The following is a 57,671-nucleotide window of genomic DNA, read 5'->3' on the forward strand; positions in this document are numbered from 1 at the left end:
TTTTGTGACGACTCTTATTAGTCTATCAAATTAATTGTTGTTTGTCAAGAGTTTTTTTGAATTTTTTTATGTTATTTTTCGCTGTTTTTTTCATCAGCGTTTATTACTATAACAAATATCTAATAGAGTGTCAAGGGTTTTTTTGATTTTTTTATTGCTTTGTTTTTCTCACAGCGATTATATAATTTATCATAGAAAAATTAGATTGTCAACATGTAATTAATAAAAAAGTCTTATATTAAAAATAGTTCTTATATTAATCTAGCTAAAATTATTTCTTTTAGTACCTCTTTTCCCTTGTTTAAGGCTCTAATATCAAAGTTCATTTTAGGATGATGTAGTCCCATCTTTAAATTTGCCCCTATACCTATATAAGTACTTTTTAGTTTTAATTCCTTTGTATAATAATGAAAATCTTCTCCTCCATATGTATATATCGAAGGAAGCACTTTACCAAGGACTTTAGTAATTGCCTCCTTTGCTATTGAAACTAAGTTGTCATCGTATTTAGCTGCAGGACACTCTTTTTTATCCACTATTTCACCTTTAGCTCCCATTACTTTTGGAATATTGATAATTAATTTTTCTGCTTTAGAATAAAGTTTTTCCATTACTTCATTAGTTTCAGCCCTTAAATCTAATGTTATATTTACTAAATCAGGAATTATATTTGATGAATTATTACTTGTAATAAATTGAGTTGCCTTTATTGAATAATTATTTTTTGGATTCATTCTTATATTGTTTATAGAATTTATTAATGATACACCAATATCTATAGCATTAACACCTAAGTGTGGTCTTGAAGCATGAGCAGATTTCCCTACAATCTTAACCTTTAAGGTTTTAGCAGCACTATGAATAAGGGCAGGAGTCGCTTCTCCTAATTTGGCTTCCTTTTCAGGTCTTAAATGTATACCTATTATTTCTTCTAATTCATCGATATACCCACTTTCTATAATCTTTTTCGCTCCAGCCATTATTTCTTCAGCAGGTTGAAATATGAGAATAAGCTTTCCTTTTTTTATTCCCTGTTCAATTATTTCCTTTCCCATTCCTAGAACCATGGCACAATTGGCATCATGACCACAAGCATGGATATATTGTTTCTTTCCATTAATTTTATATTCTAATGCATCCATATCTGCTCGAACTCCAACTATCGGACCACTATTACCAGAATCAAGCTTTGCAACTATTCCTGTACCCCCGATATTTTTATATATTTCATAACCCATTTTACACAATTCATTATATATTAGTTGTGAAGTTTTATATTCTTTAAAAGCCTTTTCTGGTATTTTATTAAGTTTATTATATATCTCTTCTGTATAACTATTATAAAACATTCTTAATTCAACTCCATTGCAAAATTTTAAAGGCGTATTAGATTGGGTTATCTAATACGCCTTTTTTCTTACTCGTTATCAATAGGTTTCATTGTTGGGAATAATATTACATCTCTTATAGATGACTGGTTAGTTAAAATCATAATTAATCTGTCTATACCAATACCAAGTCCACCTGTAGGAGGTAACCCTACTTCTAAAGCATTTAAAAAGTCATAATCCATCATATGAGCCTCTTCATCTCCAGCTTCTCTTTGTTTTAACTGTTCTAAAAATCTTTCCTTTTGGTCAATTGGGTCATTTAATTCTGAAAAGGCATTTGCTATTTCCCAAGTATTTATAAAAGCTTCAAATCTATTAGTTCTTCTAGGATCATCAGGGTTTCTTTTAGCTAAAGGGGAAACTTCTACAGGGTGATGTGTTATAAAAGTAGGCTGTACTAAATGTTTTTCTGCATATTCTTCAAATAGTTCGTTTATTACATGTCCCCTCTTCATACCAGGCTTAATTTCTATCCCCTTCTCTTTAGCAACCTTTAAAGCCTCTTCGTCAGTTTGGATTTCATCAAAATCTACTCCTGCATACTCCTTAACCGCTTCTTCCATAGTCATTCTATTCCATGGTGGAGTTAAATCAATTTCTTGTCCTTGATATGTAATCTTGGTTGTTCCTAGTGCCTTTTCTGCAACATAAGCAACTAATTCCTCAGTTAGTCTCATCATATCTTCATAATCAGCATATGCTTGATACATTTCTATTGCAGTATATTCTGGATTATGTTTTATAGACATACCTTCATTTCTGAACATTCTTCCCATTTCATATACTTTATCAAATCCACCTACTATAAGTCTCTTTAAATAAAGCTCATTTGCTATTCTTAAATACATATCAATATCTAATGTATTATGATGAGTTATAAATGGTCTTGCTGATGCCCCTCCAGCAATTGTATTTAATATAGGTGTATCAACTTCAAGAAAACCTCTATTGTCTAAATACTCTCTAACTGCCTTTATTATTTTACTTCTTAATACGAAAGTCTTTTTCACTTCAGGATTTACTATCAAATCTACATATCTCTGTCTATATCTTAAATCTGGATCTTTTAGGCCATGGAATTTTTCAGGAAGTATTTGAAGTGACTTAGTTAAAAGAGTTATCTCTTTAGCTCTAATTGATATTTCGCCTCTTTTTGTCTTAAATACCTCACCTTTAACGCCTATTATATCTCCAATATCATATGTCTTAAATATTTCGTATTCTTCTTTTCCGATTAAATTAACCTTTACAAATATTTGGATTCTACCTTTACTATCCTGTATATCAATAAAACCTGCCTTACCATGTCCCCTTTTTGACATTATCCTTCCAGATACACTTACACTTTCTCCTTCTACATCTTCGAAATTTTCTTTTATATCTTTACTATGATGAGTAACATCATATTTTTCTATTTTGTAAGGGTCTCGTCCCATTTCTCTTAATTCTTTTAGCTTTTCTCTTCTCAGTCTAAGCATTTCATTAAGATTGTTTTCTTCAATCGTCATCTTTAGCACCTCCAAACTATTTGTTAATCTCTAGTATTTCATACTTTATCACTCCATCTGGAACTTGTACTTCTACTACTTCTCCAACCCTTTTGCCGATTAAAGCCTTACCAACAGGGGATTCATTAGATATTTTAGCTTCATATGGATCTGCTTCAGCTGAACCTACTATTGTATATTCTATTTCATCTTCAAACTCAAGGTCTTTTACTTTAACCTTTGAACCAACATTTACTATATCTAAAGAAATATCTTCTTGGTCAATTACTTTAGCATTCCTTAGCATTCTTTCTAATTTTGCTATTTTTTCTTCAACCTGTGCTTGTTCATTTTTAGCTTCATCATATTCTGAGTTTTCACTAATATCTCCAAACGCTAAAGCATGTTTTATCTTCTCAGCTACCTCTTTTCTTTTTACTGTTTTAAGATGCTCTAATTCCTCTTCTAATTTTTTAAGACCTTCAACTGTTAATATAACTTCTTTATCTGCCACTGACCTTCTCTCCCTTTCTAAATTATTATATAGTAGTATTAATTAATATTTTAATTATAGTAAAGAATTTTCCAACACTTTATCCCCATATATGTTGACTATTATAATTTAGCTATCTTACCTTGTCAAGAGGTGGACAAATGTCTTTTCAAGTTTTTACATAAAAATTAGACATACTACTTTTTTCTTTTAAATAAATATCTGAAGCTTCTTTTATTGTATAGGATTTATTATTTATTACTATTTTAAAAAGATTAGATTCATTAATATCTCCTATCAACTGATACAAAGGTGATGGAACCTCCTTAGGTAACTTAAATTCTAAAGGCTGGGTTGTAACTTTATTGTTACCTTTTAATATAAAATCATCTATTACCATTAAATCCTTTCTTCTTTCTACAATATATTTGCTTAACTCTTTTCCTTTACTTAAGTCAATTATAATAGTTTTTTTATTTATTTTTCCTATATCTAGTTTAACATTATTTTTTAAATTAATTATAAATTTAAACTTGTTTATACTCTTTAAATTTAAGTTTTGAATAGAGCATATAGACAGTCCTGTAGAGTACAATACTTCTTTCTCTACTTTTTCTAAAAAATCTTTATTACTTTCCATTACTGATAAATAATTTATCTTTTTGGATATATCAATAATTAAATTTCTTGACATATCTGTTCCATCACTTATAATAAGCAATTCCTGTTTAAGTAATGGTATATTATTAATATCACATATCTTTTCTATCACCCTATTAATTATACTAGAATTTACTTTTCTTCCATCGACAATTTTTAGATTGGTTTCTTTTTCTATTCTCTTTATATCCTCATAATTTAATAATTGTAACTTATCTAAACATATGGTACCTACATTCTCTAGCTTTAAATTTTTTATACTATCAATAATTTTTTCAATATATTTTTCTCTACTAATATCTTTATATGTTACAAATATCCCTAAACCATATCCTATAATTTCTTTACTATCATTCTTATAATAATCACAAATCTTCCTAGGTTTTATTAAATCATGAAATCCTAGTATTAATTTTTTAGGTATATACTTCAAGCTTCCACTTTTAAGATATTTATAATAGTAACTTGGTTTAATTACATAAACAAACTTACTATTACAAGATATATTTTTCCCCCCTTTTTAATTTTTCTATAATGCTTGCCTTTGATTTTTTAAATACTCTATTCTAGGCTCAAAATTTAGTCTGTCTAGTGTTCTGTTAAGCTCATCAGAACTTATTTTGTCAATATTCTTCCCTAAAAAAGCTACTATTGCTGCTTCCATAACATTAGTTCCAAAGGATCTTCCATCTAACTCAGGAGTAGTAGTTACTAATATTGCTACTCCCCTTTTTTTCATATCCTCTACATCCTTTGATGTTACCGTATTTGTAATAACAATTTTTCCTTTCATATTTTGGGGCATATATCTTTTTATGTATAGAAAATCCCCAGCTATAATATCTGCTTCATTATAATATTTTGAAAATCTACTCTCTAGTGATTGATTTTGTTTACTACCTGTAGGATATAACATACTAAATGGTAATTTTACTACTAAAGGTGCAATGACTTTTGCCACATTGTATAAAGTATTATATGATTTAATTTTAATAGGTATTCCCAAAGCAAAGATTAAGTCACCATAAGTCATAATACTTCCGGCTTTCTCAAAGGACTCTGCCATACCATATCTATCTAATGCTGATGTTACTAATACTTCTTTTCCTTTAAGTTTAATAATATTCTTTTGGTTTATGTATTCTATAACCCTTCTTTCAAGTGTATCTTTTAGATAAGTTCCATCTAATATTGGTGTCTTTTTAGCTGCTCTTTTAATCTCTAATGACTCCCTAATTACATACCTTTTATCTTTGCATCTTAAATATAAATCAGTTCCTCCCATTCCAAATGCATCTACTTTCCCATCTAATTCTTTAATAAGTTCAATGACTTTTTCCTTGTCACCATCTGTACCAATTCTTTCAATATAAAACTTTTCACCAAAGAGTTCCGTTTCAACTTTATGATTTCTCTTTGATGACCCTAAACTTACACTTATTACTCTTTTCAATTTAGTTCTCCCCCTGTCTTACTCATAATAAAATAAGTTTATAGATTTACAATTATATATTCCCATTAAATACTGGTTTTATAAAAAGCAAATGTATTTCTTTAACAAATCTAAAAAAGAAAAGTTTCGTATTTTCCAATTTACATTTTAAATACCTCTTATATAATATTTTCCATATATTTGTAAAGCTCCTCCTTTAATTTTTCCTTACTTTCTATAGTATTAACTTTTCTTCTCATTTCAGTAGCATTTCTCATTCCCTTTATATACCATGCTATATGTTTTCTCATTTCTTTGACAGCAACCCTTTCTCCCTTTAATTTTACAAGGAGCTCAAGATGTCTTATTATAACATCTATTTTTTCATTATTAGTAGGAGGTGGTAGTATTTCTCCTGTTTCCATAAAAACTTTTAATCTTTTAAATAACCATGGATTACCTCTACTACCTCTTCCAATCATTATGGCATCACAACCAGTATAATCAAACATTTTCTTTCCATCTTCTACTGTAAAAATATCTCCATTACCTATTATAGGTATTGATACACTTTCTTTTACTTTTTTTATAATATCCCAGTCTGCATTACCTGAATAAAACTGTTCCCTAGTCCTTCCATGTATAGCTAAGGCACTTACCCCTTCTGCTTCTGCAATTTTTGCTATTTCTACAGCATTTATGCTATTTTCATCCCAACCAGTTCTAATTTTCACTGTGACTGGCTTATTTGATGCCTTTACTACAGATCTCATTACTTTGGCAGCCATCTTAGAGTCCTTTAATAATGCGCTACCATCACCATTTTTTACTATTTTAGGTGTTGGGCAACCCATGTTTATATCTATTATGTCAATATCCTCTCTATTGTTAAGCTTTTTCTCTACTACTTTAGCCATTATATCTGGGTCAGAACCAAAAATTTGTACTGCTATTGGTCTTTCTTTTTTATCAATTGCCAGGAGAGTTTTAGTTTTTTTATCCCCATAATACATACCTTTACAACTTACCATTTCGCTATATACCAAACCTGCTCCCATTTCTTTGCATATAAGTCTAAAGGACATATCGGTTATTCCTGCCATTGGCGCTAAAAAAATATTATTATCTGTTAAGACATTCCCTATTTTCACTAGTATCACTCCTATTTCTTTTTATATACAGAAATAAGTAGCCTTAGAAGGCTACTTATTTCTTTCATATATTATTCTTAATCCATCCAATGTTAATAACTTATCTATTTTAGTAATGGTGTTAGATTCACTAGCAATAAGAGTTGACAAGCCCCCTGTTGCAATAACATTTTTAATCTCTCCACCCATCTCTTCCTTCATTCTCTCTACTATATAATCTACAAGTCCTACATATCCATATACAATTCCTGACTGCATGCTATTTATTGTATTTTTTCCAATAACCTTTTCTGGCTTTTTTAATTCTATTTTTGGAAGTTTAGCAGTTCTCTGAAATAAAGCCTCACTTGAGATTTTTATTCCAGGGGATATACAGCCTCCTAAATAACTACCTTTTTCAGATATTGCACAAAAGGTTGTTGCTGTCCCAAAATCTATAACTATTGAAGGTCCACCGTATTTTTCATAAGCTGCAATTGCATTAACAATTCTATCAGCCCCAAGTTCCTTTGGATTATCGTATCTTATATTCATTCCTGTTTTAATACCTGGACCTACAATCAAAGGTTTTTTATTAAAATATTTTATAACTGTTGCTTGTAAAGTATACATTAAAGGGGGAACAACTGAAGATATAACAACAGCATCTATATCACTTAGTTTTAAACCATAGTATTTAAACAACTGATTTATTATCATACCATATTCGTCAGATGTTTTATTTTTATCTGTAGACATTCTCCAAAAGTTTATAAGCTTTTTGCCTTTGTATACTCCAAATACAATATTTGTATTTCCTACATCGAAAACTAATATCAATTTCTCCACCTTCTCCTTTATTCTTCTCTAGGTATTTTCCTTTTTAATGACATAACTACACTGGTTACTATAATCATAGCTATAATTATTTCTGGTAATCCATTTGTAAGACCGATACCTAAGATTACTTTGCCTGCTACTTCTGGATTGGCTCCAATCTTCTCAACGAAACTTTCCGCATATAAAGTATATATCATAGATAGTACCCCTATAGTATTCGTTAAAGTACCTATTGCTGCAGCTATTACCACTTCTATAGCCTTCACTTTCATTTTTTTATATGAGAAATATCCAATTAGAATAGAAAGTAAAATTAATAAACCATTTAAAAATAAATTCGTAGAACTTATATCCTGATTTAAACCACTTATTAAATTTTTAACAAGATATGCTAAAGCTAATCCCCACATAACTGTTAAACTTGCTATTGAAGCTTTATTACCTAATTTCTTAAAGAATATATAGGAATAGTATGCAGTAATACCTATAAGAATTCTAGGAAGTACAGATACTAAGGGATTTAAAAACACAAAGGATATAGGTGTAGGATTAGTTATAGCCTGTATTATACTAAAAAGTCCAAATATGGCTCCTACCATAGCACCAACTAGTGGACCTTCCATTATTGCTCCTATTATAACAGGTATATGCATTATAGTAGCCCTTGTTGGTCCAACAGGTATAAAACCTATAGGTGTTAATCCTAATATAGCTGAAATACCACCTAAAACACCAATAATAGCCATTCTTCTTATAGTAAAATACTTATTTGAACCTTCATTAGATGATAAACCCTTTTTAATCATAGACCTTACCTCCCGTTCCAGCTCCTAGCGGATACCAGACGTCCTTTAGGAAACTGTATTTAGTTTTATTTAACAGGTCTAGCTCTTAAGATGCTAGCCTATCCTACATAATTGTAACAGTTTTAATTTTTTTATGCAACTTAATTTAAAGCTGTAATTTTCCTTATTTAATATCAGTCCAAGCAGGGATATGCTTATATTTTTTAGCACTTTTTATAGCATTAACAATTGCCATTGATACAACTTCACTGGCTAATGTCCCAATTAAGTTTACATCTGTCTTAACTTTGCCTGTTGATAATGCAAAAATTGTGTCACCATCAAACATTGTATGTATTGGATTAATAGATTTGGCTAAACCATTTTGAGCCATTTGAGCTACTTTATTGGCTTGGGGCTTAGTAAGTTTTCCATTAGTTGCAACTACACCTATTGTTGTATTTTGACCAGGAAACCCTGAAACTTTTCCTTCTTTTTTCATTAATTCATAGGAATTAACCAATCTATTGTTCTTTCTATCAAATGCTCCAGCAAGTAATTCATTATTTTTGTAGTCATATACATCTCCAAAACTGTTTACTGCAATAATTGCTCCAACCCAGAGCTCTCCTATATTTATACTTGCACTTCCTAATCCTGATTTCATGGCATGTTTAGGGCCTAAAATTTTTCCCACAGTTGCTCCAGTACCTGCACCTATATTACCTTGTCCTTTTTCCTTATCTTTAGCATTTAAGCAGGCATTATACCCCATATTAAAATCTGGTCTTATTCTATGGTTTCCTATATTTAAGTCAAATAAAACTGCACTACAAACTATTGGAACCTTTGTTACCCCTACATCGAACCCTATATCATTATCTTCTAAATATTTCATAACCCCTGAAGCTGCATCTAAACCAAAGGCACTTCCTCCAGATAATACTACTGCATGAACTCTATCTATTAGTTTTTCTGATGCTAAAAGATCTGTCTCCCTTGTGCCAGGAGCTGAACCTCTTACATCTACACCTGCTATTGCACCTTCTTCACACATTATAACGGTACATCCTGTCATAGCCTCAGTATTTTGTTCATGACCAACCTTTATTCCAGGTACATCTGTAATATAACCACTATACATATCCATATAGCCCCCTTACTGATACTTCACCAGATATTAGCTTTTCTCTTTTGCCATTTTCAGTTTCTATTATTAGTTCACCTTCATTAGTTATATCAATAGCTTTCCCTATAATTTCTTGATTCCTAGAAATTATTTTTACTTTATTGCCTAATAAAATTGATTTTTTTCTGCATATATTTAAGGATTTACTTATTGAATTATTGTTAACTAACTCATTATACAATTCTTCAAAATTATTAAGTATTTTCCCAACTAATTTTTTTCTGGAAATTGTATTTCCAATTTCTAATTTAAGAGAAGTTGCCATATCTTTTATGTCTTCTGGAAACTTTCTTATATTGGCATTTATTCCTATTCCTATAACAATATAATTAATAATATTTAATTCTGCACTCATTTCTGTTAATATACCACATACTTTTTTTCTATTTAAAACTATATCATTAGGCCATTTTATCAAAGCATCAATTCCCATTTCATTTATTGAATTACATACTGCTGCAGCTCCTATTTGTGTAACCTTTGAAGCATCCATTGGATTAATATTAGGTTTTAATATAATTGACATCCATATACCTTCACCTTTTGGAGATGCCCAGCTTCTTCCTAATCTTCCTCTACCTTTTGTCTGTTCTTCTGAAATTATTACAGTACCTTCCTCTTCTCCTCTTTGAGCAAATTCCTTTGCTTTAATATTTGTTGAATCTATTGAATCAAAGTGTAATATTTTTCTGCCAATATACTCTGTATTTAAGTAGGGTGTGATTTCTTCTGATGTTAGTATGTCTGGTGAGGAAATAAGCCTATAGCCTTTTCGTGATACTGACTCTATATTATATCCTTCTTCCTTTAACTGTTTTATATATTTCCATATAGATGTTCTACTTACGTTTAATTGTTGACTGATTTTTTCCCCTGAAATAAAGTCCTCTTTATTATCCTTTAAAAGTTTTAGTATTTTCCCCTTCACTGGTATCCTCCTTTAATTAAAAAAGCTACTAAAATTATACCATTTTATCTTTAACTATATTTAATGATAATTATTTAATTATTAAAATCAGTCAATAATACAAACTAAAATAATGCTGATGGAACTATTCCATCAGCATTTCACTTATAAAGTCAAAGTCTAATTTTTGTGTCTTGTAAACTAAATTTATTCCTCTTCTCCTTCTTCCTTTGCCTGTTCAAATTTTTCCTCTATTTCCTTAGAAACATATATTAGGTTTTCATCATCTTCCTCTATTTCAATTTTCTTTTTTTCCTTTTTTGGTAAATTGATTTCAAAATATCCATCTTTAACAGCATCTTTTACTCCATTCATCTGATCTTTTACTTTACTTTTCACGTTTTCTACATTTTCTTTAAGCTTTTCTCTTGTTTTATCACCTGAATCTGGGGCTAAAAGCATCCCAGCAATAATACCTACTGCACTACCAATTAAAGTTCCTACTGTAACACCTTTAATAAAGTTATCTGTTGACCTTTCTTTATCACTTTCTAAAATTAGATCTATTAATCCTTTCATTTACACACCTCCTTTAGTTTATTTATTACCCGAAATAGTAATTTGAATTCAATAATATTATATAAAAAAGTCTTCTATATAAAAACAAAAGATTTTCAAGTAGGTCTGTAATTTTTCATTCTCAATTGTATTCCTAGTTTTCCATTTTACATTTTCAATTTTTAATTGCTTTTCAAATGCAGTTTTTAGTGAGTAGTGGGTAGTGGTTAGGTTTGTTGCTGAGGGATTCGTAATACCTTAACATAAAAAAACGCAGACTTTAGTCTGCGCTATACTAGCTTATTTAATTCTCAATTGCTTTTCTAATTTAACATTCACAATTTAAAATTTAACATTATGAAATGGGAAAAATTTCCTGCTTCATTAATTCTCAATTGTCAATTGTATTTATCATATTTTACATTTTCAATTTTTAATTTTTATTTCAATTGTATTTAATTGTTAATTGTCCATTGTAAATTGTTAATTGTATTTCTATCCAAATATATTAAGTAATATTCCTGCAGCAACTGCTGAACCTATAACCCCTGCAACATTTGGTCCCATTGCATGCATTAATAAAAAGTTTGATGGGTTTGCTTTTTGCCCTTCCTTTTGTACTACCCTTGCTGCCATTGGCACTGCTGATACTCCTGCTGCTCCTATTAATGGATTTACTTTTCCCTTAGTTAGCTTATGCATTAGCCTTCCAAATAATAATCCTGTTGCTGTTCCTATTGAAAATGCTATTAATCCTAATACCACTATTTTTATTGTATCTACTGTTAAAAACACATCTGCCTTTGCCTTTGCTCCTACTGTTATACCAAGTAGTATTGTAACTATGTAAAGAAGTGAATTTTGGGCTGTTTCTGCCAACTTCGGAACTACTCCTGCCTCTCTTATTAAGTTTCCAAACATTAGCATTCCTATTAATGGTGCTGATGATGGTAATAATAGTATTGTAAATACTGTTACTACTATTGGGAATATTACCTTTTCCTTCTTTGATACTGGTCTTAATTGTTCCATCTTTATTTTTCTTTGCTCTTCTGTTGTTAATAGTTTCATTATTGGTGGTTGAATTATAGGTACTAATGCCATATATGAGTATGCTGCAACTGCTATTGCTCCTAGTAGGTCTGGAGCTAGTTGCGATGTTAAGAATAGTGCTGTTGGTCCATCTGCACCTCCAATTATCCCTATTGACGCTGCCTCCGGCCCTGTGAATCCTAAAAGTATTGCTCCTATGAATGTAAAGAATATTCCAAACTGGGCTGCTGCACCTAATAGTAGACTCTTTGGATTTGCTATAAGCGGACCAAAGTCTGTTGCTGCTCCTACACATAAAAATATTAATGGTGGATATAGTCCATTTTCTGTTCCCCAATATATTATCCTTAAAAGTCCGCTCTCTTCCATAACACCAGAAAGGGGTAGATTAACTAATAGCATTCCGAAACCTATGGGTATTAAAAGATATGGCTCATATTCCTTTTTTATTGCTAGATAAAAGAGTCCACAAGCAATTAAAATCATTATTGTCTCTTTTAAAGTTAATGCAGAGATTCCAGTACTTGTCCAAAACTCCTGCAGTATTTCCATTGAGGTTACCTCTCTTTCTAACTATTTTTATTCAAGGGATACTAATGGGTCTTGAGCATTTACTGCCTGACCTTTTGTAACGTTTATTGATACTACCTTTCCATCCCTTGGTGCTACTATTTCATTTTCCATCTTCATTGCCTCAAGTATCACTAAAACTTCTCCCTCTTTTACTCTATCATTTTCATTTACCTTTATATCTAATATTGTACCTGGCATTGGTGCTTTAATTGTTTCAGCACCTTGTGGTACAGATTTAGTTTCTGTTTTTTCTGGCTTTGATTCTTGCTTAGGTTCAGACGGTTTGGCTACTGTCTTTGGTTTTTCTACTTTAGGTTGTGGCATAACCTTTTTTGGTGAAGTTGTAGTAGCTTTACTAACCGTATTCTCTTTTCCTAATTCTTCTACTTCAACCTCGTAGGTCTTACCATTTACAGTTATACGATATTTTTTCATTGATTAGTCCTCCTTAACCTTATAATTTGTTATAAATTTGCTCTTCTCTGCCTGCTTTAGCCCATATAGATGTACTTTGAGGAACCCTTCTTATACTTCTAATTTTAATATCTTTTATTGACTTTGATAAATTAGCTGCTATTGCTGCTGCTATAACGGCAATTAATTCTTCCTCATCTTCATCAGTCTTATCTTTTTCATTATCCATATTTTTAGTTACTTTTTTATTTTGACTATCCTTTTTAACTACAGTCTTATTGTCCCTTTTATAGAATACCTTTTCAAATCCACTTATTATGTATGATATTGCTAAAAGTGCTAGAAATACTATTCCCATACTCATTACAGTAATTATCAAAGCTTGAGACATTGTTACCTTTTCTCCTAATCCTTCAAACAATCAACTCACCTCTTTTATAGTGGCATATTTCCATGTTTCTTGGCTGGTCTATTTTCCCTCTTACTTGCTAACATATCAAAAGCATTTATAATTCTTGGTCTACTTTCCTTCGGTTCGATTATACTATCAACAAATCCTCTAGAAGCTGCAACATATGGATTTGCCACTGTATCTCTATATTCTTTTATTTTTTCCGCCCTGGTAGTTATAGGATCTTCAGAATTCTTTATTTCTCTCTTAAATATTATATTTGCTGCACCTTCTGGCCCCATAACAGCTATTTCTGCATTTGGCCAAGCTAATACCATATCCGCTCCCATATCTTTACTACACATTGCTAAATATGAACCACCGTAAGCCTTTCTTGTTATTAATGTTACCTTTGGAACTGTAGCTTCACTGTAAGCATATAGCATTTTTGCACCATGTCTTATTATTCCACCATATTCTTGGTCTGTTCCCGGTAAGAATCCAGGTACATCTACTAAATTAAGAATAGGTATATTGTAAGCATCACATGTTCTTATAAATCTTGATGCCTTATCTGCAGCATCTATGTTAAGACAACCTGCTAAAAATCTTGGTTGATTTGCAATTACACCTATTGACTTTCCATTTAACCTAATAAAACCAGTTATTATATTCTGTGCAAAATAAGGTTGAACTTCTAAAAACTCTCCGTTATCAGAAATTGATGTAATAATTTCTTTCATATCATAAGGTTTATTAGGATTTTCTGGGACAATTTCATTTAGTTTATCATCCATTCTATTAATATCATCCCCTGTTTCAATTACAGGAGGTTCTTCTAAGTTGTTTGAAGGTAAAAAGCTTAAAAGTCTTCTTACCCTGTTTAAAGTTTCTTCTTCATTTTCATCTACAAAATGGGCTACTCCACTTACTCTGTTGTGTGTCATTGCTCCACCTAATTCTTCAGCTGATACATCTTCACCTGTTACAGTCTTTATAACCTGTGGACCTGTAATAAACATTTTGCTAGTATTTTTAACCATAAATATAAAGTCCGTTAAGGCTGGTGAATAAACTGCTCCACCTGCACATGGTCCCATAATTACTGATATTTGTGGTATAACTCCTGAACCTATAGAATTTTTATAAAATATCCTTCCATATCCAGCAAGTGCATCAACACCCTCTTGAATTCTAGCTCCACCAGAATCATTAAGTCCAATTACAGGTGCTCCTGTTTTTAGTGCCATATCCATAATCTTACCTATTTTTGCTGCATGCATTTCACCTAGGGAACCGCCCATTACAGTAAAATCTTGAGCAAATACATATACAAGTCTTCCATCTATAGTCCCGTATCCTGTAACAACACCTTCTCCAGGTATTTCTTTTTTATCAAGACCAAAATTTGTACATCTATGTTTAACAAATGCATCTATTTCAACAAAGCTTCCTTCATCTAAAAGCATATCTATTCTTTCTCTAGCAGTATATTTCCCTCTTTTATGTTGTTTTTCTATCTTTTCAGGCCCTCCACCGAGCTTTATTTTTTCTATAGATGCGCGCAATTGTTCAATTTTTTCATTGGCCATTTAAAACCCTCCCCAAACTTATTACACTATTTCCTTTCACAAAGTTCTACTAAGACACCATGTGTACTTTTTGGATGTAAAAAGGCAATTTTAGCTCCTCCAGCTCCATATCTAGGCTTTTCATCTATCATTCTTATTCCCTTTTCCTTCATTTCTTCAATGGCTTTTTCTATATCATCAACTCTAAAGGCTATATGTTGTATACCTTCTCCTCTTTTTTCTATGTATCTAGCTATAGGACCTTCCTTATCTGTTGATTCTAAAAGTTCTATTTCAGTATCTCCTATAGGAAGGAAAGCCACTTTAACCTTTTGATCCTCTACAACTTCCGTACCCTCAAGCTTCATTCCTAATACATCTTTATAAAACTTAAGGGTTTCATCTAAACTTTTAACTGCTACACCAATATGATCTACCTTTTTTACCATTATAAGCCCCTCCTTTAAAATTATGAATATTATTTATTTCTTAACTAAATCAATAATTTTATCCCTAGCTGTATAAGGATCTAATCTTTTTTCTAGTACATCCTTATATAAACTATCAATTTCATTAGAGTCATTGCTTTTTTTAGCAATCATTGTCATTAGCTTCTCTTTTACTAAGTTTAATATTTCAAGTTTTATATTTTCCTCTCTTCTAATATGAAATTGACCTGTTTTCACCATATGATTTTTATGGTTTTTTATTTTTTCAATTATATTATCAATACCTGTCTTTTCTGTTGCTGAAGCCTTTATAACCGGTGGCCTCCATCCATTGTGTTTTTTAAAGTCAAGCATCATTTCTATTTCAAGTGCTGTTCTATCAGCACCCTCAAGGTCACTTTTATTAACCACAAATATGTCACCTATTTCCATTACCCCGGCCTTTATTGCCTGTATATCGTCTCCTAAACCAGGTACCATAACCATAACTACTGTATCAGCTGTTTTTACTATATCTACTTCAGATTGTCCTACACCTACTGTTTCAACAAAAATATAGTCCGCACCATATATGTCTAGTACTTTTATAGCACTTTGTGTACCTTTAGAAAGACCTCCTAGATGTCCCCTTGTACCCATACTTCTTATAAACACTCCAGGGTCTGTAGTTAAATCTGACATCCGAACTCTATCTCCTAGTATTGAACCTCCAGTAAATGGACTTGTTGGGTCAACTGCTATTATACCTATCTTTTTCCCTTCTTTTCTTAGCATTTTTGCAAGCTTATCTGTTAATGTACTTTTTCCTCCACCAGGAGGACCAGTAATTCCAATTATGTGTGCATTACCTGTATGCTTATAAAGTTTTTTTAGTATATCTACAGCTTCTTTATCTTCATTTTCAACCAAGGAGATAAGACGGGCACATGCCCTCTTATCTCCCTTTAGTAACCTTTCTGCCAATTCCAAATTAAGCACCACCTAATTTTAAGAGGATTTTTTCACGCTATTCTCTATATACTCTATAACCTCAGTTGTAGAAGTTCCAGGAGTGAATATTTCTGCTATTCCTGCTTCCTTTAGACCTGGAATATCATCTTCTGGTATAACACCTCCGCCTATGATCAAGATATCATCTGCATTTTGGTCCTTTAATAGCTTTACTACTTTTGGAAATAGATGATTATGTGCACCTGATAATATACTCATGGCTACAACATCAACATCCTCTTGGATTGCTGCGGCTGCTATTTGCTCTGGTGTTTGTCTTAATCCAGTATATATAACTTCCATACCAGCATCCCTTAAAGCTCTAGCTATAACTTTAGCCCCTCTATCATGTCCATCAAGGCCAGGCTTAGCAACTAATACCCTAATTGGTTTTTCACTCATTATTTAACCTCCTCTTAATCAGTTAGTTATACAATTAAAGAATAATTGACTGTTGATATTCACCGAATTCTTCTCTTAATACTCCGCAGATTTCCCCTAAAGTAGCATAGGCTTTAACTGCATCTAGAATATATGGCATTGTATTTTCACTACCTTGTGCAGCTGTCCTTAAAGCTTCTAATGAAGCCTTTACTTTTTCATTATCCCTTTCTTCTTTTAAGTTTTCTAATTTCTCTCTTTGAAGTCTCTCTACCTCAGGGTCTACCTTTAATATATCTTTTGGTGGTTCTTCATCTATTTGATATTTATTAACCCCAACTACTATTCTCTTTCCACTTTCTACTTCTTTTTGATAGTCATAAGCACTTTCTTGTATCTCTTTTTGTACATACCCCTTCTCAATAGCCTTTGGTGAACCTCCAAGTTCATCAATTTTCTCTATATATTTAGCTGCCTCTTCTTCTATTTTATTTGTTAAGCTTTCCACATAGTATGAGCCTGCAAGTGGATCTATAGTTTCAGTTACACCACTTTCGTGTGCTACTATCTGTTGTGTTCTTAATGCAATTCTAACAGACTCCTCTGTAGGAAGAGCTAATGCTTCGTCTCTGGAATTTGTATGAAGTGATTGTGTCCCACCTAATACAGCAGCAAGGGTCTGTATAGTAACACGAATTATATTATTATCAGGCTGTTGTGCAGTAAGTGTTGAACCTGCAGTTTGTGTATGGAACTTCATTCTCATTGATTTTGGATTCTTAGCCTTAAATCTTTCCTTCATAATCTTTGCCCATAATCTTCTTGCTGCTCTAAATTTTGCAACTTCTTCTAATAGGTCATTATGAGCATTAAAGAAGAATGATAATCTTGGAGCAAAGGAATCCACATCTAATCCAGCATCTATAGCTGCCTGTACATAAGCTATCCCGTTAGCAAGTGTAAAGGCAACTTCTTGAACTGCACTAGAACCAGCCTCTCTTATGTGATAACCACTTATACTAATAGTGTTCCATTTAGGTACATTTTTTGAGCAATACTCGAAAATATCAGTTATAAGTCTCATAGATGGTTGTGGTGGGAATATGTAAGTTCCCCTAGCAATATATTCCTTTAATATATCATTTTGAATAGTTCCCCTTAGCTTATCTTGAGATACGCCCTGTTTTTCGGCAACAGCAATATACATTGCCAACAACACTGCAGCAGGTGCATTTATTGTCATTGAAGTACTAACCTTATCCAAAGGTATTCCGTCAAAAAGAATTTCCATATCTTTAAGTGAATCTATTGCAACTCCTACTTTCCCAACTTCTCCTTCAGCTAATGGATGGTTTGAATCATATCCAATTTGTGTTGGAAGGTCAAATGCAACACTTAGTCCTGTCTGTCCCTGTTCTAATAGATATTTATATCTCTTGTTAGATTCCTCAGCAGTTGCATATCCAGCATACTGCCTCATAGTCCAAAGTCTACCTCTGTACATAGTAGGTTGAACGCCTCTAGTATATGGATACTGCCCTGGAAATCCTAGCTCTTCATTATAATCAAAATCTTTAACGTCTTCTGGTGTGTATAGTCGTTTTACTTCATCCCCTGATCCTGTTCTAAATTTTTCTTTTCTCTCTGGAAACCTTGAAATAGTCTTAGATAAAGTGGTTTCCTGCCATTCCTTTTTTGAGTTTCTTATTTTTTCCAATTTTTCATCTTCAAACATCTTTAAGCCCCCTTATAACTTAATTAAGCCTCCAAGGGAAATGTTTTCCCATAATTTAAATAATAAAAATTCCTCACTTATAGCCTATTACATTAAAAATAGTAATGCAATATTTATTTCAAATTTTTTAAATTTTGAAACTATTGTTTCACATTATAAGTTATTCTATAGTTTTTTAATTATTCCTTTAATGATTTTCATAAAAAAATTAAATTTTGTTAATAACTAACATTGTTATATTTTCATACTTCCTGTTTCTAAGTATCTTTTATGCCAAGATAAAGCATCTTCTATTATATGAGGTGTATGTTTATATTTACTATTTTTTACAGCTTGATTATAATATTCTTTTAACATATCTTTATAATCAGGATGAGAACAATTCTCTATTATTTTCTCAGCCTTTTCCTTTGGACTTAGTCCTCTTAAGTCTGCTACACCTTGTTCAGTAACAATTACATGAACATCATGCTCTGTATGGTCAATATGTGAAACCATAGGTACAATAGATGATATGTCCCCATTTTTTGCTATAGACTGAGTTGTAAATATTGAAAGATAAGCATTTCTTGTAAAGTCCCCTGATCCTCCAATACCATTCATCATTCTACTTCCCATTATATTTGTTGAGTTTACATTCCCAAATATATCTACCTCTATAGCTGTATTCATAGCTATAATTCCTAATCTTCTAATAACTTCTGGATTATTACTTATTTCTTGTGGCCTTAATATTATATTTCCTCTATAATCTTTAAATTTTTCATAAAAGTCCTCTAATCTTTCCGGTGATATTGTAAGGGATGTTCCTGATGCAAATTTTATTTTTCCTGCTTCTAAAAGATCAAACACTGAATCCTGCAATACTTCTGAATAAATTAATAAGTCTTCAAATTTACTATCTAATAAGCCCCCTAATACTGCATTTGCTACACTTCCTACTCCCGATTGAAGTGGAAGAAGTTTTTCAGGAAGTCTACCATGCTTTACCTCATTTTCAAGAAAGTCTATTAAATGTCCAGCCATTCTCTTAGCAATATCATCTATTGGACTTACTTTCCTAGTATTATCTTTAATATCTGTTATAACAATAGCAGCAATTTTATCCTTATCACATGGAATAAAAGTAGTTCCTATTCTATCTTCAACCTTCTCTATTGGAATAGGTTTTCTATATGGTGGATTTGCAGGACTATATAAATCATGTACTCCTTCGAGCTCTAGTGGTTGGCTAGTATTTATCTCTACAATTACCTTATCAGCCTTCTCAACAAACACGTTGGAATTTCCTATAGAGGTTGATGGAACTATTCCACCCTCTTCTGTAATTGCTACTGCTTCAACTAAAGCTATATCTATTTTCCCGAAAAAACCGTACTTTACCCATTGGGGAACATGACTTAAATGCATATCTGCATACTCAATATCTCCATTGTTTATTCCATCCCTACAGCTTTTATTAGTTTGATATGGATATCTTCTTGTCATAACACCAGTTCTAGCCAGTTCACCATCTAATTCATCACCAACTGATGCTCCCGTTATTATGGATATTTCAACTTTTTCCCCTTTTTTAGCCCTTTCCGACAGTGCCTTAGGAACAGCTTTAGGATAACCAGCAGGTGTAAATCCGCTTGTTCCTACTATCATTCCGTCTTTAAAAATTTCAGCAGCTTCTTCGGCTGTCATAATTTTATCTTTTAATCTAGAACATCTTATCCTTTCATCTAGCATATATCCCCCACTCCTTTTTTTAATCATCACAATATCTATTTTCAATTATTTGTATATATTTTTCATTACAAATCTTACATGCAGAAATTAAGGCCTTTTTTGCAGATCCAAAATACTGTCTTTTAAGTTTGTCTTCTATTTTTTCAAAATTATTTAGACTTTCCCCAATTAAAAGCTCTCTTACAAAACTTTGGGCTACTCTAGTAACTAATGAACAATCTGCATCTAGTATTTTACCTGTTTCTTTATCTACCAAAAGACCTATAGCTATAACGTCATAAAGCTTATTTGCTGTAATTCCCTGTGGTAATTTTGCATACCCACTTATAAACATCTTATTTTCAGACAACAAATCACCTCCAATTTACATAGGTAATCTATGTAGAATTATGGTAAAAATAACCATGCCTAATAATGCAAATGGGTAGGTTGCTCCATATCCAGCTGCAGGTTCATCACTGCCTACAGCTTCAATTGCAGCTCCAAGTCCTGGTGTAGAAGTCATACCACCACAAATAGCACCAGATAGCATTATCCAATTTATTCTAAATCCATATCTTCCTATAAAGAAACCTACTAGCATTGCAACTATACCAACAACTAATGACACAACAGCTAAATATAAACCTGCACCAGATAAAGCATAAAATACTCTATATCCATATCTTAATCCCACTATTGCTAAAAAGAATGCTAATGCTAATTGTCTGATTATACCTAATACCTTACCATCCATTCTAAAATTAATAAAACCTATTTTCCCTATGTAACCAAGTAAAAGAGAACCTATTAATACTCCACCTGTTGAGCCTAAACTAAAATATCCTAATGGTCCTAAAAATATCTTTATTTTTCCTATAGTATAACCAAATAAACATGCAAAAGTAAAACCTATTAAATCAAATTTTACATTCTCAATTTCTCTACTGTTTGAATTTTCTCTAGCCTCCTTCATCTCTTTTCTATATATTTTCCTTTCTTCTTCAACATTAATTTTGAATATTTTGGGGAAAAAGTTTACAGCAAATATTACTATTAAAACTCCAAAGGGATATCCAATAGCATGTCCTACTCCAATTCCTGCCTCTGCATTTTTAATAAATTGCTGCTTCTGTGTTTCTGTCAACTTAGTATTACTCATATCTTCTGAAGCTGTTAACGTATCTAAACTAATCATTATCTCTTCTTTTTCTTCTAAAGGCAAACTTTCAAACTTAGTAACCTTTTCTGTTGCATGCTTTCTGGCTGTTTCAATAGCTGCAGCTAACCCTGGTGAACTAGTTAAAGCCCCTGTATAGACACCTGATACTTCATATGGATTAGCCTCTTTACTTAGTAGTGTCATTCCATATGTTGACATAGCCCCCAGTAGTGTAACAATAAAGCCTAAAACTACAAATTTAGTTCCGTACTTTTTTAAAACTGCTCCCATATCTTTAGCAGCTAAAAGACCTACTGCTGCAACAAAGAGAATTAAGAAAAGATAGAAAAAGTCTTTAGGTATAACTTGAGATGCCAGCATCTTTTGAGCAGCATCATACCCAGGTTGGCCTTCTTTTATTCCAATTCCTAGTTTATAAATCCCCCAGCCAATTATTAAACCTGTAAATAGTGTGCCTGATACTCCAAAGTTGAATTTACCAAACTTAATCCTACCAAATAACATACCTGTAGCTACTGCAATAAACATCAATACAAATGGATTTGTAATCCATGTAATTAAATTAAAACTCACCTCTTTACTCCCCCTTATCATTCTTTAACTTTTTTATTTTTTTCTTTAGTTTTATAACTCCCTCTAAAAAAATAAAAGCACGGTAAATTAGGACATAGTAGTCCTAATCATACCGTGCTGTAGCTACTTTAAGGTAAAAGGTTTTTTTACCCCCATAACTACATGGTATTGTCAAAATAATCTGAATAATTTGTCATCTCTATTATAATATATATGACTATATATATCAAATATTCATATAAATCATATATGCCTTTTTCGACTTAAAAAAATATTTCTCGGGAAATATTGTCACTTTTCCATCAAATATTAGCTACACATGTCGTAAAATTACTTATTCTCTATACTGTTTAAAAACTTATCAACATTTATTATGTATCTTTTATGTGTTCCTTCTCCTATTTTTTCTTTTTCATCATAGGCTTCTACTTTAAAGTAAAGCTTCTTTCCTTCAATTTTAGTTAATTCTGCCTTTGCAGTTACCTTCATTCCAATTGGAGTTGCTGCAATATGCTTTACATCTAAATGGATTCCCACTGTTGCATGCTCTTTACCTAATTCTTTGTCAACTGCTTTAAGAGCAGCATTCTCCATTAACCCTATCATCATTGGTGTTGCAAAAACTTTTATATCCCCACTTCCAAACTTAGCAGCTGTATCATTCTCTGTTACTACCTTTTCCACAGTAGCTTTTAAGCCTTCTTTAAGATTAAATTCCATACTATTCCTCCTTCTCATTTGCTTTTTGGATTTAAATAACTTAAGATTACTTTTTAACTTTGAAAATTTCTTAACAAAAAGTTTCACAATCTATTATATCACAAAAAAACGATTTCAAACAATTATGATGAAAACAGTTTGCGGTGATTATTTTATAGTGTTTGCTTTTGTGTTGCTGATAAATTCGTAACTAATCAGTAACCATAAATGCACATTGTAAGTTGTCAATTGTAAACTGATAATTGTATTTCTATATTTTTTCTAAATTAAAAAAGTCTTCTATTTTAAATAGAAGACTCTCAAAGTTGACTTTTTTGAAACACATAACGAAAATTATATTTTATCCACATTTTTTATTTAATTATAATTTCCTATGTATTATAAAAAACTGAGGGATATATCCCTCAGTTTTTTTAAGCACTAGTAAATATCTCTTCAAACTCTTCTGCATTAAGAGTTTCTTTTTCTAATAATGCTTCAGCTACTTTGTGAAGTTTCTCGATATTTTCTTTTAATATTTCTTCAGCCTTTTGATATGCGCTATCTATTATTGCTCTCATTTCTTTATCTATTGCAGCAGCTACTTCCTCACTATAATTTCTACTTCTAGCTATATCTCTTCCTAAGAAAACTTCGTCATCATCTGTACCATATGTCATTGGTCCAAGTTTTTCACTCATTCCGTAGTGAGTTACCATTTGTCTAGCCAGTTTTGTAGCTCTCTCTAGGTCGTTTTGAGCTCCTGTACTTATATCATCTAATACAAGCTTCTCAGCTACTCTACCACCTAATGCATATACAAGATGTTCTTCCATTTCAGTCCTAGTTCTATAATGCTTATCTTCAAAAGGTAGAAGCATTGTAAATCCACCGGCTCTACCCCTTGGTATAATTGTTACCATATGAACAGGGTCTAAATTTGGCATTAATCTTGCTGCAATGGCATGCCCAGCCTCGTGATAAGCAGTAAGCTTTCTTTCTTTTTCACTAATAACTCTACTTTTCTTTTCTGGTCCAGCCATCACCTTAGTTATTGCCTCTTCTATTAGTTCCATAGGTATTTTATTAAGATTTTGTCTTGCTGTTAGTAATGCAGCCTCATTTAATAAGTTTTCTAAGTCAGCTGGTGTAAATCCTGGAGTTCTCCTAGCAACAACCTTAAGATCTACATCTTCATCTAGAGGTTTCTTCTTAGCATGTATTTTTAATATTTCTTCCCTTGCTTTTATATCTGGTACACCTATATATACCTGTCTATCAAATCTTCCAGGCCTTAATAGAGCTGGGTCTAGAATATCTGGTCTGTTTGTTGCTGCAATAATAATTATCCCTTCATTTATGCCAAAGCCATCCATTTCTACTAGTAACTGGTTCAATGTTTGCTCTCTTTCATCATGACCTCCACCTAAGCCTGCTCCTCTTCTTCTTCCTACTGCATCAATCTCATCTATAAATACTATACAAGGTGAATTTTTCTTAGCCTGTTCAAATAAATCTCTTACACGTGAAGCACCTACACCAACAAACATTTCAACAAAATCTGAACCACTTATACTAAAGAAAGGAACACCTGCTTCCCCAGCTACTGCCCTAGAAAGATAAGTCTTACCAGTACCTGGAGGACCAACCATAAGAACACCTTTTGGTATTCTTGCTCCTAACTCTATATATTTTCTTGGATCTTTAAGGAAATCAACTATTTCTTTAAGCTCTTCCTTTTCTTCTTCTAATCCAGCTACATCAGCAAAAGTAACTTTTTTTCTTGGGTCTTCTTTATGAAGTTTAGCCTTACTTTTACCAAAATTCATAACACGACTTCCGCCGCCTTGCGACTGTTGCATAAAAACAAACCAGAAAACTATGAAAATTAAAATCATAAATATTGTTGGTAAGGCTTGTAAAAACCATGGAGTTTGAGGTTCTTGTTCTCCAATCACCTCTATCTTATTTTTATCTATTAAAGTTTCTAGATAGTTATACAGGTTTTCTTCAGAACCTTGAGGTAATGTTGAAGTGAAGGGAGTACCATCTTTTAATGTTCCCTTTACAGTTCCTTCTTCTCTAACGAGTATTATACTTTCAACATTTTCACTTTTTATTTGTTGAACTAACTCTGTATAATCAATTTTTTTAGTTTCTTCCATAGGTTTTGAAAACAATTGCACAATTACTACTATAATTATGAATATAAGCAAATAGAAGCTTATACCCCTAAAAAATCTCTTCAACTATAGTCCTCCTCTCACTGTTACCAAGTCTCATATTCTTATATTTTATCATAGAAGTTATTAAAAGACAATAATTCCATTCTTTTAAAGATATAGGGTTATAATTACTTATAAACCTCTTCTTTTAAAACACATATATGTGGTAAATTTCTATATTTTTCATTATAATCTAAGCCAAATCCTACTACGAATTCATCAGGCACTGTGAAACCTTTGTAGTCAACCTTAACTTCTACCTTTCTTCTATCTGGTTTGTCTAATAAAGTGCAAATTTTAAGACTTTTTACTCCCCTTGATTTTAAATTATTTATTAAATAGTTTAATGTTAGTCCAGTATCAATAATATCCTCAACTATTAGAACATCTTTACCTTCAATACTTGAATCTAAATCCTTAATTATTTTTACAACTCCCGAAGATTTGGTTGAACTACCATAGCTGGAAATTGCCATAAAATCCATATTTAAGGGTACTTCTATATATTTAGATAGTTCAGCCATAAACATGACAGCACCCTTTAATACACATATTAAAACAAGATCTTTTCCTTTATAATCTTCTGTTATTCTTTTTCCCAAATCTTTTATCTTGTTTTCTAGTTCTTCTTTTGAAATTAAAATCTCTTTTATATCATTATTCATGTAATTCCTCCTTATTATTTTTGTATTCTACTACTAATATTCGTTTTGTTTTATTAGTAATTTTATATTGTTCACTAATTCTATAACCAATAACCCAAAGTATGTTCTCCTTATCTACTAGTAAAGGTATTAAATCTCTTTTTTCTCTAGGTATTTTTTCATCAATAAAAAAATCCTTTAACTTCTTCCTTCCCCTCATACCTAGTGGTTTAAAAATATCTCCAGGTTTTCTATTCCTAATATAAAGATTATCCTTTATTTTATCATAATCAAAATATTTAATAAATTTATTTTTACTCTCCATTTTAAAATCATCTTTATGTAAAACTTTAGTAGAAATTTCAAATCCAAAATCTTCAACTTCTGTTATACCATTTATTTTGACCGTATAATAAAGTTCCTTTTTTTTATTTGACTTTTTCTTTTTCTCAATGATGATTGTATCATAACTTATTCTTATAATTAAATTATTAGGTAAATCAATCCTTTTACCAGTTGAACCTTCCTTAATAAGAGTAATCATATCACTAATATGTTTTTCCTCTATCCCCTTTAAATTCCCTTTTATATTTTCTATACAATTTCTTAAAATCCTGTTTTTTATTGCAATGTGTTGTTCTAGAAATTTATCTCTATCAATAGAAACTTCATTTTTTCCTTTATTTTTCAATACTTCATTTTGTATTTTCTTAGAATAATTTTCTAAAAAATCACTTTCTACTTTCATTATAGTAGAAGTCCTAAAAAGAGTATTAATAATATTTTCATTAAAATTTTCTCGAATATATGGTATTAATTCAAGTCTTATTTTATTTCTTTTATATATAGGTTTCAAATTAGTTTTATCTATTCTAGCCTTTATTCCACTATTCTCTAAAAAGCTTTCAATTTCTTTTCTTTCTACATCCAATAATGGTCTAATAATGTCTCCATTTATATAATCCATTCCTTTAAGTCCATCTATTCCTGTACCTCTTATAAACCTCATTAATAAAGTTTCTGCTTGGTCATTTTTATTATGAGCTACAGCAATTTTACCTTTACCCAGTTTTTTTATTATTTCCCTAAAAAAAGAATACCTTATTTTTCTACCAGCTTCTTCCTGTGAAAGTCTATTTTTCTTGGCAAATTCCTCCATATCCACTTTTTTTGAATAAAAGGGAATATCCAATTTGGAACATACTTTCTTTACAAATTCTTCATCCCTATCTGCCTCTTTGCCTCTAACACCATGATTAACATGTGCTACATAAAGGTTAAAATTAATATAATCCCTAATTTCATATAGAATGTAAAGAAGAGCCATTGAATCTGGCCCTCCAGAAACTCCTACTAAAACATTATCTCCTTTTTCAATTAGCTTGTACTTTTTTATAGTATTAATAACTTTATTTTTCATAATATCACCTTCACTTAAATTCAACTGCACACAGATAAATAATTTTAAATAAAATAATTAACTGTAATAATTAAAGTTAAAACAAATAGACCTATACTACATATAAATACAATATCTATAATATCGTAATTTCTTTCTATTTTCAAATTACTGGTATTTAATCTGATCAAAATATCCTTTAGTTCATCTAGGTAAATATTTACATTTTCATACTTTATATATAGACCCTTTTCAACAAACTTTTCTACGATTTTATTTAATTTTAATTTTATTAACTTATCATTAACTAAATTAGTTATAGAACATGTAAATGGGTTAACTTCTTTTTCTAGAAGCATATTAACTATTAACATAGTTCCACTAAAGATAATTCTGTCATCATAGCCTTTATTAACTTCTATACCCCATGCTTCTGGACTATATGTAGGTGTATACTCTTTCATGGATAAGTTACCTTCTACTGCACCTCCAAAATCTATAAACAAAAGCTTTTTTTTATATTTGTCTATAACTATATTTTCAAGCTTGATATCATAATAGGAATATCCTGCTTCTTTTACCCTCTTAAAAAAATTTACTACGATATAAGCGATACTAAGTATATCTTTTATACTTAACTTTCCATACTTAATAATCTCTTTTAAGTTTTCCCCCCTTATGTAATCCATAACAAAAAAATAAAATGTCTTATTATGTATAATAGTATCATCAATTTGATAAACCTTTGGCAAACAATCTAATTTTTGTAGTTCATTCATAATATTATACTCTCTAGTAATAGAGGATATATCATCACTGACCTTTATTGCTCGTATATTCCCTTCTTCATCCTTCACCTTAAAAACTACCCCTATACCACCTTGTCCAACCTTTTTTAATATAATGTACCTTCTATTTGTCCACTTTCCTATAATTATATCTCCCCTTTGAAGCATAAGCATACTATACTCCTTTATTTAAAAATAAAACTAAACAATATTATCTTTAAATATACTTTCATCTGTATTAATATCTTCAAATTCCTTTTCTTCGTTACCAAGTAATAAATCTACAGCAGCTTGTAGTGCAGGTCCTGTAGGTGTTGTACCCCCTGTTGTAATTTTTTGTATACCTTTTTCTAATTCAACAATATCTTCTGTAAAATCACATAATATTCTATATAAATTGTAATCTCCATCTGGATATCCTATAACAGCTATTTCTGTTTTCCCTTTTCTTTCTTTCAATACTCTTAATAAGTTTATGATGCTTTTCTTTGCAATATTAATCTTATTTGACATACTGCCACTACAATCTATAACTATACAAGTTTTTATCCCAATTTCATCACCTAATTTATCTATAATATCTATTATTGTCTTTCTTGATGTTGGATGCATGTCATTTAGTTCTGTTCCCAAAAGATTTTTTAACTCTTTATTAACTGTTTCTTCTATTGTCTTATAAACTGATTTTTTAGTTACTGTTTCTATAGTCTTAGCAAAATCCTTTATATTTGTTAATTCCCAAAGCCCTCCACCAGCTATAGCTATCTCTTGGATTTCAGCTAGTGGTTTTTCTTTTTTATTTCCAGTTACTATACCTATAGTATTTACATTTACTCCTTTTTGATTGGCATTTTGGGCTACTTCAACTGGGCTATAGCCTACATTAGACTCTCCATCTGTTACTAATATAATTTGTTTAAATTCTATGTCCTTTTCCATTAATATCCCTCCAACTCATTTTTTAATAATTATCGCCAGTTTTTACCAAGGTATACGTTTTGGCATAAAAAAAGTTGAGGGACGTAGGCGCCCCTCAACAACGGTTAAGCTGATGGATTGCCAATCCATCAGCAACAGTTTTATAATACGGTCCTTATTTATTAGCTACTGGCTCTTAGTAAAACTAGGAGCTAGCAACTGTATTTATTACTACTAAACACTAACTACTAACTTATTCATTTTTCAATTCAACATTCACAACTTAAAATTTAACATTATGAAACGCGAACCCAGTTCGCGTTCCATTTAATTGTAAATTGTTAACTGTGAATTGTAAATTGCACTTACATTATCTTCTCTTCCATACTTTAGTTACTAGGACAGTCATATCGTCCATATCCTCATTTTTAGAAACCCTTTTGGCCTCATCTATAATTTCATCTGCTATCCTTTGAGGGTTTATACTATTAATTCCCTCAATAACATCTGCTATCCATTTTTCTTTATCTTCTGCATCCTTATTAGCATCTAATACACCATCTGACATCATTATAATTAAATCGCCATCCTCAAGCTGTCCCTCATATATTTGGAAATCTACATCCTTTAATATACCTACTGGAAGACTTGAAGAATTTACTATTTCTACTCTATCTTTTTTCTTAATAAAAGTTGGGGCTGAACCAATTTTTATAAACTGAGCTTTTCCCCTATATAAATCTATTATTGACATATCTACTGTAGCAAACATTTCATCATTTGACTTTAAGACTAGTATTGAATTAATAGTTTTTAAAGCTAACTCTTTATCAAATCCAGCTTCTAAAAACTTTTCTAATAATGAAATTGTTATATTGCTTTCCCTATTAGCCTTTTGACCTACTCCCATACCGTCACTTAATACTGCATAATAGTTATTATTATTTTCTCCAAAAGTATAACTATCTCCAGATACATAATTAAATGACTGGTCTAGTTTAGCCACTTTTGTTACAGCACCATATCTATTTGCTCTTATAAGTTTAAATCTACAAGTTTTATTGTTTTCTTGTATATTACATGTAAAATTATCCCTTACAAGTGGGAAGCCAACAACATCTGAAACTATTGGCACTACATCCCTAGTACAAGCTCCAGTGCCATTACATGCTTTTAATTCTAAGAATATTTCAAATTTGTCGTCTTCAAACTCTGTAACTGTTACTTCTTTTATATCTATACCATTATCTTTTAGTTTAGCAAATATTTCTTTTTCTACGTCATCTTTGAATTTGATATCACTATATATTTCATTTGCAAGGTTACTAATAATCTTTGAAACTCCATCTAATTGTTCAGAAACAAGTTGTCTACTTTCTAAAATTTTGTTTTCCCATTTATAATTTAATTTATATATATCAAATAGATAACTACATTTCTTTACAATAAGCTCTGGTTTTATACATCTTTTTCTAAAATGTTCTGGCATTTCATCTTCATTAACATCTCTCTGTAATTCAATAGTATTTAATAACTCAAACATTGAATGATATGTATTATAAAATTCATTTATCCAACAAAATCTATACATTGCACAATCTTTACATACATCATCTGCAACTGTATCAACAAACTTTGAAATATCCTTTTGTTCCATTATTTTTTCTCTATCTGCAGCCTTTTCAAATGTATTAGCTAGTTCTTCAAAAACACTAGAAACTTCCTTAAGCCTTTTAAAGGTAATATCTCTTATCCTATTACTATAAACATCTTCTATTACTGAACCTTGATTTGTTCCAACAACAATTTTGCTATCTACTCTTTTTATAACACGAGAAACTATTAAAAATATAATTGTCCCTATTAGAGTTTCTTCTAATTGTATTAAGCTCTCAAAAAAACCATTAATATAAAAAGACATTATTCCATTACCTATAATAAACCCAATAGCACTTCCTATCCTTCCCAAATCCTTGAACAATCCAGACATTAAACCAGAAACCCCATATATTGCAATAACAAATGGCATATTGTTATGGGACATAGAGGATACTACTCCTATTGTTACTCCAACTGCTGTTCCAGTTGATGGGCCTTTATTATATGCAAATAATAAAATTAAAAATACTGATATAATATTCTTAATTAGAAAGTTAGATATTGTTAATTCTCCAACTCCTGCTACAAATAAAGACAACATTATTGCTCCACTTATTATTTCTTCATTAGTAAAAAGTCTGTTTTTGCTACTTTCTATAGTAGTAATGCTATATGTAAATATGTAGGATAATGTAAAAACTACAATCCCTTCAAATCCTGCCATAAAAATGTCATATAAAAAGTATTCACCTAATATAATAGAAATAGATTTAGTTAATATTAAAATTATTGATCCTACTATAGAAAATTTCAATGTGGTAATTTTAACTTTATTTTCTAATAACTTATATGAAATGTAAATAAGCCAAATTGCTGCTAAATAATAATAGTTATTGATACCATGTACAGTTATGATACTTAATGATATAGTCGTGGGTAATATAATATTCCTGCCATATTTGATTAAATATGCTGTTAAGAATGCAATGCCAAATGGAGTAAGGTTGTCCATTATCACAGCTCTTGTAATAAAAAAGGACATTATATTAATTAGCACATAATTTATATTTATTTTTGAGAATATCTTTTTACCTTTTGAACCTATAAAATTTTTAGTTCTTTTATTATTTTCTCTCACAGGAATTAATTCCATTTTATTTATCATTTACAAGACCCCCACTTCTTGTTAGTTTATGGTTATTTTACCAAAAGAAGTACAAAATATTTGTCAAGAAGGGTTGTCTCGCAAAAAAAGTTTTTGACAATATAATATGTTATTTAAGAAAAAGTTTTAATTTTTTTTATATACAGACAATCTAATAAATCTAAAAATTTAAAAGAATATTTTATATTTGTTAATCTAATTCAGTTAAATTAAACATTAAAGGCTATCGACAAGTTTCTATGTACATATAGTAGGTTGCAAGATATGATATAAAATGTATAATATTTTGTAAGTTCCACAGCTATAAAATTATTACAAATAAAAATAAGCCGGAAATCTTCCGGCTTACAACCATAATTAACGACCTCTGAAACTACTTACTCTTCTAGAGTTTCTGTTTTTTAATTGTTCTTGTTTTTCATTACTATCTCTTAAAAACTTGGAGAGTTTATCCTCAAAGGACATACGTTTTTGCTTTTTATCTCCCTTGTTCCAATCAATTTTAGGTGGCTGTTTAGATGATTTTTTAGAATTAGCTTGTCTTATAGAGAGTCTTATCTTATTTTCCTTATCAACTGAAAGAATTTTTACTTTGACCTTTTGATCTTTTTTTAGATAATCTTTGATATTATTCACATAGTCGTCTGATACCTCTGAAATGTGAACTAAACCAGTCTCTCCACCAGGTAGTTGAACAAAGGCACCAAAATGAGTTATACCTGTTACAGTACCTTCAACTACCTTACCTACTTTAACGAACATAAAATAAAGATCCTCCCTTTTAATTTATATAATAACTGTTTAAGTATATACTAAAAATCAAAAAAAGTCAACTTTAATCCCTCCCAAAAACACTACTTTTCTTTTTTTCTTTATCTATATATATAATTTCTCCTGGCTTAACCATATTTAATTCTTCTCTAGCTATCTTTTCTATATATTCTAAAGAATAGGTATAATCAATTTTGCTTTCAAGCTGGCTAATATCTGTTTTTAAAGCCTTTATCTCTTGTTCTTTTTTCTGTTTTTCAGCTTCTAATTTTACTATCATTTTATGTTGGTTAAATAATATTGACCCTATATAAACTATTAATATAAAAGATAATAGGTAACGTATTTTAAACACTTTTTTCTTTTTTCTATTTACCATAATATACCCATCCTTCAATTATTTATTCAGGTATTTTAGCTTTATTAATTATTTCTATATACATTAGAAAAATCCTCTATTTTTTTGTTAAAATTGTTCCAGCATACTTCTTTATGTCTTTAAAAAATCTAATTGGAAGGGTTATTATTTTCTTTGCCTTTCTTAAAACTTTTTTTGTTTTTTTATTAAATTTCATGTATGGGCCATAAAATATTCTCCCTAGTAATTTAAAAGGAGATAAAATAATATCAAGAACATATTTTAAAATCTTTTTCAATAAATTTATTAATTTTACTAATAGGGTAATAACAACTTTGCTCAACAACTTAGAATAGAGAAAGGCGCCACTAATAAAACCTAAAAATACATATCCCCTAATTTCTCCCCAATTACTAAATATGAGAATAGCAAGTGCAATTATTGAAACTATTATCCAAAAGATTAAATCCTCTATAAAAGTAGCTATTTTCTTAGGTTTAGAAAAGTACCTAAATATTCTATATAAATCGTATACAAATCCTATAATTATTCCACCATATAAAGTAGTAAAAAATACATAAGCTTGACTTTCGACTGAAGTTCCCATACGAACACCTCAAATATTATTAACTTTTCTACTTATTGGCCATTACTATTTATTTAAACATTTTCCCTAATAATCCCCCTCCTTTTGAACCTCCTACATCTTTATTACTATAGGTAATACCGTCAATTTGACCTTCTATTACAACATTTCCATCTTCTAAGTTTAGTTTGCTTATATTTAATGATTCACCTTTTATATTCATTACTCCCTTTACAGTAGAAACTATTATTGTATTATCGTTAAAACTATTTACATGGTCAACACCTGAAATACTTAGTTTTTCTCTATTTTCTAAAATGATATTTTGATTTTTCCCATCTTGTCTTCTTTCAGTCATCCATATCTCCCCCTTTATACTTATGTTAAAAGAATATGACTTTTTACTTTATTTTATTACTATCCTATGTTGAAGCTTTAATAAGTGGTAATAAATAAAAAAAGTCTTCTATTAAAAATAGAAGATTCTCAAGGTTGACTTTTTTGAAACACATGACGGAAATTATATTTTATCCACAATTTTTATTTTTTATAATTTCCTATGTGTTATAAAAATAAAAAGTCTCCCATTAAAATGGTAGACTTTTTAACTATAAAAATTTATATTTAGTTATACATTAAAGTGCTATTTCCATAAATTAACTATATTAACATCTTTGAAATAATACTTTATTATTTCTTCTGCTTTCATTCCTTCTTTGGCCAGCTGATACGCTCCCCATTGGCTCATTCCTACTCCATGGCCATATCCTCTACCAGTAAAGGTTACTTTATTCCCATTTACACTTATTATGTCTATTAAAGTAGATTTAAGTTTACCTGGTCCTATATTTAATCTAAATGTTGGACCATTTACAGTTATATTACCTATCCTTAAAGATACTACCCTTCCAGAAGGTCCTCGTTTTTCTATAATAATAGAATTAAAGTCGTTAATATCTTTTTTCATCTTCCAACATGCTTTTTTTATCTCAGTTTTAGTAAAGGTATAGCTCCAATTTGTATCATTTTTAGGTGCTTTATTAGAATCTTTTGATTTAACAATTCTTATATATGGCGGATTATCATATTTATAATTTAAACCTTCCTTAGCTAAAGCTGTATTTCCTCCAGAATGGGCATGAAACCAAGCCTTTATATAGTCTCCATTATACAGTACCACTTGTCCTCTAGTACTCTCAACAGCATTCTTTATTCTTTCGTTTACAGCATCAATATTCCAAGCCTGAGCTTCTTTCACATCTGTTGAAATATTAGCATTTTTATATTTTGACCCACCCCTATTTTTTATAAAATGCATAACATAAGTTCTAGCTAATATTGCTTGAGCTTTAAGTGCCTCTAAAGGCCAATCATTTCCCATTTCTCCAGCAACAACACCTGCTACGTAATTTTCAATATTCATTCTCTCTACTTTATCCTTTTCTAATACATATACCTTTAAAATTATTCTTCCATTTGCATCCCTATCTAAGAAATTAGGAATATGTGGCTTTTCTATTCCAGGTTTACTAAATTCACTTAAGCATCCAGATAATAATACTATCACTAGGATTAAGAATATAATTTTGCTATACCTCATTAAATAACCTCCACATTTTGTTTATACTGTTATTAATAATTGTGCACTTTTTTTATTATATATATGAGGTATAGCTTATGATAATCTTAAAAGTTTTTATAAAATTTTATATAATTCTTCGGCTTTATTCTTAGGTACATGGTCTAAAAGCTTTAGGACTTCTACTTTTAAGGTATTATTGCCAAAATTTATTTCAATAATATCTCCTACTTCAACATTAGTGCCTGGTTTTACCTGTTTACCATTTACAAAAACTCTTCCTTGTTCACAAGCCTCTTTTGCCACTGTTCTCCTTTTTATTATTCTGGAATTCTTTAAAAATTTGTCTATTCTCATTTTATCAACCTTCCTTTTCATACCCTAAATGAAAAAATCAGGTCAAAGACCTGATTTTACTTGTTAACTGCTTCTTTTAATGTTTTACCTGCTTTAAATACTGGAGCTTTTGAAGCAGGGATTTCAATTACTTCATTTGGATTTCTTGGGTTTCTTCCCTTTCTTGCCTTTCTATGTCTTACTTCAAAAGTTCCAAATCCTACTAATTGTACTTTCTCTTCCTTAACTAATGCATCTTGTACACTTTCCATGAATGCATTTAGAGCACTTTCTGCATCTTTTTTTGTTAATCCACTTTTTTCAGCCATGCTTGCAACTAATTCAGCCTTATTCACAATAATACCTCCTTTATTTATTATTAAATTATATTATAAATAAAAATTGCTTGTATATGCTAATTCTACCTTTTTGTCTAAAATCCTTCTTTTCAGGATTATTTTTTCTCTTTTTTTAATTTTTATGTATTTTTGCTTCCTCCCACAAACCATCCATTTCTTCTAAAGTCATATTATTCAAATCTTTTCCATTTTTTGTAGCCTGTTCTTCTATAAACTTAAATCTTTTTATAAACTTTAATATAGTCTTATTTAAAGCAACTTCAGGATTAATATCTAAAAATCTACTTATATTAACAATAGCAAATAATAAATCTCCTAATTCTTCTTCTATTTTTTCATTTTTCTTAGAATTTATTTCTTTTAATAATTCATCAAGTTCTTCCTTAACTTTACTAATTGCACCTTCAATATTTGGCCAATCAAAGCCTACATCTGCTGCTCTCTTTTGTACTTTATAGCTTTTCATTAGTGCTGATAAACTATTAGGTATATCCTCTAATCTTTCAGTATATTTTTTAATGTTTTTTTCTTTATCTTTAATTTTATTCCAATTTGCTAGAACTTCTTTATCATCTGATACCTTTATATCACCAAATACATGTGGATGTCTATTAATAAGCTTTGTACAAATATTTGAAGTAATATCATAAATATTAAAATATCCTTCTTCTTTTGCAATTTGACTGTGAAAAACTACCTGTAAGAGTAAATCTCCCAATTCCTCAGCCAGTCCATCTATATCGTCATTATCAATAGCATCTACTACTTCATATGCTTCTTCAAGGACATATTCCCTCAAACTTTCATGTGTTTGCTTAATATCCCATGGACATCCTTCTTTACTTCTTAATTTTTCCATAATATGTATCAAATTATTCATATCATATCTTTTTCTTGCTTTTTCTTTCATCTTAGGTATATATATACTTGTAAGATAATCTATCCAGTCTATTCTGTCTAACTCATAAAGGGGAACCTTTACTATTTTCTCTTTTTCTTTTACACCTGCTGCCCTTACAATATAAACCTCGTATTCATCACCATAAATATCTGACAAAATAAGTTTAACTTCAGATGCTACCATTCTATTATAAACCTGAGTAATTATATTATCTGAATTTATGTCTACTGTTTGTTTTTTTAGATTTAACCCATCTAAAATCTTTAATCCTTCTATGGGGTCTCGTCCAATTGCAGATATAATCGGGTCAATAAAACTCATTCCTGGAATAATTTCTACTGAAACTTTTCCCTCTTCCTTTAATCTTAAAAGTATATCAACTGTTTTTTCTGCAACTAAAGGATGTCCCGGTACACAGTAATTAATGATATCATATTTTTGGGATTTTGCAACTAAGTCTTTAGTAATATTTTTATAAACTTCTTCAAAGTCATCCCATTTTTCATACATATAATCATAGGTTTCATATTTTATGTTATTCTTCTTTAAATACTCAACCGTTGGATGTTTTTCTGTTCTCAAAATCACTTTATTTCCACTTTTTAACCTTTCAACTGCTTCTAATGTAAGAGAACCAATATCTCCTGGCCCTAAACCAATAACTACGATTTTACCCATTATAATCCCTCCACACCTCTATAATTAGCTAAAAAAGCTAGGCTTATACCTAGCTTTTAATTTCTCATAAGACCTAGTGATTTTAACAGTTTTGCTAATTTCTTACCTGCTGGTAAAAGTTCAAAATCCCTTTCTGTAATAGCTCCTAAGATTAACAGTGATAATCCATATGCTAAAACACCAACTAAAATAGATAATACAGTAGCTAATCTACCACCAATAATAGACAAAGTATAGATATATGATAATCTTACTAATATAGTCATCACTAATACTGCAGTAACAGGCTTTAAAACCACATTTGTAAATCCAAATTTTGTAAGGGTGTGTTTTTTAACTGCCATAAAGTTTAATATTGCAGCTACTAAATATGCAGTAACTGTACTAATTGCAGCACCATTTATCCCTATAGTTCTTATTCCTGTTAATATATAAGTCAATATAACTTTTACTAAGGCACCTATAGCTAAGTTTTTTACAGGAACCATTGGCTTACCTAATCCCTGTAGTATGGCCGTAAGTGACTGAACTAAAGTTAGAAATATTAAACTAAAAGATAATACTTGAAGTATCGAGCCTGCACTCTGCTGAACTTCCGGATCAGAAACAAAATATATAAGTTTAATTATAGGAGTTGCTAATATGAATAATCCTAAGGCTGAAGGTAATCCTAAAAGTAAAGTTACTCTAACACCTGACCTAGTTATTCTTCTAATCTTATTGTAATCTTTCCTTGCTGATGCATCTGAAATTGCCGGTACTAAGCTCATTGCTAAAGCTATAGAAAGCACTTGTGGAAAGTTTATTAGAGTTTGAGCATACCCTGAAAGCCTTCCATATAATCCTGAAGCTTCTGCCTCAGTAAATCCTATGGATTGTAATCTTCTCATAACAATTGCAACATCTATATTATTCATTATTGGAACTATAGCTGCCCCAATTGTTATAGGTATAGCAATGGATAATATTCTTTTTATTACTTTAGTAGTTTTTTCTATAGGATAATCTGAACCTCTTTTAATTTCTTCTTTAATTTTTTTTCTATTTTTTAAGTATATTGTAACCACTACAATAGTACCTGCAATTGCACCTGCAGATGCTCCAAAGGTAGCACCTCCAGCTGCTATAGGTAATCCTCTATTCAATAATTGAAACGCTAATAATAATCCTACTGAAACTCTAAAAAACTGCTCAACAAATTGGGATAGTGCAGTAGGAGTCATTGTCTGTCTTCCTTGGAAGTATCCTCTAAAAGCAGACATTATAGGAACAAAAAATAAAGCCGGAGTTAATGCTATATATGAGTAATATGCGTTAGTATTTCCAACAAGATTAACTAAAGAACCTGCTCCAAAAAACACAAAAAGTGATGTGGTAATTCCTGCAAATAAAAACCCAATAAAAGTTATTTTGAAAATTTTATGGGCTCCTCTACAATCACCCAATGCTCTCTTTTCAGCTACTAGCTTGGCAACAGCAACTGGAAATCCCGCTGTAGAAATTGTCAACAAAAGGTTATATAGTGGATATACAGTTTGATAATATCCCATACCTACATCAGTTAAAGCATAAGCCAGAGTAATTCTATATACTGAACCTAATATCTTTGCAAGTATACCCGCTATACTTAAAATAGCGGCCCCCTTTAAAAAATTTTCCTTTGACATAAATTGTCCTCCCAATCCTGCGTCATAATATAGGCTAACAAAGTATATTATATCAGAAAGAATTTTCATAGTGAATAGTTTTTTAATCTGTGCAATAAATAAGCCCACCTATCGGTAGGCTATGTAAATAAATATTAGTGCTGCATTTGTTTAGATAAGAATCCTGCTGCTGTTTCTGCTAGTTTTGTTTCTAATTCTTCCATTTCAGCATCTGGATCTTTACTCACTAGGATTACAGACCCAATTGGATCCCCCTGTGTAACTATAGGTGCAATTACTTGACTTGTATATTTATCTGGAGTAGTTTCATCAAAGGTTACTCTAATAGGTTTGCTTTTACCTGATGCTATATATGGCTCTTTACTTTCTATGATTTTTTCTAACTCTGGACTAACCTTTTTATTTAAATATTCATTTTTTGAACCTCCAGCTACTGAAACTACAGCATCCCTATCTGAAATAATTGTTATATGTCCTGTTGATTCATATAAAGATTCTGCATATTCAGTAGCAAATTCGCTTAATTCAACAATGGGAGAATATTTCTTTAGTATAATTTCCCCTTCTCTGTCTGTAAATATTTCTAAAGGGTCACCTTCTCTTATTCTAAGGGTACGTCTAATTTCCTTTGGAATAACTACTCTACCCAAATCATCAATTCTTCTAACAATTCCAGTAGCTTTCACTTTTTTCCCTCCTATTAAAATGGAATCAAACCAAGTTGCTTAAACTTATTATTTTACTATTGTGAAGATTTTATGCATTATTGTAAATTAATACTTAATATATTTACATAAAAAAAGCTGATGGATTAAACCCATCAGCTTTCTATTCCTCAAATACTTTAACTTCAGCATTTTCTCTTAACTCATTTAATTTTTCTTGATATTTTTGCTCTTTTATATCTTCAATGACGCTTTCCTTTACTTCATCAAATGAATAAGTTTTATCTATTTTATCCTCAACTTTTATTATATGGTAACCATATTGTGTCTTTACTATATCACTAATTTCACCAGGCTCTAACGCAAATGCTGCCTTTTCAAATTCAGGAAGATATTGTCCCTTTGTAAAATATCCTAAATCTCCACCATTTACAGACGATGGACCAGTAGATTTCTCTTTTGCAAGCTCTGCAAAGTCAGCTCCATTTTTTAATTGGTTTAAAATTTCCTTAGCTTCATCCTCTGTATCTACTAAAATATGTCTTGCCCTTACTCTCAAATCTCTATATAGTTCTGTATTATTATCGTAATATTCTCTTGCCTCTTCTTCTGTTATATTTAATGATTCAACAAATTGATTTCTATATTTAGATACTAACATTTCCCTTTTTATTCTTTTCCTAAAATAATTTTCATCAATATTATTTTCTTCAAGGAATTTCTTAAAGTTTTCCTTTCCATTAAAAAGCTTAATATAGTTTTCAACTTCTTTATCTACTTCATCTTCTGTAACCTGTAATCCTAGTTCTTTAGACTTTTGAACAATTATTTCTTCCATTATAAGCTTTTCTAAAATTTGGTCTCTAGCTTCTTGTTCCAACTGTTGCCATATTTCAGTATCCATTCTACTTTCAACAGTTCTTTTATACATTAAGAAATCCTTATCAAAGTCTTCTTTTAATATTTTTTCACCATTTACTATAGCTATAGTATTTTCATCAACATCTTTATTACAGCCAACTAAAAGAATGATTAAAGCAAATACTATAACAGGTAATAATAGTTTGTTTTTTTGCATCCTACCAGCTCCTCCTAAAATACACATTACATACCTTTTATTATATATCAAATTATCTTTTAATAAAACTGTAAATTTTTTCTACAACTTCTTCTATTTCTGCTAACATCTTATCTTGTTTTTTACTATCCACTCTATAATTAATACAAGGATTTTTTGATACATCAAATCCCATTCTTCTTCCAAATGTTTTAGATAGTTCACCTATTAATTCAGGAGTAATTACATCAGGTTTATAAAATTCTATCTTTATAGTTTTATCTTTTTGGGTTAAAGAGGTTATTTTGGCTTTCTTACATACAGACTTAATATAAGATATTCTAAGTAAATTATTAACCTCAGATCTTATATCTCCAAATCTATCTATTAATTCTTCTAATACATCTGAATAATCTTCTTTATTTTCAATAGCAGATATCCTTTTATATACTTCAACTTTTTGTTCTTCACTTGGTATATATGAAGTTGGTATATGCCCGTCAACATTTAACTCTATAGTTGTTTCAATGTCTTCCTCTTTTTCTTCTCCTTTTAACCTTTTAATAGTTGCATCTAAAAACTTTACATATAAATCATATCCTATTGCAGCCATATGGCCATGCTGTTCTGGACCAAGTATGTTCCCAGCACCCCTAATTTCTAAATCTCTCATTGCAATCTTAAATCCAGATCCAAATTCGGTAAATTCTTTTATTGCCTTTAATCTTTTTTCTGCAACTTCAGATAGAACTTTATCTTTTTCATACATAAAATAAGAAAATGCTATTCTATTAGAACGTCCTACCCTTCCTCTTAACTGATACAATTGTGATAATCCCATTTTGTCAGCATCATATACAAGTAAAGTATTAACATTAGATATATCCATTCCTGTTTCAATTATAGTTGTACATACTAAAATATCATATTCATGATTAAGGAAATCTATCATAATTCCCTCTAATTCCCTTTCACTCATTTGTCCATGTGCTACTGCTATCCTAGCCTCAGGCACTAATTTTTTTAACCTTGATGCTATTTGCCTTATCCCTTTCACTCTATTATATACGAAATATACTTGTCCTCCTCTATTTAACTCCTTTATGATAGAGTCCCTAACTAACTGCTCATTAAATTCCACCACATATGTTTGGACAGGATATCTATCTTCAGGTGGTTCTTCTATGACACTCATATCCCTTATACCTATTAAGGACATATGAAGAGTTCTAGGAATTGGAGTTGCAGTTAAAGTTAATACATCAATTGATTCCTTTAATTTTTTAAGTGACTCTTTATGCTTTACTCCAAATCTTTGCTCTTCATCTACAACTAAAAGTCCTAAATCGTAAAATTTTACATCCTTTGATAATAACCTATGGGTTCCAACTATTATGTCTATATTACCACTTTTTAATTGATTTAAAATATTCTTTTGTTGAGTAGGTGTCCTAAATCTACTTAGCATTTCTATATTTATTGGAAATTGTTCAAACCTTTCCTTTAAAGTATTGTAATGCTGTTGAGCTAATATAGTGGTAGGAACAAGGAAGGCTACTTGTTTGCTATCCATTACTGCTTTAAATGCAGCCCTTAAGGCAACCTCTGTTTTTCCGTAGCCTACATCACCACATAAAAGACGATCCATGGGTTTTGATTTTTCCATATCTTCTTTTATCTCTTTTATACACCTTAACTGGTCTTCAGTTTCTTCATATGGAAACAAGTCCTCAAACTGCCTTTGCCATAACTTATCTTTAGAAAAGGCAAATCCCTTTGCCGTCTGTCTCTTTGCATATAATTCCAGAAGCTCTTTTGCCATATCTTCAATTGCCTTCTTAGCCTTTGCCTTTGTTTTTGTCCATTCATTGCTTCCAAGTTTATTTATTTTTGGCTTTAGAGCATCTCCACCTATATACTTTTGAATTAAATCCATTTGGTCTACAGGAATATATAGCTTATCTTTTCCAGAATATTTTATAGTTAAATAATCTTTTTTTACACCTTGAACCTTAAGTTTTATTATACCTTCATATTTACCTATACCATGTGTTTCATGGACAACATAATCACCAGGCTTCAAATCAGCATATGAAGTTATTTTAGTAGCATTTTTTCTCTTTTTTTTCTTTTTTCTTATTCTCTTTTTGGGTTTTCCGAATATTTCCTTATCACTGATTAATGCAAACTTAATTTCCGGATACTCGAAGCCTTGACTAATCGACCCAGTAGTTACAAAAACTTGGCCTGATTTAATATCATGATTATGATTCTCTACAAAATTACATTCTACTCCCTTTTCCTTTAATGTTTTAACAAGCCTCTTTCCTCTATCCTCTACTCCTGATAATATTATTACTTTATATCCTTTATATTTTAATTCTTTCAACTCATCTGATATAATATCTACTTTATTGTGAAAAGAATGCATATTTTTAGAAGTAATCTTTAATATTTCTTTAGGGGTAAATAAAGGATCCTTTTTTAATATATTAAATACTGATACAATATTATTGCTTTCTAATTGTTCCTTTACTTTAGATAAAGGTAAATAAACCTCTTTTTGCTTAGGTAAAGCTTCTCCTCTTTCAAAAAAATCTGAAAATTTATTTCTAAAATCTTCTTCCATAGCTTTAATACTATCTTTTATTCTTTGAGGATCATTTATTAGTATTACTGAATCATTATTTAGATAGCTAATAATACTGGTAAAATCTTCTGATATATATGGGGTAAGAACATTTATGTTTTCAATATTAAATCCATTTTCTAAGTATTCAATGTAATGATTGAATTTTTCCCTTAATTTGTCTATTAGTATAGTTTCTTTACCTTTTTCAAGCTTTTTAATTAATCCTTTCATGTCTTTTTTAATATTACTTATCATTTCTTTTTTACTTTTATCAGTAATCAATATTTCTCTAGCAGGGAAAACTGTAACTTCCTGTATATTATCTATAGACCTTTGAGTTTTTATATCAAAACTTCTAATAGAATCTATTTCATCATCGAACAACTCTACTCTAAAGGGATTATCACTAATTATTGGGAAGAAATCAATTATTCCTCCCCTTATACTATATTGCCCCTTTCCTTCTACCATATCTACCCTTTCATATCCAAAAAGATTAAATATGGTAGAAAGTTTTTGTAAATCTATTTGTTTTCCAAATTCTAATGTTATACTATTTTGATTAAAAAACTCAGGTCTCATAACCTTATTAAACATAGCTTCAATAGAAGCTATCACAATTATCTTTTCTTTATTAATTAACCTATCTATAACCTTTAACCTTTGATGTGAATTTTCATGACTATGTGCATCTATATCATAAAACAAAACATCTCTGTGTGGAAAAAGCTCCACATTCTTCATAGTAAAAAGTTTTAAATCTTCTACCATTTTTTTTGCTTTTATTTCATTATCAACTAAAATAAGTATTTGTTTTTTAAGATGCTGATTTAGGCCATATCCTATATGAGCAATGTTTTCCTCTGATAGCCCATGTATTGATATTGGAGTAACTTTTTTATCTATAAGATTTAAAAATTCTTTATATGAATTTAAATTTCTTAATTGGTCTATAAACATGTTTTTCTCCATAATATCCTCTCCTTAAGACAGCACTTTAAGCCCAGGTAAAGGCCTGGGCTACATGTCATTTAATTGTATTAAGTAGTAAATACTGTTTATATTATCCATTATATTTACTCATGGCTTTATCAATACCTTCTTGAATAATTGATTCTACTGCTTTTGCAGCCTTCAAAATAGTGCTATCTATTACCTCTTTTTCATCTCTAGTAAATTTACCTAAAACAAATTGTACTAAGCCTTCTTCCTTAGGCTTTCCTATTCCAATTCTTACTCGAGGAAACTGGTCACTTTGTAATTGATAAATAACAGATTTCATACCATTATGGCTTCCAGCACTTCCTTTTTTTCTAATTCTTAGTTTTCCAAACTCTATATCTATATCATCATATATAACAATAATATTTTCAATTGGTATTTTATAGTAGTTATGAATATCTAAAACAGCTTCTCCACTTCTATTCATATAGGTTTGTGGCTTCACTAAAAATACTTTTTCATTTCCTAAAAAAAACTCCCCATAAATAGATTTATGTTTTAATTTTGAAAGTTTTACATTGTTTCTCTCTGCAATACAATTTATAGTATCAAACCCCACATTGTGCCTTGTACCACCATATTCTGGTTCTGGGTTTCCTAGTCCTATTACAGCGTACACAATCATCACTCCCAAAAAAACTACTGGCTTACCTTAGATTAAAAACTATTATTTATTCTTTACCAATAATATAAATGATACACAAGATATCAAAAAACAATTAAAATAAAGGATGAAGGATATCCTTTTTATTCCCCCATCCTTTATTTTATATTATATTTTAAGAAATAAATTAATCAAATAGCTTACTTACTGATTGGTTTTCATAAATTCTCTTTATTGCTTTCCCAAATAATGGTGTAACAGAAACTACCTCTATTTTATCAATCATTTTCTCATCTGATAATGGTATAGTATCTGTAACAACAAGTTTCTTTATAGCTGAGTCTTTAATTCTTTCTATGGCAGGTCCAGATAAAACTGGATGTGTGCAACAAGCATAAACCTCTAAAGCTCCAAACTCTTTTAATACATTAGCTGCTTTTGTCATAGAGCCTGCAGTATCAATAATATCATCTACCAATATAACATTTTTACCTTTAACATCACCTATAATATTCATAACTTCTGAAACATTAGCCTTAGGTCTTCTCTTCTCAATTATTGCTATTGGTAAATCTAATATACTACCAAAGTTCCTAGCCCTTCTAACTCCTCCAATATCTGGAGAAACTACAACTGTATCTTTGTTTATTCTTTTTTTGAAATAGTCTGCTAATATATTAATTCCTGTTAGATGGTCTACAGGAATATCAAAATATCCTTGTATCTGACCGGCATGCAGGTCCATACTAACTACTCTATCAGCTCCAGCCTTTGTTAAAAGGTCTGCTACTAATTTAGATGTAATTGGATCCCTTGCTTTTGTCTTTCTATCTTGTCTTGCATAGCCATAGTATGGTATAACAGCATTTATTCTTCCTGCTGATGCTCTTTTAAGTCCATCTATAAGTATAAGTAATTCCATAAGATTCTCATTAACAGGAGGGCAAGTTGGCTGGATTACAAAGACATCAGCACCTCTAACTGTTTCATTAATCATAACTGATATTTCTCCATCACTAAATCTACCTACTTCACTATCTACTAAAGATAATCCTAATTCATCACATATCTTCTGTGCAAATTCTTTATTTGCATTACCTGCTAGTATTTTTATATCTCTACCCATTAATTTCATTCTAATTCCTCCTTATAAGCTACTTGTTTGAACTATTTTTCTTTTTTACCCATCCTTCTTTATTGGTTTGGCGGGATCTGGCTATTGCAAGGGATTCTTCAGGTACTTCATCTGTAATAGTAGAACCTGCAGCAATATAAGCTCCTTTTCTTACAGTTACAGGAGAGACCAGATTTACATTACAACCTATAAAGGCTTTGTCTTCAACTATAGTTTTATGTTTATTCTTTCCATCATAATTTACAAACACTACTCCACAACCGATATTTACGTCCTTTCCAACTTCAGCATCTCCTATATATGCTAGATGTGAAGCCTTTGAGTTATCATTAATCTTAGAATTTTTAACCTCAACAAAGTCTCCAATCTTAACTGATTTTCCTATATCACTGTTAGGTCTTAAATAAGCATATGGCCCTATTTTAGTATCATCATCAACTTTACTTTCTATAATAGTTGATATTTGAATATTAACTCTATCCCCTATAACACTATCTGCTATCCTACTATTATGTCCTATTATACACTCACTGCCCACTTTAGTTTTACCTTCTAATATAGCACCTGGATAGACTACTGTATCTTTTCCTATTTCAACTTCACTTCCTATATAAGTATTATCTGGGTCAATAATTGTAACACCACTTAACATTAACTTTTCATTAATTCTTTTTCTCATTATCTTTTCAGCTTCTGCAAGTTGAACTCTAGTATTTACCCCTTTTATATCTGTACTATCTTCAAGCTTATATCCACCAACTTCAAGACCTTTATCCTTTAAAATCTTAATAGCATCAGTTATATAATATTCATTTTGTGCGTTATCATTAGTTAAGTTGTCTAATGCTTCCTTTAAATACTTTCCGTAAAAACAATATATTCCTGAATTAATTTCTTTTATTTCCCTTTGTTCATCTGTAGCATCCTTATGTTCTACTATTTCAACTACATTTCCCTTATTATCCCTGATTATTCTACCATATCCAGTAGGGTCTTGAAAATCTGCTGTTAAAACTGTTGCAGCATATTTACCATTTTTATGATAATCGATTAAATTAGTTAATGTCTTACTTGTTATCAAAGGGGTATCCCCATAAAGGATAACTACATATTCATTATCTTTTATATAATCTTTTGCTTGCATTACCGCATATCCTGTTCCATAGGGTATATCCTCTCCTATTGGCTGAACGGCAAAGTTAACGTTTTCAGCCTCTAAAGACTTAATAACATTTTCTTTTCCATGACCAACTACTACTACGTTTTTATTAATATTTGCTTTTTTACAAGTATCGACTACACAGTTAACCATAGACTTTCCACAAACCTTATGAAGAACTTTTGGCAAACTTGATTTCATCCTAGTACCTTCTCCAGCGGCTAAAATAATGGAAGTAATCATATCTCCATCCCCTCTGAATTTATTTTTTTGTATACAAAAATAACTACCATATTCATTTTATTTCATTTTTCATCAAAAATCAAAAAAAAATAAAAGGGTCTAAAACGACCCTTAAGCTTCTACCTTTTCTAATGCTTTTTCATACTCTTTAAATACAGCTTCTTGTATCTTACTTCTAGTTTCTGAGTTTATAGGATGAGCTATATCCTTGAACTCTCCGTCAAGCATTCTTCTACTAGGCATAGCTATAAACATTCCCTTATTACCTTCTATAATCTTAATGTCATGAACTACAAATTGATTATCAAATGTTACTGAAACTATGGCTTTCATTCTTCCATCATCTTCATTATTTATTTTCCTTATTCTAACATCTGTTACTTCCATGATTTTCACCCCCCCTTATTGTCAGTCAAATTTAACATATATAGGTATTACTTTAGTAATTCTCTAAATTTTTTGGGATTCCTTCTTAAATATGGATTTTTATCATATTTTTTGGAATTTTGTTATAACTTACAGAATATTAATTATCAATTCTAAAAAAGTTCTTTATTTGGTTCAATATAAACTTTCTTATTTTCTTCATCAATTCCTTTTAAAATTAAAAGGGGGATGTAATTGTCTATAAGTTTTTCTGCAGGTTCTTTTGTTGTTATAAATATGCCTATTCCAACCACATCTACATTAAACTCTTTCATCATATCATTCATTCCTTTAGCAGTTCCTCCTGCTTTCATAAAATCATCAATTAAAAGAACCTTAGACCCTTCTTTAATTGCTCTCCTAGAAAGGGACATAGTTTGGATTTTTTTTGTTGAGCCAGTAACATAATTTATACTAACTGTAGAACCTTCTGTAACCCTATTATTTCGCCTTATAATAACAAGAGGAACCTCCAATAATTTTGCAGTCATTAAAGCCATAGGAATCCCCTTTGTTTCAACTGTAACTACATAGTCAACTTCTTTATCAAAAAATTTAGTAGCAAATATTTTACCTATATTTGTTACAATCTCGGGGGAATATAAGATATCAGTCATATAAATAAATCCACCTGGTATTAACCTTTCAGGAGATGAAAGTTTTTTGCAAGTATTATGCAAAAATTCCTTAAGTTGTAGCTTTGAGGCTTTAGGTAAATATCTTACTCCACCTGCCGCACCTGGTATAGTTTCTATTTCTCCAAATTCTAATTTTTCTACTAACTTTTTTACTATCATTATATCTTCACTAATAGTAGATTTTGCTGCGTTAAACATCTCAGTAAAATAATTATAGGTAAATATATGGTTAGGCTTATCAGATAATATTTTCATTATAGCTCCTATTCTTTCGTTTCTTTTAAATTTTTTCACTTTTATCCTCCTAAATCCGAATATTTTTTCTATTAAATATAATTTTATTCGTTATGAACAATTTATTCAATACCTTTTGATAAAAAAAGTCTTATATTAAAGTAAAAATATCATCGGATTATAGTATATATTTTTATTATAATATGATATAATCGACAAAGTAACAGGACAATTTGACAAGGCATAAAATATTAATGTAGATTTTGGTAATAATACTAATATATAGATTACATACTATATGCCATGGGAGGTATTTAAATGTTTGATTATAATCATATCCATTTTGTAGGAATAGGTGGTATCAGTATGAGTGCCCTTGCAGAAATTTTACTTCATGAAGGTCATGTAGTTTCGGGGTCAGATTTAAAGTATTCACCATTAATTGAAAGACTTAGAAATAAAGGAGTCAAAGTTTATATAGGTCATAATGAATGTAATATAGAGGGTGCAGATCTGGTTGTTTATACATCGGCAGTAGGAGATGACAATCCTGAATTAAAAGAGGCAAAAGCAGAGGGAATCCCTACCCTAGATAGGGCATCTTTTTTAGGACAATTAATGAAGAGATATAAAAATTCTATAGCTGTATCAGGTACCCATGGTAAAACTACAACAACAGGTATGATAGCAGTTATTCTAAACAATTCCCCCTTAGAGCCAACTATACTTTTAGGTGGTGAGCTTGACGAAATAGATGGGAATGTAAAAATTGGAGGAAGGGATTATATACTTACTGAAGCATGCGAGTATAAGGGTAACTTTCTCAAGTTTTTTCCAACTGTGGGTATTATCTTAAATATAGAAGAAGATCATTTAGACTATTTTAAAGATTTAGATCATATAGTCCATACCTTTGATAAGTTTGGTAATCTAATACCTTCGGACGGTTTTTTAATACTAAATAATGATGATAAAAATACGAGAAAAATTGTAGGTGGTAAAAATTGTAATATTATAACCTTTGGTATAAACAATAAGGCAGATTATTATGCTACTAATATATCTTATAATAAGAATGGGCATCCAATATTTGACCTTATTGTAAAAGGTAATAAAAGCTATAAAGTGGAACTAAATATTGTTGGCAAACACAATATTTATAATGCCTTAGCAGCCATAGCAGCTACTCATCAACTAGGTCTACCAATTAAAGATATAGTTAAATCTATAAAAAAATACAAAGGAACCCATAGGAGGTTCGAAATAAAAGGTACTTTTAATCAAGTTCAAATAATAGATGATTACGCCCATCATCCTACTGAAATCAAAGCTACCCTGAATACAGCATCTAACCTTTCTCACAATAGAATATGGTGTGTATTTCAACCACATACATATACAAGAACAAAAGCATTATTAAATGAATTTGCACAGTCTTTCGATAAAGCAGATAAGATTATAATTACTGACATATATGCAGCACGAGAAAAAGACAGAGGTATTGTCCATTCAAAGGACTTGGTAGAAGCCCTTAAAAAACGAGGAAAAGATGCTATATATATTGATAATTTCCATGAAATTGCAGATCATCTTAAAAAGAATATAACTAAAGATGACATTGTTTTAACTGTAGGGGCAGGGAATGTCTTTGAGATTGGAGAGCTTATTTTAGAAAAAAAATGTGTTTAAAATGTTTAAATAATTAAATTTTAGTAAATAATAAATACCAACAACACTTTTTAAGTTTTTTTCAATTTACACGTTTAATTTATTACAAATTTGGTTATATATATTAATATCTTAGTCCCCCACTTCCCCCAAATTAGAAAGAAGGGTTCCAAATAAATAGGAACCCTTCTTTCTAATCTTCTTTTACACCATATATATCTTTCATTAATCCTTTAACCTGTTTTGGATCATGAGCAAAATAGGATAATCCAAACTTATTAATCGGTCTTCCTGGAAGTGTTCTCATAGATATATTATCCATGCTAAATCCTTTAAGTTTAAGTACATAAGATAACATTTCTTGTAAACTCATATCTGTTTCTACATTTTTAAAAACTGCGTTTGCTACATAAGGAAGTCTAATACTTAATGCCTTTTTAGCCGCCGACTTCATAAATTGTTGCTGTGCTTTAATTCTTCCTAAGTCACCATCAGGATATCCATGCCTATATCTTAAAAAGTGTACAGCCTTCTCTCCTTTTAAAATCTGTTTCCCAGCTGGTATATCAATATAAAGTGGCGGATCATCAGTTGGATCTTCATACTTCATATGGAATGGAACATCTACCTCTACTCCACCAAGAGCATTTACAATCTCTTCTACACCTTCATATGTTACTAAAACATAGTGATGTATAGGTACACCTAAAATATGTGATACTACTCTTGTAACTCCCTTTGCTCCAGCATCACCGTAAACTGCGTTTATCTTTCTTTTATCAGGTTGATCATATCCTGCCCTATGATAATAAGTATCTCTAGGTATAGAAATTAAGTTAGCTTTTTTCGTAATAGGGTCATAGCTGGCAAAAACTATAGTATCAGTTCTTACTTCCTCTAATCCAAGAAGTAATACATTAATTCTCTCACTTTCTTTTACAGCTTTTTCAAATGGAGTTAATTCTTTATCATTCTTACCCGAATCATTCTCTTCATCATTTTTATTATTAGATGGTTCTTCTACAGATTGTGCATCAGCTGTAGATGTATCATAAAACTTAAAATAGGTAAATACTCCTGCACCTATAGCTAAAGCAAAACATATAAAGGCAATAGAAAATACCTTCAAAAACTGCTTCATATCTATTCACCTTCCCATTTTGAAGCTATCTATAATAGCTTTTTTCCATATTTACTCATTTTATATTATATCATATAGATTAATAATATTATATTACACTTACATTACATAATATTTTTTACCTAGCAATTATACCACTTAAATATCTTTTTTGCAATAAAAAACATCCCCTTGTGGGGACAGCAGCCTTATTATCTAGAGTCTTATCTTAATTCTTTTAATGTTTTATTTCCTTTTATTTATAAACATCATTATTTTTAATTATATATTTAGTTATTGCCTTTAATTCTTTTATGTACTCACAATCTTCTAATTCTTCTAATTCACTATATGCACTATTTCCATAAAACAATATTTTTTCTTTTGTATATTCAAAACTCCCAGTTTCTAGCATTTTTAACTTCAAGCTTTTTAACACATCTTCATCTAACATTCCCTCTTTTATTAAATTCTTAAAAGTCTTTTTTTCTGACTCTTTTAAATAATCCCCTTGAAATAAATGTATTATAGGTAATGTAATAATTCCATTTTTAAGATCTTGCCCTATATCTTTCCCTATAACTTGAATATTTTCACTATAATCATATAAGTCATCCCTTAATTGATATGCTATACCTAAATATTCACCATATTTTTTATACTTATATACCTTTTTATCATTTTGGTCACCAATTATTGCACCAACAGTACAACAAGCTGATATAAGTGAACCTGTTTTTTTATATATCATATTTAAATACTTACTTTCATCTATGCTAAAATCAAATAAATAATCTCTTTCATCCATCTCCCCTTCAATTAATTTTACTATTGTATTTATTACATATTTCATTATTGGTTTATTTATTCTTGAAAATAAATCTATAGCTTTAATATAATAAAAATCACCTAATAATAGTGCTTCACATATACTATACTTTTCGTTGATTGTCTTATTACTTCTTCTAATTTTTGATTGATCTATTATATCATCATGGACAAGTGAAGCCATATGAAGTATTTCAAAGGCAGCTGAAGCAATTAATAAATCATATTTATTATTTTCTTCTCCACATAATAGTGTCAAAATAGGCCTTAACATTTTTCCTTTCCCTATAAAGAAAAAGTCAGAAACCTCATTTAAATATCTACTCTCACTCTTCAGCTCTTTTCTCATAATTTCTGTTATAATCTGTATATCCTTTTTATAATCTTTTAGTAGTATTTTAGTTTTTATTTGTAGATCCCTCCTATTCTATAAAGGAGTATAATAATAGGATTTATTATTACCAAAAATGACATATAATTTTCTTTCTTAGTAATATCATCTATATCCAAAGTATTTGTTGTTCCTTCTAAAATAATACAAGTTAGAGAAATTATAGCTGGGATTAAAAAAGCCTTACTTATATAAAATAATCCTGCAAAAGATAATAGTAAGGAAAAAATGTAATAAACAATAGGGACAACTACAGCATATTCTCTACCAAAATTAAGAACTGTAAATAATACAGTAGTTTTTTTAATAGGGAAAGCTCTCATATCACCTTCAATATCACTTATATGATGGTGCATAAGCCATCCTATACATAGGAATGCATTAATTAAAGAAATTAATATTGAAACAAAGGATATTCTTCCTGTTAAAATATAGTAAACTGCATTTGTAGCAGTAACAAGAGCAGGAAAAGCACAAAACCATTCCCCTAAAAAAGGCTTATAGGAAAATCTAAATGGAGGAAGGCTATAGGTTACAGCAGACCATATTCCAATTAATATTCCTATAAAGACTAAAAATCCAAATTTTAAAACAAAAAAGGTAGCAATTAATAAAGAACTTATAATTCCTATGATAGCTAATTTATCTAAATCTCTAATTGTAAGTAGTCCTTTCTTAAGTACCTTCGAACCACCTGATAATATACCTCTTGTCTTTTGGTCAGTATAGGAAATCCAGTCATACTTATCATTAATACTATGGGATACTATCCCATGAAGTATTATCAAAATTAACATAGCTAAAATAAAATTTATTATAACAATGTAATTAATGTCTATATTACCTATAGCAAAGGCTAAAGCTAATAGTGAAGATGTCATACACCAACCAATAACTGGTACCATTCTTATTAATTTATATATCCCTTTTAGTTTACTTGAAGTCTCTTTAAATAGTATCATCCTACTCTCACCTCTGTATTTGTATTTTTTCATGTAGGATAATATATTATGCAATAAAAATAAGCGAGCAAAGCTCGCTTATTTCCACACTCCTATTTTTCTTATTTTTTCGTATCTTTTTTCTAAAAGAGTTTCTGAATCTAGACTCATTAGTTTAGGTAATTCTTCTAATATATATTCCTTTATGTTGTTTGTCGTTAAATCAATATCTTTATGTGCCCCACCTAATGGTTCCTTTATTATCTTATCTATAACTCCTAACTTGTATATATCTTGTGCTGTTAGTTTCATAATATCTGCTGCTTTCTCTGCTAATGAAGCATCTTTCCAAAGAATACTAGATAATCCTTCAGGTGATATAACTGAATATATTGAATGTTCAAGCATAGAAATTCTATCTCCTACTCCAAGGGCTAGTGCTCCACCACTACCACCTTCTCCAATTACTACAACTATAATAGGCGTTTTTAATTTACTCATTTCTATTAAGTTAACTGCAATAGCTTCTCCCTGTCCTCTTTCTTCTGCACCTAATCCACAATAGGCACCTGGAGTATCTATAAATGTAATTATAGGTCTATTAAATTTTTCAGCCTGTTTCATTAGCCTTAAGGCTTTTCTATAGCCTTCAGGATGAGGCATACCAAAGTTTCTTTTAATATTATCCTTTGTACCCTTACCCTTTTGGTGCCCTATAACAGTTACTGGTATATTATCTAGAACTCCAATTCCTCCAACTATTGCACTATCATCTCCATAAAGCCTATCACCATGAAATTCAATAAAATCAGACAAAAGCTTTTCAATATATTCTAAAGTTGTAGGTCTTTCTTGAAGCCTAGCTAGTTTAACCTTTTGCCAAGGTGTAAGATTACTATATACTTCTTTTTTCATATTTTCAAGCTTAGTTCTTAAAACTTCTATTTCACTTGATAAATCTATATTATTTTCCTTTGCCAATTTTTCCAATTCTTTAATTTTGTTTTTTAACTGAAGCATAGGTTTCTCAAATTCTAATTGATTAGGCATGGTTACTTCCTCCTAATGAGTGGATATAAAGTATTTTTCCTAAAACATCTCTAAGTTCTTGCCTTTTTACTATTTTATCTACAAAGCCCTTTTCTTTTAGAAATTCCGACCTTTGAAAGCCTTCTGGTAGCTTTTGTTTTATAGTTTGCTCTATAACCCTTGGGCCTGCAAAGCCTATAAGTGCTTCAGGTTCAGCTAATATCATATCACCTAACATTGCAAAACTAGCAGTAACTCCTCCTGTAGTAGGGTCAGTTAAAACGGTGATATATGGTATACCCTTTTGGGATAATCTCCCTAAAGCTGCAGATGTCTTAGCCATCTGCATAAGTGATAGTATTCCCTCTTGCATTCTAGCTCCACCTGATGCCGTAAATATTATTAGTGGTAATTCCCTTTCTAATGCCTTTTCTATTGCTCTAGTTATTTTTTCACCAACTACTGACCCCATACTTCCCATCATAAAATAAGGATCCATTACACAAATTATACATGAATTTCCTTCAATTTTTCCTTCACCTGTTACAACTGCTTCTAATAGTGAAGATTTTCCTTTAGCCCTATCCATCTTTTTCTCATAGTCTGGAAAGCTTAAGGGATTAGAAGATTCCATATTTTTATCAAATTCTATAAAGCTATCCTTATCTAAAATAGCAGATATTCTTTCCCTTGCTCTCATTCTAAAATGATATCCACATTCAGGACATACTTTTAGGTTTTTATCCACATCTGATGTTAATATTATCTCTCCACAACTTTTGCATTTTGTCCATAAATCGCTATCTATATCTTTCTCCTTCTTCTTTATAGGGGCACTTTCTTCTTTTATATCTTCTTTTTTGTCCTCTTTCTTATCCTCATATAACTTAATAGTAGCGTACTTCTTTTTTTTATGAAAGAGGTCCTTTAACATACTATCACCTCTCAATATACAATGCTATTAATATCTTTTAGCAACAAATTTATCGATAAAACTAGTATCAAATTTATTTTCAATAAAAGCTTCTGTATCTAATAGTTCTCTATGAAAATCGATATTAGTATTTATCCCTGTAACAACCATTTCATCAAGGGCTCTCTTCATACGTTCTATTGCTGCATTTCTATCTTCTGCCCATACTATTAACTTACCTATCATTGAATCATAAGTTGGTGGAATTTTATAACCACTATAAATATTACTATCTACACGTACACCGTAACCTCCTGGCTGTAAATAATCCTCAACAGTTCCTGGTGAAGGTCTAAACTTTTTAGAAGGATCTTCTGCATTTATTCTACACTCTATAGAATGTCCATTTATTTTTATGTCATCTTGAGTTAATTTTAGCTTTTCTCCTGCAGCAATTTTTATTTGTTCTTTTATTAAATCTATTCCTGTTACTAATTCAGTTACAGGATGCTCTACTTGTATTCTAGTATTCATTTCTATAAAGTAGAAATTTTTATCTTTATCTAATAGAAATTCTACAGTTCCTGCATTTATATAGTCTACTGCTTTAGCTGCTCTAACTGCTGCATCTCCCATCTTTTTCCTTAGTTCATCATCAATTATACTACTTGGTGCTTCTTCAAGTATTTTTTGGTTTCTTCTCTGTAAAGAACAATCCCTTTCTCCAAGATGTATTACATTACCATGTTCATCTGCTAGTATTTGAAATTCAATATGTCTTGGCTGTTCTATAAATTTTTCTATATACATAGAATCATCATTAAATGCAACTTTAGACTCCCTCTGTGCCGTTGTAAAATGTTTTTCAAAGCTTTCTTCATCAAAAACTATTCTCATTCCTCTTCCGCCACCACCACTGGCAGCTTTAATCATCACAGGAAATCCTATCCCTCTTGCTACTTCTAAAGCTTCTTCTGGATCCTTTACTGCTCCTTCAGAACCAGGTACTATAGGAACATCTGCCTTTTTCATTGTTTCCCTTGCTTTTGACTTATTGCCCATAAGTTCTATCTGCTCTTTTTTAGGACCAATAAATTTTATTCCATGGAGTTCACAAACTTCAGCAAATTTAGCGTTTTCAGATAAAAAACCATATCCTGGATGAATTGCATCTGCACCTGTAACAAGGGCAGCACTAATAATATTTTTCATGTCAAGATAACTTTTAGCAGAGCTTGCTGGTCCTATACATACAGCTTCATCTGCCATATGTACATGTAGAGAAAACTTATCTATTTCCGAATAAACTGCTACTGTTTTTATTCCTAAGTCTTTACATGCTCTAATTATTCTTACTGCAATCTCTCCTCTATTAGCAACAAGAACCTTATTAAACATTAGGAACTCCTCCTAATTTTCATTAAAGGTTGACCATATTCAACTGCTTCTTCATTTTTTACTAATATCTCAACAATTTCTCCTGATGCTTCACTTTCTATTTCATTCATTATCTTCATTGCCTCTATTATACAAAGTGTTTGACCTTCCTTAACTTTGTCTCCTACTTTTACATAAGGTTCCGAATCTGGGCTAGGTGCTGCATAAAATGTTCCAACTATTGGAGAAGTAACTGTAAATAAGTTTTCTTCGTTTTCTATTTTATCTACTTTAACTTCTGGTTTTGTTTCTACTGGTTGAACTTGAACTTCCTCTACCCTGTCATGATAATTCCTTTCTGCTTTCTCTACTCCTAAAGTTTTACTTATGCTTATTTTAACATCTCCCTTTTGAATATCTACTTTCTGTACGCTCGTTTTATCTACTGTAAGTATAAGTTCCTTCACATCTTTTATATCCATCATAAACTCCTCCTAAAATTGTTATCTATTTTTAGTAGCTGGTACTAATACATGCTGATATTATAACATAACATTAATTCCTTTTCAATATTTATAATTTTCTGTAACTCATAGTATTATGTTAATGCCATATAGTTTGTTTATATCTGCCATTTACAAGTAACTAAATTTCTTTATTACCTAAATATTCTGTATTAACTAAACATATTCTTTACCGTTATTTATCTCCAATTAAATATAATTTATCATATTTTAATTTAATAAATAGATTATATTAATTATTTACATCCTTTTATCATTAGTAATAATTTTAGAAATAAGTTTATCTTTTTTTATAAAGGGTATTAAATTAATATAATTTAAAGGGAGGGTAAACTTTATGACTAACATCTTAGAAATACTAAAATATGCAATGGAAATGGAAAAACAAGGGGAAATTTTTTATAAAAAATATAAAGATGAGTTTGAAAGTGAAAGGGCAAAGAGAATCTTTGAAAATCTTGCTAAGGTTGAAGCCGAACATTATAATATTTTGAAAAAACATTATGATATGTTAT

The 57,671-nt window shown here is 30.4% G+C and carries 55 protein-coding genes (1 of these 55 running past the window's edge); 2 read left to right on the forward strand and 53 right to left on the reverse strand.

All coding sequences use genetic code 11. The features are described from left to right. Window positions 1-251 precede the first annotated feature (251 nt). From BET03_RS03330 to purR, 46 genes are all read right to left on the reverse strand, one after another. Complete coding sequence (locus tag BET03_RS03330; RefSeq protein WP_120167274.1) at window positions 252-1,349, reverse strand: amidohydrolase; 1,098 nt, start codon at window positions 1,347-1,349, stop codon at window positions 252-254. Window positions 1,350-1,417: 68 nt separating this feature from the next. Beyond that, window positions 1,418-2,899: a lysine--tRNA ligase gene (lysS, locus tag BET03_RS03335; protein WP_120167276.1), complete on the reverse strand. Its 1,482-nt coding sequence runs from the start codon at window positions 2,897-2,899 to the stop codon at window positions 1,418-1,420. A gap of 16 nt (window positions 2,900-2,915) precedes the next feature. Next, window positions 2,916-3,392, reverse strand: a complete 477-nt coding sequence (gene greA, locus BET03_RS03340; protein ID WP_120167278.1) for a transcription elongation factor GreA — start codon at window positions 3,390-3,392, stop codon at window positions 2,916-2,918. Window positions 3,393-3,540: 148 nt separating this feature from the next. Continuing rightward, the gene (locus BET03_RS03345) at window positions 3,541-4,464 is read right to left on the reverse strand and encodes a hypothetical protein (RefSeq protein ID WP_120167280.1); all 924 of its coding nucleotides are present in this window, start codon (window positions 4,462-4,464) and stop codon (window positions 3,541-3,543) included. Between the two features lie 96 nt (window positions 4,465-4,560). Continuing rightward, the gene (locus BET03_RS03350; protein WP_120167282.1) at window positions 4,561-5,484 is read right to left on the reverse strand and encodes a quinate 5-dehydrogenase; all 924 of its coding nucleotides are present in this window, start codon (window positions 5,482-5,484) and stop codon (window positions 4,561-4,563) included. Window positions 5,485-5,642: 158 nt separating this feature from the next. Beyond that, window positions 5,643-6,614, reverse strand: a complete 972-nt coding sequence (gene dusB, locus BET03_RS03355) for a tRNA dihydrouridine synthase DusB (RefSeq protein WP_120167284.1) — start codon at window positions 6,612-6,614, stop codon at window positions 5,643-5,645. Between the two features lie 51 nt (window positions 6,615-6,665). Further along, window positions 6,666-7,442, reverse strand: a complete 777-nt coding sequence (locus BET03_RS03360) for a type III pantothenate kinase (RefSeq protein ID WP_479725445.1) — start codon at window positions 7,440-7,442, stop codon at window positions 6,666-6,668. Window positions 7,443-7,450: 8 nt separating this feature from the next. Further along, window positions 7,451-8,239, reverse strand: a complete 789-nt coding sequence (locus BET03_RS03365) for an ECF transporter S component (RefSeq protein WP_120167288.1) — start codon at window positions 8,237-8,239, stop codon at window positions 7,451-7,453. 163 nt (window positions 8,240-8,402) lie between these two features. Then, window positions 8,403-9,362 carry a P1 family peptidase gene (locus tag BET03_RS03370; protein ID WP_120167431.1) on the reverse strand — a complete coding sequence of 320 codons (960 nt, stop codon included), beginning with the start codon at window positions 9,360-9,362 and terminating at the stop codon, window positions 8,403-8,405. Continuing rightward, complete coding sequence (locus BET03_RS03375) at window positions 9,355-10,335, reverse strand: biotin--[acetyl-CoA-carboxylase] ligase (protein WP_120167290.1); 981 nt, start codon at window positions 10,333-10,335, stop codon at window positions 9,355-9,357. Before BET03_RS03375 ends, BET03_RS03370 begins: the two co-directional genes overlap by 8 nt. 186 nt (window positions 10,336-10,521) lie before the next feature. Then, entirely contained in the window at window positions 10,522-10,893 is a 372-nt protein-coding gene (locus tag BET03_RS03380; RefSeq protein WP_120167292.1) for a YtxH domain-containing protein, read from the reverse strand. 474 nt (window positions 10,894-11,367) lie between these two features. Continuing rightward, window positions 11,368-12,477, reverse strand: coding sequence for a sodium ion-translocating decarboxylase subunit beta (locus BET03_RS03385; RefSeq protein WP_120167294.1), 1,110 nt, complete (start codon window positions 12,475-12,477; stop codon window positions 11,368-11,370). A 27-nt stretch (window positions 12,478-12,504) separates the two neighbouring features. Then, window positions 12,505-12,933 carry a biotin/lipoyl-containing protein gene (locus BET03_RS03390; RefSeq protein WP_120167296.1) on the reverse strand — a complete coding sequence of 143 codons (429 nt, stop codon included), beginning with the start codon at window positions 12,931-12,933 and terminating at the stop codon, window positions 12,505-12,507. A 19-nt stretch (window positions 12,934-12,952) separates the two neighbouring features. Continuing rightward, window positions 12,953-13,333 carry an OadG family protein gene (locus tag BET03_RS03395; protein WP_120167298.1) on the reverse strand — a complete coding sequence of 127 codons (381 nt, stop codon included), beginning with the start codon at window positions 13,331-13,333 and terminating at the stop codon, window positions 12,953-12,955. Between the two features lie 14 nt (window positions 13,334-13,347). Next, window positions 13,348-14,895: an acyl-CoA carboxylase subunit beta gene (locus BET03_RS03400; RefSeq protein ID WP_120167300.1), complete on the reverse strand. Its 1,548-nt coding sequence runs from the start codon at window positions 14,893-14,895 to the stop codon at window positions 13,348-13,350. A 26-nt stretch (window positions 14,896-14,921) separates the two neighbouring features. After that, complete coding sequence (gene mce, locus BET03_RS03405) at window positions 14,922-15,323, reverse strand: methylmalonyl-CoA epimerase (protein ID WP_120167302.1); 402 nt, start codon at window positions 15,321-15,323, stop codon at window positions 14,922-14,924. Window positions 15,324-15,356: 33 nt separating this feature from the next. Beyond that, complete coding sequence (gene meaB, locus BET03_RS03410; protein WP_183108707.1) at window positions 15,357-16,292, reverse strand: methylmalonyl Co-A mutase-associated GTPase MeaB; 936 nt, start codon at window positions 16,290-16,292, stop codon at window positions 15,357-15,359. Window positions 16,293-16,310: 18 nt separating this feature from the next. Further along, on the reverse strand, window positions 16,311-16,715 hold the full coding sequence (locus tag BET03_RS03415) for a cobalamin B12-binding domain-containing protein (protein ID WP_120167306.1): 405 nt from the start codon (window positions 16,713-16,715) through the stop codon (window positions 16,311-16,313). Between the two features lie 34 nt (window positions 16,716-16,749). Next, window positions 16,750-18,429, reverse strand: coding sequence for an acyl-CoA mutase large subunit family protein (locus BET03_RS03420; protein WP_120167308.1), 1,680 nt, complete (start codon window positions 18,427-18,429; stop codon window positions 16,750-16,752). A gap of 234 nt (window positions 18,430-18,663) precedes the next feature. After that, window positions 18,664-20,163, reverse strand: a complete 1,500-nt coding sequence (locus BET03_RS03425; RefSeq protein WP_120167310.1) for an acetyl-CoA hydrolase/transferase family protein — start codon at window positions 20,161-20,163, stop codon at window positions 18,664-18,666. 19 nt (window positions 20,164-20,182) lie between these two features. Next, the gene (locus tag BET03_RS03430; protein ID WP_120167312.1) at window positions 20,183-20,512 is read right to left on the reverse strand and encodes a DUF3870 domain-containing protein; all 330 of its coding nucleotides are present in this window, start codon (window positions 20,510-20,512) and stop codon (window positions 20,183-20,185) included. 15 nt (window positions 20,513-20,527) lie between these two features. After that, window positions 20,528-21,898 carry an aspartate-alanine antiporter-like transporter gene (locus tag BET03_RS03435; protein WP_183108708.1) on the reverse strand — a complete coding sequence of 457 codons (1,371 nt, stop codon included), beginning with the start codon at window positions 21,896-21,898 and terminating at the stop codon, window positions 20,528-20,530. Between the two features lie 330 nt (window positions 21,899-22,228). Further along, entirely contained in the window at window positions 22,229-22,618 is a 390-nt protein-coding gene (locus tag BET03_RS03440) for a thioesterase family protein (protein ID WP_120167316.1), read from the reverse strand. A gap of 413 nt (window positions 22,619-23,031) precedes the next feature. Further along, window positions 23,032-24,846 (reverse strand): ATP-dependent zinc metalloprotease FtsH, encoded by a 1,815-nt coding sequence (gene ftsH, locus BET03_RS03445; protein WP_120167318.1) that lies wholly within the window; start codon window positions 24,844-24,846, stop codon window positions 23,032-23,034. Between the two features lie 104 nt (window positions 24,847-24,950). Next, window positions 24,951-25,487 (reverse strand): hypoxanthine phosphoribosyltransferase, encoded by a 537-nt coding sequence (gene hpt, locus BET03_RS03450; RefSeq protein WP_120167320.1) that lies wholly within the window; start codon window positions 25,485-25,487, stop codon window positions 24,951-24,953. Further along, window positions 25,480-26,886 (reverse strand): tRNA lysidine(34) synthetase TilS, encoded by a 1,407-nt coding sequence (tilS, locus tag BET03_RS03455; protein ID WP_120167322.1) that lies wholly within the window; start codon window positions 26,884-26,886, stop codon window positions 25,480-25,482. Before tilS ends, hpt begins: the two co-directional genes overlap by 8 nt. Before the next feature lie 44 nt (window positions 26,887-26,930). Further along, on the reverse strand, window positions 26,931-27,827 hold the full coding sequence (locus BET03_RS03460) for a protein kinase domain-containing protein (RefSeq protein WP_120167324.1): 897 nt from the start codon (window positions 27,825-27,827) through the stop codon (window positions 26,931-26,933). Between the two features lie 27 nt (window positions 27,828-27,854). Then, entirely contained in the window at window positions 27,855-28,592 is a 738-nt protein-coding gene (locus tag BET03_RS03465; RefSeq protein ID WP_120167329.1) for a VWA domain-containing protein, read from the reverse strand. A 349-nt stretch (window positions 28,593-28,941) separates the two neighbouring features. Next, on the reverse strand, window positions 28,942-31,335 hold the full coding sequence (gene spoIIE / locus BET03_RS03470; RefSeq protein WP_120167331.1) for a stage II sporulation protein E: 2,394 nt from the start codon (window positions 31,333-31,335) through the stop codon (window positions 28,942-28,944). A 357-nt stretch (window positions 31,336-31,692) separates the two neighbouring features. Continuing rightward, window positions 31,693-32,097, reverse strand: a complete 405-nt coding sequence (locus BET03_RS03475) for a S1 RNA-binding domain-containing protein (protein WP_120167333.1) — start codon at window positions 32,095-32,097, stop codon at window positions 31,693-31,695. A 73-nt stretch (window positions 32,098-32,170) separates the two neighbouring features. Continuing rightward, window positions 32,171-32,485 (reverse strand): FtsB family cell division protein, encoded by a 315-nt coding sequence (locus BET03_RS03480; RefSeq protein ID WP_120167335.1) that lies wholly within the window; start codon window positions 32,483-32,485, stop codon window positions 32,171-32,173. Between the two features lie 76 nt (window positions 32,486-32,561). Beyond that, the gene (yabQ, locus tag BET03_RS03485) at window positions 32,562-33,071 is read right to left on the reverse strand and encodes a spore cortex biosynthesis protein YabQ (protein ID WP_120167337.1); all 510 of its coding nucleotides are present in this window, start codon (window positions 33,069-33,071) and stop codon (window positions 32,562-32,564) included. 49 nt (window positions 33,072-33,120) lie between these two features. After that, window positions 33,121-33,408 carry a sporulation protein YabP gene (gene yabP, locus BET03_RS03490; RefSeq protein WP_120167339.1) on the reverse strand — a complete coding sequence of 96 codons (288 nt, stop codon included), beginning with the start codon at window positions 33,406-33,408 and terminating at the stop codon, window positions 33,121-33,123. Between the two features lie 285 nt (window positions 33,409-33,693). After that, window positions 33,694-34,650 carry a SpoIID/LytB domain-containing protein gene (locus BET03_RS03495; RefSeq protein ID WP_120167341.1) on the reverse strand — a complete coding sequence of 319 codons (957 nt, stop codon included), beginning with the start codon at window positions 34,648-34,650 and terminating at the stop codon, window positions 33,694-33,696. A gap of 96 nt (window positions 34,651-34,746) precedes the next feature. Then, window positions 34,747-34,986 (reverse strand): RNA-binding S4 domain-containing protein, encoded by a 240-nt coding sequence (locus tag BET03_RS03500; protein ID WP_120167343.1) that lies wholly within the window; start codon window positions 34,984-34,986, stop codon window positions 34,747-34,749. 56 nt (window positions 34,987-35,042) lie between these two features. Then, entirely contained in the window at window positions 35,043-35,321 is a 279-nt protein-coding gene (locus tag BET03_RS03505; RefSeq protein WP_120167345.1) for an HU family DNA-binding protein, read from the reverse strand. Between the two features lie 115 nt (window positions 35,322-35,436). Then, window positions 35,437-36,903, reverse strand: a complete 1,467-nt coding sequence (gene yabN, locus BET03_RS03510; RefSeq protein ID WP_120167347.1) for a bifunctional methyltransferase/pyrophosphohydrolase YabN — start codon at window positions 36,901-36,903, stop codon at window positions 35,437-35,439. A gap of 56 nt (window positions 36,904-36,959) precedes the next feature. Continuing rightward, the gene (locus BET03_RS03515; protein WP_120167349.1) at window positions 36,960-38,570 is read right to left on the reverse strand and encodes a putative polysaccharide biosynthesis protein; all 1,611 of its coding nucleotides are present in this window, start codon (window positions 38,568-38,570) and stop codon (window positions 36,960-36,962) included. Window positions 38,571-38,704: 134 nt separating this feature from the next. Continuing rightward, entirely contained in the window at window positions 38,705-39,256 is a 552-nt protein-coding gene (gene spoVT / locus BET03_RS03520; protein ID WP_120167351.1) for a stage V sporulation protein T, read from the reverse strand. Window positions 39,257-39,398: 142 nt separating this feature from the next. Further along, the gene (locus BET03_RS03525) at window positions 39,399-40,313 is read right to left on the reverse strand and encodes a peptidylprolyl isomerase (protein WP_183108709.1); all 915 of its coding nucleotides are present in this window, start codon (window positions 40,311-40,313) and stop codon (window positions 39,399-39,401) included. A gap of 52 nt (window positions 40,314-40,365) precedes the next feature. Then, a complete protein-coding gene (gene mfd, locus BET03_RS03530) occupies window positions 40,366-43,896 on the reverse strand; it encodes a transcription-repair coupling factor (protein ID WP_120167356.1) in 3,531 nt (1,176 codons plus the stop codon). 91 nt (window positions 43,897-43,987) lie between these two features. Continuing rightward, window positions 43,988-44,545 (reverse strand): aminoacyl-tRNA hydrolase, encoded by a 558-nt coding sequence (gene pth, locus BET03_RS03535; protein ID WP_120167358.1) that lies wholly within the window; start codon window positions 44,543-44,545, stop codon window positions 43,988-43,990. 172 nt (window positions 44,546-44,717) lie between these two features. Further along, entirely contained in the window at window positions 44,718-45,665 is a 948-nt protein-coding gene (locus BET03_RS03540) for a ribose-phosphate diphosphokinase (protein ID WP_120167360.1), read from the reverse strand. A 19-nt stretch (window positions 45,666-45,684) separates the two neighbouring features. Continuing rightward, the gene (gene glmU, locus BET03_RS03545) at window positions 45,685-47,067 is read right to left on the reverse strand and encodes a bifunctional UDP-N-acetylglucosamine diphosphorylase/glucosamine-1-phosphate N-acetyltransferase GlmU (protein ID WP_120167362.1); all 1,383 of its coding nucleotides are present in this window, start codon (window positions 47,065-47,067) and stop codon (window positions 45,685-45,687) included. A gap of 111 nt (window positions 47,068-47,178) precedes the next feature. Beyond that, window positions 47,179-47,454 (reverse strand): septation regulator SpoVG, encoded by a 276-nt coding sequence (gene spoVG / locus BET03_RS03550; protein ID WP_120167364.1) that lies wholly within the window; start codon window positions 47,452-47,454, stop codon window positions 47,179-47,181. A 152-nt stretch (window positions 47,455-47,606) separates the two neighbouring features. Next, the gene (purR, locus tag BET03_RS03555) at window positions 47,607-48,425 is read right to left on the reverse strand and encodes a pur operon repressor (RefSeq protein WP_120167366.1); all 819 of its coding nucleotides are present in this window, start codon (window positions 48,423-48,425) and stop codon (window positions 47,607-47,609) included. 258 nt (window positions 48,426-48,683) lie between these two features. Between purR and murC the strand changes: the two genes are divergently transcribed. Then, entirely contained in the window at window positions 48,684-50,054 is a 1,371-nt protein-coding gene (murC, locus tag BET03_RS03560; RefSeq protein WP_120167368.1) for a UDP-N-acetylmuramate--L-alanine ligase, read from the forward strand. Window positions 50,055-50,226: 172 nt separating this feature from the next. Here murC and BET03_RS03565 read toward each other — a convergent pair whose 3' ends face one another. The 7 genes from BET03_RS03565 to accB all read right to left on the reverse strand — a co-directional run bounded on the left by BET03_RS03565 (window position 50,227) and on the right by accB (window position 57,114). Further along, window positions 50,227-51,174 carry an LCP family protein gene (locus BET03_RS03565; protein WP_120167370.1) on the reverse strand — a complete coding sequence of 316 codons (948 nt, stop codon included), beginning with the start codon at window positions 51,172-51,174 and terminating at the stop codon, window positions 50,227-50,229. A gap of 235 nt (window positions 51,175-51,409) precedes the next feature. Then, window positions 51,410-52,330 (reverse strand): polyprenyl synthetase family protein, encoded by a 921-nt coding sequence (locus BET03_RS03570; RefSeq protein WP_120167372.1) that lies wholly within the window; start codon window positions 52,328-52,330, stop codon window positions 51,410-51,412. A 56-nt stretch (window positions 52,331-52,386) separates the two neighbouring features. Continuing rightward, window positions 52,387-53,388 (reverse strand): prenyltransferase, encoded by a 1,002-nt coding sequence (locus tag BET03_RS03575; RefSeq protein WP_120167374.1) that lies wholly within the window; start codon window positions 53,386-53,388, stop codon window positions 52,387-52,389. A 24-nt stretch (window positions 53,389-53,412) separates the two neighbouring features. Then, complete coding sequence (locus BET03_RS03580) at window positions 53,413-54,363, reverse strand: acetyl-CoA carboxylase carboxyltransferase subunit alpha (RefSeq protein ID WP_120167376.1); 951 nt, start codon at window positions 54,361-54,363, stop codon at window positions 53,413-53,415. Then, a complete protein-coding gene (accD, locus tag BET03_RS03585; protein WP_120167378.1) occupies window positions 54,356-55,276 on the reverse strand; it encodes an acetyl-CoA carboxylase, carboxyltransferase subunit beta in 921 nt (306 codons plus the stop codon). Before accD ends, BET03_RS03580 begins: the two co-directional genes overlap by 8 nt. Window positions 55,277-55,303: 27 nt before the next feature. After that, complete coding sequence (locus BET03_RS03590) at window positions 55,304-56,653, reverse strand: acetyl-CoA carboxylase biotin carboxylase subunit (RefSeq protein WP_120167380.1); 1,350 nt, start codon at window positions 56,651-56,653, stop codon at window positions 55,304-55,306. Next, the gene (gene accB, locus BET03_RS03595) at window positions 56,653-57,114 is read right to left on the reverse strand and encodes an acetyl-CoA carboxylase biotin carboxyl carrier protein (RefSeq protein WP_120167381.1); all 462 of its coding nucleotides are present in this window, start codon (window positions 57,112-57,114) and stop codon (window positions 56,653-56,655) included. The genes BET03_RS03590 and accB overlap by 1 nt, the downstream gene beginning before the upstream one ends. Before the next feature lie 379 nt (window positions 57,115-57,493). Between accB and BET03_RS03600 the strand changes: the two genes are divergently transcribed. Beyond that, window positions 57,494-57,671, forward strand: partial view of a ferritin family protein gene (locus BET03_RS03600; protein WP_120167382.1) — the 5' end (the start) only. Its footprint extends 332 nt past the window's final position; 178 of the gene's 510 nt are visible here — the first part of the coding sequence; it begins with the start codon at window positions 57,494-57,496; its stop codon lies off the right edge, out of view.

This window comes from Thermohalobacter berrensis, from assembly GCF_003609645.1.
GTDB classification, from domain to species: Bacteria; Bacillota; Clostridia; order Tissierellales; family Thermohalobacteraceae; genus Thermohalobacter; species Thermohalobacter berrensis.

What these genes read in the sequence shown, in the direction of transcription:
- mfd (WP_120167356.1), bottom strand. Translation starts at nt 43,896, where the DNA reads ATGGAGAAAAACATGTTTATAGACCAATTAAGAAATTTAAATTCATAT.
- tilS (WP_120167322.1), bottom strand. Translation starts at nt 26,886, where the DNA reads ATGAAAAATAAAGTTATTAATACTATAAAAAAGTACAAGCTAATTGAA.
- BET03_RS03370 (WP_120167431.1), bottom strand. Translation starts at nt 9,362, where the DNA reads ATGTATAGTGGTTATATTACAGATGTACCTGGAATAAAGGTTGGTCAT.
- murC (WP_120167368.1), top strand. Translation starts at nt 48,684, where the DNA reads ATGTTTGATTATAATCATATCCATTTTGTAGGAATAGGTGGTATCAGT.
- hpt (WP_120167320.1), bottom strand. Translation starts at nt 25,487, where the DNA reads ATGAATAATGATATAAAAGAGATTTTAATTTCAAAAGAAGAACTAGAA.
- BET03_RS03580 (WP_120167376.1), bottom strand. Translation starts at nt 54,363, where the DNA reads ATGCCTAATCAATTAGAATTTGAGAAACCTATGCTTCAGTTAAAAAAC.
- spoIIE (WP_120167331.1), bottom strand. Translation starts at nt 31,335, where the DNA reads ATGATAAATAAAATGGAATTAATTCCTGTGAGAGAAAATAATAAAAGA.
- BET03_RS03540 (WP_120167360.1), bottom strand. Translation starts at nt 45,665, where the DNA reads ATGAAATTAATGGGTAGAGATATAAAAATACTAGCAGGTAATGCAAAT.
- BET03_RS03365 (WP_120167288.1), bottom strand. Translation starts at nt 8,239, where the DNA reads ATGATTAAAAAGGGTTTATCATCTAATGAAGGTTCAAATAAGTATTTT.
- lysS (WP_120167276.1), bottom strand. Translation starts at nt 2,899, where the DNA reads ATGACGATTGAAGAAAACAATCTTAATGAAATGCTTAGACTGAGAAGA.
- BET03_RS03480 (WP_120167335.1), bottom strand. Translation starts at nt 32,485, where the DNA reads ATGGTAAATAGAAAAAAGAAAAAAGTGTTTAAAATACGTTACCTATTA.
- BET03_RS03425 (WP_120167310.1), bottom strand. Translation starts at nt 20,163, where the DNA reads ATGCTAGATGAAAGGATAAGATGTTCTAGATTAAAAGATAAAATTATG.
- BET03_RS03420 (WP_120167308.1), bottom strand. Translation starts at nt 18,429, where the DNA reads ATGTTTGAAGATGAAAAATTGGAAAAAATAAGAAACTCAAAAAAGGAA.
- BET03_RS03440 (WP_120167316.1), bottom strand. Translation starts at nt 22,618, where the DNA reads ATGGAATTTAATCTTAAAGAAGGCTTAAAAGCTACTGTGGAAAAGGTA.
- BET03_RS03380 (WP_120167292.1), bottom strand. Translation starts at nt 10,893, where the DNA reads ATGAAAGGATTAATAGATCTAATTTTAGAAAGTGATAAAGAAAGGTCA.
- yabQ (WP_120167337.1), bottom strand. Translation starts at nt 33,071, where the DNA reads ATGGGAACTTCAGTCGAAAGTCAAGCTTATGTATTTTTTACTACTTTA.
- yabP (WP_120167339.1), bottom strand. Translation starts at nt 33,408, where the DNA reads ATGACTGAAAGAAGACAAGATGGGAAAAATCAAAATATCATTTTAGAA.
- spoVG (WP_120167364.1), bottom strand. Translation starts at nt 47,454, where the DNA reads ATGGAAGTAACAGATGTTAGAATAAGGAAAATAAATAATGAAGATGAT.
- BET03_RS03385 (WP_120167294.1), bottom strand. Translation starts at nt 12,477, where the DNA reads ATGGAAATACTGCAGGAGTTTTGGACAAGTACTGGAATCTCTGCATTA.
- BET03_RS03590 (WP_120167380.1), bottom strand. Translation starts at nt 56,653, where the DNA reads ATGTTTAATAAGGTTCTTGTTGCTAATAGAGGAGAGATTGCAGTAAGA.
- BET03_RS03525 (WP_183108709.1), bottom strand. Translation starts at nt 40,313, where the DNA reads ATGCAAAAAAACAAACTATTATTACCTGTTATAGTATTTGCTTTAATC.
- mce (WP_120167302.1), bottom strand. Translation starts at nt 15,323, where the DNA reads ATGGTAAAAAAGGTAGATCATATTGGTGTAGCAGTTAAAAGTTTAGAT.
- BET03_RS03515 (WP_120167349.1), bottom strand. Translation starts at nt 38,570, where the DNA reads ATGTCAAAGGAAAATTTTTTAAAGGGGGCCGCTATTTTAAGTATAGCG.
- BET03_RS03415 (WP_120167306.1), bottom strand. Translation starts at nt 16,715, where the DNA reads ATGAGTGAAAAACCAATTAGGGTATTAGTTGCTAAGCCTGGCCTTGAT.
- BET03_RS03465 (WP_120167329.1), bottom strand. Translation starts at nt 28,592, where the DNA reads ATGGAAAAGGACATAGAATTTAAACAAATTATATTAGTAACAGATGGA.
- BET03_RS03565 (WP_120167370.1), bottom strand. Translation starts at nt 51,174, where the DNA reads ATGAAGCAGTTTTTGAAGGTATTTTCTATTGCCTTTATATGTTTTGCT.
- BET03_RS03400 (WP_120167300.1), bottom strand. Translation starts at nt 14,895, where the DNA reads ATGGCCAATGAAAAAATTGAACAATTGCGCGCATCTATAGAAAAAATA.
- BET03_RS03330 (WP_120167274.1), bottom strand. Translation starts at nt 1,349, where the DNA reads ATGTTTTATAATAGTTATACAGAAGAGATATATAATAAACTTAATAAA.
- glmU (WP_120167362.1), bottom strand. Translation starts at nt 47,067, where the DNA reads ATGATTACTTCCATTATTTTAGCCGCTGGAGAAGGTACTAGGATGAAA.
- BET03_RS03495 (WP_120167341.1), bottom strand. Translation starts at nt 34,650, where the DNA reads ATGAGGTATAGCAAAATTATATTCTTAATCCTAGTGATAGTATTATTA.
- BET03_RS03475 (WP_120167333.1), bottom strand. Translation starts at nt 32,097, where the DNA reads ATGTTCGTTAAAGTAGGTAAGGTAGTTGAAGGTACTGTAACAGGTATA.
- BET03_RS03570 (WP_120167372.1), bottom strand. Translation starts at nt 52,330, where the DNA reads ATGAGAAAAGAGCTGAAGAGTGAGAGTAGATATTTAAATGAGGTTTCT.
- BET03_RS03500 (WP_120167343.1), bottom strand. Translation starts at nt 34,986, where the DNA reads ATGAGAATAGACAAATTTTTAAAGAATTCCAGAATAATAAAAAGGAGA.
- BET03_RS03390 (WP_120167296.1), bottom strand. Translation starts at nt 12,933, where the DNA reads ATGAAAAAATATCGTATAACTGTAAATGGTAAGACCTACGAGGTTGAA.
- yabN (WP_120167347.1), bottom strand. Translation starts at nt 36,903, where the DNA reads ATGGGTAAAATCGTAGTTATTGGTTTAGGGCCAGGAGATATTGGTTCT.
- accD (WP_120167378.1), bottom strand. Translation starts at nt 55,276, where the DNA reads ATGTTAAAGGACCTCTTTCATAAAAAAAAGAAGTACGCTACTATTAAG.
- BET03_RS03460 (WP_120167324.1), bottom strand. Translation starts at nt 27,827, where the DNA reads ATGCTTATGCTTCAAAGGGGAGATATAATTATAGGAAAGTGGACAAAT.
- accB (WP_120167381.1), bottom strand. Translation starts at nt 57,114, where the DNA reads ATGGATATAAAAGATGTGAAGGAACTTATACTTACAGTAGATAAAACG.